This window comes from Syntrophorhabdaceae bacterium (assembly GCA_028713955.1).
Taxonomy (GTDB): domain Bacteria; phylum Desulfobacterota; class Syntrophorhabdia; order Syntrophorhabdales; family Syntrophorhabdaceae; genus UBA5609.
On the sequence record JAQTNJ010000001.1, the window covers coordinates 3,269 to 60,939 of the forward strand.

General features: G+C 45.5%; 51 protein-coding genes (1 of these 51 cut by a window edge). All 51 read right to left on the bottom strand.

Annotated features, from left to right (window positions below):
- The coding region (gene yihA / locus PHU49_00020) for a ribosome biogenesis GTP-binding protein YihA/YsxC (protein ID MDD5242376.1) at positions 1-539 on the bottom strand (539 nt) is incomplete at its 3' end.
- 355 nt (positions 540-894) lie between these two features.
- A complete protein-coding gene (locus PHU49_00025) occupies positions 895-1,863 on the bottom strand; it encodes an NAD-dependent epimerase/dehydratase family protein (protein MDD5242377.1) in 969 nt (322 codons plus the stop codon).
- 23 nt (positions 1,864-1,886) lie between these two features.
- Positions 1,887-3,722: a nucleoside-diphosphate sugar epimerase/dehydratase gene (locus PHU49_00030; GenBank protein MDD5242378.1), complete on the bottom strand. Its 1,836-nt coding sequence runs from the start codon at positions 3,720-3,722 to the stop codon at positions 1,887-1,889.
- A gap of 6 nt (positions 3,723-3,728) precedes the next feature.
- Entirely contained in the window at positions 3,729-5,291 is a 1,563-nt protein-coding gene (locus PHU49_00035) for a glycosyltransferase family 39 protein (GenBank protein MDD5242379.1), read from the bottom strand.
- Between the two features lie 34 nt (positions 5,292-5,325).
- Positions 5,326-5,934: a sugar transferase gene (locus PHU49_00040; protein MDD5242380.1), complete on the bottom strand. Its 609-nt coding sequence runs from the start codon at positions 5,932-5,934 to the stop codon at positions 5,326-5,328.
- Positions 5,918-7,096: a glycosyltransferase family 4 protein gene (locus PHU49_00045; protein MDD5242381.1), complete on the bottom strand. Its 1,179-nt coding sequence runs from the start codon at positions 7,094-7,096 to the stop codon at positions 5,918-5,920. Before PHU49_00045 ends, PHU49_00040 begins: the two co-directional genes overlap by 17 nt.
- A gap of 50 nt (positions 7,097-7,146) precedes the next feature.
- Positions 7,147-8,076 (bottom strand): glycosyltransferase, encoded by a 930-nt coding sequence (locus PHU49_00050; GenBank protein ID MDD5242382.1) that lies wholly within the window; start codon positions 8,074-8,076, stop codon positions 7,147-7,149.
- 142 nt (positions 8,077-8,218) lie between these two features.
- Positions 8,219-9,331: a DegT/DnrJ/EryC1/StrS family aminotransferase gene (locus PHU49_00055; GenBank protein MDD5242383.1), complete on the bottom strand. Its 1,113-nt coding sequence runs from the start codon at positions 9,329-9,331 to the stop codon at positions 8,219-8,221.
- A gap of 110 nt (positions 9,332-9,441) precedes the next feature.
- Positions 9,442-11,262 carry a hypothetical protein gene (locus PHU49_00060; GenBank protein ID MDD5242384.1) on the bottom strand — a complete coding sequence of 607 codons (1,821 nt, stop codon included), beginning with the start codon at positions 11,260-11,262 and terminating at the stop codon, positions 9,442-9,444.
- A gap of 7 nt (positions 11,263-11,269) precedes the next feature.
- Positions 11,270-12,007: a 3-deoxy-manno-octulosonate cytidylyltransferase gene (gene kdsB / locus PHU49_00065; GenBank protein ID MDD5242385.1), complete on the bottom strand. Its 738-nt coding sequence runs from the start codon at positions 12,005-12,007 to the stop codon at positions 11,270-11,272.
- Positions 12,008-12,054: 47 nt separating this feature from the next.
- Positions 12,055-12,849 carry an aldolase/citrate lyase family protein gene (locus PHU49_00070; GenBank protein ID MDD5242386.1) on the bottom strand — a complete coding sequence of 265 codons (795 nt, stop codon included), beginning with the start codon at positions 12,847-12,849 and terminating at the stop codon, positions 12,055-12,057.
- A gap of 17 nt (positions 12,850-12,866) precedes the next feature.
- The gene (locus tag PHU49_00075) at positions 12,867-13,625 is read right to left on the bottom strand and encodes an HAD hydrolase-like protein (protein MDD5242387.1); all 759 of its coding nucleotides are present in this window, start codon (positions 13,623-13,625) and stop codon (positions 12,867-12,869) included.
- Positions 13,603-14,634, bottom strand: coding sequence for a 4Fe-4S binding protein (locus tag PHU49_00080; GenBank protein MDD5242388.1), 1,032 nt, complete (start codon positions 14,632-14,634; stop codon positions 13,603-13,605). Before PHU49_00080 ends, PHU49_00075 begins: the two co-directional genes overlap by 23 nt.
- On the bottom strand, positions 14,631-16,349 hold the full coding sequence (locus tag PHU49_00085) for an aldolase catalytic domain-containing protein (GenBank protein ID MDD5242389.1): 1,719 nt from the start codon (positions 16,347-16,349) through the stop codon (positions 14,631-14,633). Before PHU49_00085 ends, PHU49_00080 begins: the two co-directional genes overlap by 4 nt.
- On the bottom strand, positions 16,346-18,157 hold the full coding sequence (locus tag PHU49_00090) for an ABC transporter ATP-binding protein (protein MDD5242390.1): 1,812 nt from the start codon (positions 18,155-18,157) through the stop codon (positions 16,346-16,348). The genes PHU49_00085 and PHU49_00090 overlap by 4 nt, the downstream gene beginning before the upstream one ends.
- Before the next feature lie 244 nt (positions 18,158-18,401).
- Entirely contained in the window at positions 18,402-19,160 is a 759-nt protein-coding gene (locus tag PHU49_00095) for a class I SAM-dependent methyltransferase (protein MDD5242391.1), read from the bottom strand.
- Between the two features lie 20 nt (positions 19,161-19,180).
- On the bottom strand, positions 19,181-20,377 hold the full coding sequence (locus tag PHU49_00100; GenBank protein ID MDD5242392.1) for a hypothetical protein: 1,197 nt from the start codon (positions 20,375-20,377) through the stop codon (positions 19,181-19,183).
- 710 nt (positions 20,378-21,087) lie between these two features.
- The gene (pseI, locus tag PHU49_00105) at positions 21,088-22,140 is read right to left on the bottom strand and encodes a pseudaminic acid synthase (protein ID MDD5242393.1); all 1,053 of its coding nucleotides are present in this window, start codon (positions 22,138-22,140) and stop codon (positions 21,088-21,090) included.
- Positions 22,137-22,679, bottom strand: a complete 543-nt coding sequence (pseH, locus tag PHU49_00110; protein ID MDD5242394.1) for a UDP-4-amino-4,6-dideoxy-N-acetyl-beta-L-altrosamine N-acetyltransferase — start codon at positions 22,677-22,679, stop codon at positions 22,137-22,139. The genes pseI and pseH overlap by 4 nt, the downstream gene beginning before the upstream one ends.
- The gene (pseG, locus tag PHU49_00115; protein MDD5242395.1) at positions 22,676-23,740 is read right to left on the bottom strand and encodes a UDP-2,4-diacetamido-2,4,6-trideoxy-beta-L-altropyranose hydrolase; all 1,065 of its coding nucleotides are present in this window, start codon (positions 23,738-23,740) and stop codon (positions 22,676-22,678) included. Before pseG ends, pseH begins: the two co-directional genes overlap by 4 nt.
- A gap of 14 nt (positions 23,741-23,754) precedes the next feature.
- Positions 23,755-24,624: a hypothetical protein gene (locus PHU49_00120; GenBank protein MDD5242396.1), complete on the bottom strand. Its 870-nt coding sequence runs from the start codon at positions 24,622-24,624 to the stop codon at positions 23,755-23,757.
- Complete coding sequence (locus tag PHU49_00125; GenBank protein ID MDD5242397.1) at positions 24,621-26,144, bottom strand: radical SAM protein; 1,524 nt, start codon at positions 26,142-26,144, stop codon at positions 24,621-24,623. The genes PHU49_00120 and PHU49_00125 overlap by 4 nt, the downstream gene beginning before the upstream one ends.
- 67 nt (positions 26,145-26,211) lie before the next feature.
- Positions 26,212-27,201 (bottom strand): UDP-N-acetylglucosamine 4,6-dehydratase (inverting), encoded by a 990-nt coding sequence (gene pseB, locus PHU49_00130; protein ID MDD5242398.1) that lies wholly within the window; start codon positions 27,199-27,201, stop codon positions 26,212-26,214.
- An 11-nt stretch (positions 27,202-27,212) separates the two neighbouring features.
- Positions 27,213-28,370 (bottom strand): hypothetical protein, encoded by a 1,158-nt coding sequence (locus tag PHU49_00135; GenBank protein MDD5242399.1) that lies wholly within the window; start codon positions 28,368-28,370, stop codon positions 27,213-27,215.
- On the bottom strand, positions 28,367-29,698 hold the full coding sequence (locus PHU49_00140; protein ID MDD5242400.1) for a hypothetical protein: 1,332 nt from the start codon (positions 29,696-29,698) through the stop codon (positions 28,367-28,369). Before PHU49_00140 ends, PHU49_00135 begins: the two co-directional genes overlap by 4 nt.
- Positions 29,699-29,725: 27 nt before the next feature.
- Positions 29,726-30,826 (bottom strand): hypothetical protein, encoded by a 1,101-nt coding sequence (locus tag PHU49_00145; GenBank protein MDD5242401.1) that lies wholly within the window; start codon positions 30,824-30,826, stop codon positions 29,726-29,728.
- The gene (locus tag PHU49_00150; GenBank protein MDD5242402.1) at positions 30,813-31,748 is read right to left on the bottom strand and encodes a DapH/DapD/GlmU-related protein; all 936 of its coding nucleotides are present in this window, start codon (positions 31,746-31,748) and stop codon (positions 30,813-30,815) included. The genes PHU49_00145 and PHU49_00150 overlap by 14 nt, the downstream gene beginning before the upstream one ends.
- Positions 31,749-31,805: 57 nt before the next feature.
- Positions 31,806-32,777, bottom strand: a complete 972-nt coding sequence (locus PHU49_00155; protein MDD5242403.1) for a hypothetical protein — start codon at positions 32,775-32,777, stop codon at positions 31,806-31,808.
- A gap of 146 nt (positions 32,778-32,923) precedes the next feature.
- Positions 32,924-34,243 (bottom strand): ABC transporter ATP-binding protein, encoded by a 1,320-nt coding sequence (locus tag PHU49_00160; protein MDD5242404.1) that lies wholly within the window; start codon positions 34,241-34,243, stop codon positions 32,924-32,926.
- An 8-nt stretch (positions 34,244-34,251) separates the two neighbouring features.
- Positions 34,252-34,980, bottom strand: coding sequence for an acylneuraminate cytidylyltransferase family protein (locus tag PHU49_00165; protein MDD5242405.1), 729 nt, complete (start codon positions 34,978-34,980; stop codon positions 34,252-34,254).
- A gap of 65 nt (positions 34,981-35,045) precedes the next feature.
- Complete coding sequence (locus PHU49_00170) at positions 35,046-35,789, bottom strand: SDR family oxidoreductase (protein MDD5242406.1); 744 nt, start codon at positions 35,787-35,789, stop codon at positions 35,046-35,048.
- Positions 35,786-36,787 carry a Gfo/Idh/MocA family oxidoreductase gene (locus PHU49_00175; protein MDD5242407.1) on the bottom strand — a complete coding sequence of 334 codons (1,002 nt, stop codon included), beginning with the start codon at positions 36,785-36,787 and terminating at the stop codon, positions 35,786-35,788. Before PHU49_00175 ends, PHU49_00170 begins: the two co-directional genes overlap by 4 nt.
- Before the next feature lie 6 nt (positions 36,788-36,793).
- Positions 36,794-38,089, bottom strand: coding sequence for an aminotransferase class III-fold pyridoxal phosphate-dependent enzyme (locus tag PHU49_00180; GenBank protein ID MDD5242408.1), 1,296 nt, complete (start codon positions 38,087-38,089; stop codon positions 36,794-36,796).
- Between the two features lie 21 nt (positions 38,090-38,110).
- The gene (locus PHU49_00185) at positions 38,111-39,283 is read right to left on the bottom strand and encodes an iron-containing alcohol dehydrogenase (GenBank protein MDD5242409.1); all 1,173 of its coding nucleotides are present in this window, start codon (positions 39,281-39,283) and stop codon (positions 38,111-38,113) included.
- 460 nt (positions 39,284-39,743) lie between these two features.
- Positions 39,744-41,732: a B12-binding domain-containing radical SAM protein gene (locus tag PHU49_00190; protein MDD5242410.1), complete on the bottom strand. Its 1,989-nt coding sequence runs from the start codon at positions 41,730-41,732 to the stop codon at positions 39,744-39,746.
- Positions 41,733-41,747: 15 nt separating this feature from the next.
- Positions 41,748-42,425: a class I SAM-dependent methyltransferase gene (locus PHU49_00195; protein ID MDD5242411.1), complete on the bottom strand. Its 678-nt coding sequence runs from the start codon at positions 42,423-42,425 to the stop codon at positions 41,748-41,750.
- The gene (locus PHU49_00200; protein MDD5242412.1) at positions 42,422-43,501 is read right to left on the bottom strand and encodes a sugar phosphate nucleotidyltransferase; all 1,080 of its coding nucleotides are present in this window, start codon (positions 43,499-43,501) and stop codon (positions 42,422-42,424) included. The genes PHU49_00195 and PHU49_00200 overlap by 4 nt, the downstream gene beginning before the upstream one ends.
- Before the next feature lie 18 nt (positions 43,502-43,519).
- Positions 43,520-44,695 (bottom strand): UDP-N-acetylglucosamine 2-epimerase, encoded by a 1,176-nt coding sequence (gene neuC, locus PHU49_00205; protein ID MDD5242413.1) that lies wholly within the window; start codon positions 44,693-44,695, stop codon positions 43,520-43,522.
- Positions 44,696-44,815: 120 nt separating this feature from the next.
- Positions 44,816-45,829: an N-acetylneuraminate synthase gene (neuB, locus tag PHU49_00210; GenBank protein ID MDD5242414.1), complete on the bottom strand. Its 1,014-nt coding sequence runs from the start codon at positions 45,827-45,829 to the stop codon at positions 44,816-44,818.
- Between the two features lie 5 nt (positions 45,830-45,834).
- The gene (locus PHU49_00215) at positions 45,835-46,455 is read right to left on the bottom strand and encodes an acetyltransferase (protein MDD5242415.1); all 621 of its coding nucleotides are present in this window, start codon (positions 46,453-46,455) and stop codon (positions 45,835-45,837) included.
- A complete protein-coding gene (locus PHU49_00220; protein ID MDD5242416.1) occupies positions 46,452-47,546 on the bottom strand; it encodes an aminotransferase class V-fold PLP-dependent enzyme in 1,095 nt (364 codons plus the stop codon). The genes PHU49_00215 and PHU49_00220 overlap by 4 nt, the downstream gene beginning before the upstream one ends.
- Positions 47,536-48,519 (bottom strand): SDR family oxidoreductase, encoded by a 984-nt coding sequence (locus tag PHU49_00225; protein MDD5242417.1) that lies wholly within the window; start codon positions 48,517-48,519, stop codon positions 47,536-47,538. Before PHU49_00225 ends, PHU49_00220 begins: the two co-directional genes overlap by 11 nt.
- The gene (locus PHU49_00230; protein MDD5242418.1) at positions 48,516-48,884 is read right to left on the bottom strand and encodes a MarR family EPS-associated transcriptional regulator; all 369 of its coding nucleotides are present in this window, start codon (positions 48,882-48,884) and stop codon (positions 48,516-48,518) included. The genes PHU49_00225 and PHU49_00230 overlap by 4 nt, the downstream gene beginning before the upstream one ends.
- Before the next feature lie 446 nt (positions 48,885-49,330).
- Positions 49,331-50,437, bottom strand: a complete 1,107-nt coding sequence (locus PHU49_00235; protein ID MDD5242419.1) for a glycosyltransferase family 4 protein — start codon at positions 50,435-50,437, stop codon at positions 49,331-49,333.
- A gap of 117 nt (positions 50,438-50,554) precedes the next feature.
- A complete protein-coding gene (gene wecB / locus PHU49_00240) occupies positions 50,555-51,703 on the bottom strand; it encodes a UDP-N-acetylglucosamine 2-epimerase (non-hydrolyzing) (GenBank protein MDD5242420.1) in 1,149 nt (382 codons plus the stop codon).
- Positions 51,704-51,722: 19 nt separating this feature from the next.
- Complete coding sequence (locus tag PHU49_00245; GenBank protein ID MDD5242421.1) at positions 51,723-52,457, bottom strand: methyltransferase domain-containing protein; 735 nt, start codon at positions 52,455-52,457, stop codon at positions 51,723-51,725.
- Between the two features lie 6 nt (positions 52,458-52,463).
- Positions 52,464-53,762, bottom strand: coding sequence for a TldD/PmbA family protein (locus PHU49_00250; GenBank protein MDD5242422.1), 1,299 nt, complete (start codon positions 53,760-53,762; stop codon positions 52,464-52,466).
- Between the two features lie 3 nt (positions 53,763-53,765).
- Positions 53,766-54,215 carry an N-acetyltransferase gene (locus tag PHU49_00255; GenBank protein MDD5242423.1) on the bottom strand — a complete coding sequence of 150 codons (450 nt, stop codon included), beginning with the start codon at positions 54,213-54,215 and terminating at the stop codon, positions 53,766-53,768.
- Complete coding sequence (gene recN, locus PHU49_00260; protein MDD5242424.1) at positions 54,208-55,812, bottom strand: DNA repair protein RecN; 1,605 nt, start codon at positions 55,810-55,812, stop codon at positions 54,208-54,210. Before recN ends, PHU49_00255 begins: the two co-directional genes overlap by 8 nt.
- A gap of 2 nt (positions 55,813-55,814) precedes the next feature.
- On the bottom strand, positions 55,815-56,666 hold the full coding sequence (locus PHU49_00265) for an NAD(+)/NADH kinase (protein MDD5242425.1): 852 nt from the start codon (positions 56,664-56,666) through the stop codon (positions 55,815-55,817).
- Positions 56,663-57,671, bottom strand: partial view of a hypothetical protein gene (locus tag PHU49_00270; GenBank protein ID MDD5242426.1) — the 3' portion only. 41 nt of this gene lie beyond the right edge of the window; 1,009 of the gene's 1,050 nt are visible here — the last part of the coding sequence; the start codon falls outside the window, past its right edge — the gene reads right to left on this strand; the stop codon is at positions 56,663-56,665. The genes PHU49_00265 and PHU49_00270 overlap by 4 nt, the downstream gene beginning before the upstream one ends.

A 57,671-nucleotide genomic window follows, 5' to 3' on the forward strand; every position in this document is an offset into this window, starting at 1 on the left:
TTTGCTGAAAAGGTCAGGATTTCCCCCTCTTTTACATATTGTCTGAACAGCCTCTTCTTGTTCGCTGCAAAGCCTCTGCTCTCCTTGTCGGTCTTGGTCAGGACAACGGTAAAGGACAGTTTCTGGTCAAAAAACCACTCCAGCAACATTTCATCGAGATAATCGGGCTCTCTCCGTACATCATAGACCCAGATGACCTTTTTTATCTCTCTGTTGCCCTCGATGTAACCCTCAATCATCTTTTGCCAGCTCCGCTGCATTGTTTTTGATACCTTTGAATACCCGAACCCGGGGAAATCCGAGAAGACGACCTGCTGCCTTGCACCCCCCTGTTCATAGTCGATGTGGTAAAGATTGATCAGCCTTGTAGCCCCAGGTGTCGAGCTTGTCTTTGCGATCTTCCGCATCGCGAGGCTGTTGATCATCGACGATTTCCCTACATTCGATCTCCCTACAAAGGACACCTCCGGCATCTTCCCTTGTAAAGACCTGTCCGGTGAAGTGACGCTTTTCAGATATCGTGCACTCAGGATCTTCACAGAGAGATAATAATCTACTTCTCCGTATTTCTCAATACATTAACACCCACTATTCGTTTTGAACATTTGAAATTAAGATTTTGATATAACGTAGAAGATAGCTTGTCCCAGATACATCCTGTAGGGCACTGATGTCGGGATATCCCGGAGCAAACCGTCGTGAGACAAGGAAGCTTGGTCTTTTGCGAAGCAAAAGTTCCGAAGCCGAACGCGAGCGAATGGAGCCGCAGGAGCGAAATGAGCGTGTTTGCCGGGGATGTCCCGACATCAGTGCCTATCCTATAATGGGAAATCAGAATTAAAAAACAGGGGTGTGGTGCTGCGGTGTGGTAAAAGCGGGGAGATTGTTGCGTTGTTAGTTCGGGGTAATACGGTACTCTTCACATACCTTTTTCAGGTATTCGGCAACGCTGTGGAGGGGCCTGTAAGTCGTTTCATGGATCAGGCGGTCCTGGGAAAAGGTTCTGGAATCCGTCAGTGCCTTTAAACGTGAATACGTGAGTCCTCTTTTCTTACCTGTAAGAAGACGCAATAAAGAAAATATAGCCGCAGCAGTCAATGCGGCGGCATAAGGGATGTTCCCTATTTTCGCGTTATCTTTTCCGACCGCCCCGGATATGATCGAGGCAAATTCAAAGAAACGTATGGGGGTATTGATAATAAACACACTGCCGCTCGGAATGGCATCGTTGTCAAGGGCAAACATCGCGCGGGCAACCTCACCGGCATTGACAATATTATATATGCCGCTTCCCCCTCGGATATGCCTGTAATTGTTGGTTGCTATTACACTGATCAATTGGAAAAAACTGTCGTCTCCAGGTGCCCGGCCTGCTCCAAAAACAATAGTAGGTCTCAGTATCTGTGCCCTTAAACCTTTATTAATCCCATGTCTGACGATCTCTTCTGCCCTTAATTTTGTTTTCTCATAAAGACTATCAGGACGACAAGGGGTCTCTTCGTTGATCGTCTTGTTATTTGTTTTCCCGACTACGCCTGCGCTTGAGAGGTGGATCAGGCGGCAGTTATTCGCAATTGCAGCCTCCACGACATTCTGCGTACCCCGGACATTTACCCGCTCCATCTCCTCTACCATTGTGATAACACCGGCACAATGGTAGATAGCGCTGACCCCCGCCGGTATGTGCAACCGGTCGGTAATATCACCTCTGACAACCTCTACGGCCTTGTTCTCAGGAGGAAAATACTCCTCACCTTCAGGAACAAGGGCAAATATCCGCAACCCCTCGTCAAGCAGGTGGGAGACAACGTACCTTCCGATAAAACCCGTTGCCCCGGTAACAAGGACTGTCCTGTCTTTCACGCATCACCTTTCATCATCTTTCCTTACCCTTTACTGTATGAGTAACCGGAGCAAAGGCCGAACAACCTTTTCCTGATATCCGCCGTATCCCCTTTCTCTGCCTCTGCGATCAGGTCTTTTAGCTGAGACTCAAAGGTCTCCCAATCAAAGTGAGGGGATTTAACGAGCATGATCTTGTCGTGCGCCGTACGTTCGGTCTTTTCATCATCCGCGACCAGTTCCTCATGGAGCTTCTCTCCCGGTCTTAATCCGGAATAGACGATGTCGATGTCCTCCCCAAGCCTTAATCCCATCAACCGGATGATGTCCTTTGCGAGGTCGGTGATCCTTGTCGGCTCTCCCATGTCAAGGACAAAGATCTCTCCCCCGTTACCGATGGCGCCTGCCTGCATGACCAACTGAGCCGCCTCAGATATGCTCATGAAATAACGCGTCACCTCGGGGTGGGTTACCGTTACGGGCCCTCCCCTTGTAATCTGTTCCTTGAATATGGGGATAACGCTTCCCGCACTGTTGAGGACATTGCCAAACCGCACGACAACGAATTTCGTGCGGTCACGCCCGTTCATCCCCTGGCATATCAGTTCGGTGATCCGTTTTGTCGCTCCCATTACATTTGCCGGCTTTACCGCCTTATCGGTAGAGATCATCACGAATTTCTGCACTTCGTACCGGATTGACATCTCCGCAACGTTCTTTGTGCCGATGATATTATTTTTTATTGCCTCAACGGGGTGCGCCTCCTGCATTGGAACGTGTTTGTACGCCGCTGCATGAAAGACAACATCGGGATGGTGCTCCTCCATTACCCGTTGCAATCTTCCTGTATCAAGGATATCACCCAGGATCGGTGTGTAGAACCTGCCGAAAGACGCTTCAGAAAATTCCCGATCGAGATGAAAAAGCTCGTTTTCCGCTCGCTCGAAGAGGATAAGTTGTTCCGGTCCCATCTTCATTATATGGCGGCACAACTCGTGCCCGATCGATCCCGCGGCACCGGTGACCATAACCCTCTTGTCTGACAGATATTCCCGTATCTTCGCTGCATCCAGTTCTATATGCTCCCGTCCCAGGAGGTCCTCGATGCGTATCTCCCTTATGTGACTCACATTCAATTTCCCATTCAGGATGTCGCTTATTGCAGGGACTGTCTTGCATGCAATCCCCACCTCTTCGCATGTCTCGATGATCTTCCGTATTTCCTTGCCCGTAATCGATGGTGAGGCTATGATCACCTCGCGGATATCCTTTTCCTGTGCTATCCTTCCGAGTTCTCCAATGTTGCCAAGGATCGGCACATTGTGGATACGCCTCCCCTTTTTACCGGATTCCTTATCGAGAAAACCTATTGGATTGTATTGCATCCTGGGGTTCTGCCTCATCTCTCTGAGCAGCATTTCACCGGTATCGTCTGCGCCGATTACAAGGACCCTGTTGTCGCCTTTCGTGTTCAACACGCGGAATTCCCGTGAAAACCGATAAAGAAAGCGCGTACCCCCCAGGAATGTAATAATAACAAACCAATCGATCATCAGAACAGATCTTGGGAAACCGATAAACTGATAACGAATGAGGATATACAGAGTAAAGACAAGGGAGCCTATGGTGATCGCCTTCAGTATCCTTAAAAGATCGTTCATTGAGGCATATCTCCATACGCCTTCATAGAGCCTGAATACATAAAAACAAACGAACCTCACGAGCAAAAGGACCGGAAGCGATTCGATATACCTTTCAAAGTATTGCTCGGGTATAACAAAATTGAAACGGAGAAGGTATGATAACCAATAAGAAACGGCGACGCATAACAAATCGCTCGTTACAACAATCGCCAATCCCCACTTCCGGATGATCTTCATAATATCTTATCTGTCCTTTAGCCGGTATACGGATAAAGAATATTCCCGGAACTTCTCAAGCGCCGGGAGATTTATCTTTTCAAAAACCGATGGTTGAAGGCTGTTCAGGATGTTCCTGTAAGAGACGTTATCGGTCTTTTCATCCAGTATGAGAAACCGGGCATTGCCTTTTTTCATAAAACCCACCAATTCGTCTATTGTTTGTGCAAATGGCAGGGAATCAAATTCAGAATCCGCATAAAATGCAATCCTGTAAAGACGCGGCTCTCCCGCGAATACTACCCCCGAATAGCCTTTGGCCTTAAGATATACACCTGCCTCCTTCAACTCTCTTTTCTCATAACCTCCCGGGGATAATGTCTTCGGCAGGATCGCGATGAGGATCGCAAAGATAAGGATTGCCGCCATATGCCTTGTAAGAAAGGCTGACGGGTATACCTTCCTGAGCCATGAACAGATCTGCTCTTTCAATTCAAAATAGCCGATCCCTGCCCAGATCAGCATGGGAAACCCGAGCAGACTCCCGTGCCGTGTGCTGAAGTAATAAACCTTTGCGATGTACAGAAATGCAGTGAGGAAAAAAACGCCGAACCAGATCGCGACAGGGATCTCGTTTTTGCTGTAGGCCACTTTTTTTCTTCCGAAAATACCGATAATTGCAAGAAAGAAAAAGACCACATTGAGCGACTTGACAAGTTTAAGGATTATGTCGGAGAGAAAGATGACATACTTGTGGCCCCTTGCAAGCTCCAGAAATGTGATCAACTCAGGTCTCACCGATTGAATAGTTTCGGGCGACAGCTCAAGTGCTTCACTGCTTTTGCTCGTTATAAGAAGCCATATCTTCACAAAAGTAAAACCAAAATCCCACTTCGCAAATATTTCGCTGAAAAGAAAAATAAAAGGCAAAAGCAGAACCGGAAAGGTAAAGATATATACGGAGAGATAAGAAAAGAGTTTTTTAGAGTCCGGTTCTTGTTTGGAGAAATACCAGATGATCCACAAAAAGATCACAACGAAAATGGCAACGCCTTCGATCCGGGCAAAGGCTGCCAGCGCTGTCGATATGCCTGACAATACTATCCATATAAGGCTTCCGCGCGAGACCCCTTCCCACGCAAGCCATAAGGCAGTTACCGAAAAAAACCAGAAGGTAGGTTCCCTGAGCACGTCTGCCGAATAGTCGGCAAACCTCGGGTTAATAATATAAAAAAGCGCTGTTATCGATGCGATGCGAACACCGAACATCCGTTTTGTCAAAAGAAAAAGCGGAATGACGGCCAGTGACCCCATAAATACGGATACCATACGTCCTGCCGTCTCCCAGTCGGGAAATATTGTATGGGCAAGCAAAACAAGATATGGATACAGATGGATAAAAGTAAATTCCATAAGTTTTTTCGATGCCCCGAGCTCGATGAGCCTGGCGGTTTTTATGTATAAAATACCGTCAGGGGTTATTATGTTTGAGAAAAAGGCCAGGTAAAACCTTATTGCAAAAGCGCCAATAAAGGCAAAGACGGGCAATAGCCAGATCCTTTTTTCAACTTCTGTTATCTGAAATTTCAAACCCGATGCTCCTTCAATTAAGATTCGTGAACAATTATACCTTTCCCCTGTCCGGTTTGGAACCTGTAAACTTTGGCATCGTTGCGCAGCCTTCCGCGCTTATGCCTTCCCGTCTGATGACCTTGAACACCGTATCGACAAGTATCTTCATATCGAGCAGAAAGCTCCGGTGGTCAACGTAATAGACATCGAGATCGAAGCGTTCCTCCCAGGTAATGGCATTTCTCCCTTTTACCTGCGCCAGTCCGGTAATTCCAGGCTTTACGTCGTGCCGCCTTGCCTGCTCTGGCGTATAAAGAGGGATATACTCCATGAGAAGCGGCCTTGGGCCAACAAAACTCAGATCGCCTTTCAGGACATTAAAAAGCTGCGGAAGTTCATCGAGGCTGAACCTCCTGAGAAAACGGCCCACACCGGTCAGGCGCTCTTCATCGGTCAATTGTATGCCTGTTTTGCCTGTATCATCTGTCATGGTTCTGAATTTATAGATCGTAAAAGGTCTTCCTTTGTAGCCCGGGCGTACCTGCTTAAACAAGACCGGGCTTCCCATCGCAGCAAAGACTAACAGACCCGTAAAGAGGATGACGGGAGACAGAATAATGACAAGGAGCAGCGACACGATCAGGTCAAAGAACCTTTTCACCGGTACTCCTCCTGACACTGCTCATCCCCGGCAGTGATCTATAAAAGCTGAGAAAGGCATCGGCGACATAATCCTTCGAAAAAAGTCCTATTGCCCTTTCGCGGGCACGTCTGCCCATCGCATACCTGGCAGAAGGATCATTGATCATCTTAAGCATCTTTTCCTCGAGTTCTTTGACGTTCCCTGGCTCATACAGAAATCCTGTGACATTATCTTCTATGGCGTCGACAACACCATAAATCTTGGTCCCGATCGAAGAAACACCTGCGGCGCCTGCTTCAATGACGACGATGCCGAACCCTTCGCGGTAGCTGGGCATGCAGAACACATCGGCCGCAGCCATGAACCTCTCCGGTGTGTCTGTAAAGTCAGAAAAATGGATCCGGTCACGATGTTCACTGCACACGGACAGCATCTTTTCTTTCATCCCCTCTTCGTCAGGTCCCGCAACGAGGAGATGGATATCCTCCGCGGATCTGCATACCTTTGCAAATGCGCCGGCAAGGTCGAGCAGCCCCTTGTCAAAGGTAAGCCGTCCCAGGAAAAGAAAAAGGATGCTGTCTTCGGGTATGGAAAGCTGTTCCCGCAATGTCTTTCTCGTTTCCGGATCGGGCCGGAAACGTGTACTATCGACACCACATATCGATCCGCTCCCGATCACTGAGGTTTTTTGGCCCCGAACGATCCCCTCCCTAATGATGAAATCCAGCTGTGATCTGCTGTCCGCGAGGACATGAGTGGCGCAGCGGGCGATCTGTTTGTCCATGCCCTTCAGAAACCATCGCTTCATTCCTTTTGCTGTGGCCCAGACCTGGCCGGTAAAGGTATGAACCCTTACGGGAACGCCCGCCATGCAAGCAGCTAACATTGAAAGCAGACCTGCTTTTGGTGTAATTGAATGAACGACGTCAAAACCTTCTCTCCTGAAGAACCGGTAAAGCCTGCATAACGCCAGCATGTCAGAAACCGGCAATGGTCTTCTCAGGATCCTTACCGGAAAGACCTGTACATCAAGGCCGTAAGGCTTCAGAAAGTCCACATTATCCGTGTTGACTGCCACTGTTATGCTGTGCTCACTGCTTAACCTTTTTAAATGCTCAACCATGAAGACGCGAACGGAGAGCTCAACGGCGGCTACAAAACAAATCTTTTTGCCTTTCATATGATTCACTTTTGTACTTACCCGGATAATCTTCGCATAAAACCTTTACATTATGTATCGAAATATCCCTTGCTCCCTATGGAGATGGTCTTATTCCACACTACAGGAGGCAAAAAGGTGATCATGTAAAGAAGCGTGAAACGAAGATCGACCCCGATGTAAGGCCTCAAAAAATCCCTCGCCTTTTCAGGTTTCTTCTCCACCATTGCCGCACGCGCCCTGTAATAACCGATCTTTCCATAAACGTAACGGAGCGCCGCCGCATGTTTTTCTTCAAACCCTTCGAGAACCTTTTTATACTTTCCGATAATGTCCTCCATCTCATCGGGCCATTCGTCGATGAACCGGGTGCTGGCCCTGTCGGGATGGATCCTGTAGACGGCCAGCGGCTCCCCGATGTAGGCTGCTTTAGAGTGAAACAACAATCTCATAAAGAGATCGTATTCTTCGCACAGTCTCAGCTTCGTGTCGAAATGCTCTTCAAATCTGTTGATAGCGTTCTTTCTTATTGCAGCGGTTAAAACGCTGACAGGATAACGTCTCAGAAAATGATCAAAAACCTCTCCATCCGGTTGAGGACCTTTCAACGCCACGTTTCTACGTTCCCCTTTCCGTATGAAGTAGTTTGTATATATGAAATCGATATCTTTTCTGCGCTCGAAAACCTCTACCTGCTTCTCCAGTTTTTCAGGGAGCCATATATCATCGTGATCAATAAAGACGACGTAATCGCCCCCGGAAAGTTCGAGGGCCCGGTTACGTGAATAGCCGAGCCCTCTGTTTTCCTGATAGTGATATGATACCGGAAACCCACGGGCCTTGAATCCGTCAATGATCGCCTCGGTGGAATCCGACGAACCGTCGTTGACAACGATAAGCTCCCAATCCCTGAAGGTCTGATCCCCAATGCTCTTGAGGGTCTCTTCCAGGAACCTTTCCGAATTATAACAGCAGAGATTTATACTTACTTTTGGTGGCATCGCATTTGACAGTATATCGTATTTCGTATGTCGTATATCGAAAGATGCTCGATACTCGTCGCTTGATACTCGATAATCGACGCTGATAGCTGTATGCTGACTGCTGACGGCTATCTTCTATCTACTTTTATAATTCCTTAATTTAACGGCCGAAGAATTCCCTGACTGTGCGTATGACAAGCTCCACGTCGTCATCGGTCATATCGTAGAAGAGAGGAATGGTGATGATCTCCTTCCAGACCTTTTCCGTTGCAGGAAGTTCCGTTGAATATTTGCTGAAAAACGGCTGGAGATGATTCGGTATGTAGTGGACACCGCTCGCCACCCCTTTTGAGGCGAGGAAATCCATCATCTCGTCCCTCCTGTCGCCTGCAACTCGGAGTATGTACATAAAGGGGGCCATCTCCCGCAGTTCCCACTTGAGCATCCTGATATCCCCGATCTCCTGAAAGGCATCGTTGTAGCGTTTTACAATAGCTTTCCTTCTCGCTATGAACCTGTCGAGTTTTCTGAGTTGAGCGATCCCTATAGCGGCATTGATATTGCTCATATGGTAACGGTATCCCTGCGTTACTACCTCATAATACCAGCTCTGGACCTTTTTCTGTCTCTGCCATGAATCCTTCGATATTCCAAGGGCCCTCTTCCTGCGTATCTCCTCTGCGATTCCGTCATCACTTAAGACTACTGCGCCTCCCTCACCACAGGTGAAATTCTTGATCGGGTCAAAGCTGAAACATGCTGCATCACCGATGCTGCCGATCTTCCTGTCTTTGTACGTTGAGCCAAAGGCATGTGCAGCGTCTTCGATAACAACGATCTTCTTCTCCCTGGCGATCCCGAGGAGCCTGTCCATATCGCAGGGATACCCGCAATAATGGACCGGCATGATCGCCTTTGTCCTGGGCGTTACCCTTCTTTCCATATCGGCAATGTCAATATTGAGCGTGTCGGGATCGACCTCGCAAAACACCGGGGTCGCGCCAAGGGAAATAACGCCCTGTATACCGGCACAAAACGTCAATGAAGGGGTGATCACCTCATCTCCGGGGCCTATCCCATAAGCGGCGAGCGCAATGTGGAGGGCTGTCGTCCCTGTATTTACCGCCACTGCGTTACGCGCACCGAGATAGTCCTTTATCATATTTTCAAACTCTATCACCTGCAAGCCCATTCCGAGCCAGCCCGTCTCAAATACCTTCCTGACCTCTTCAAGCTCCTCGCTGCCGATAGATGGTCTATGTGCCTGCAACATTGTTTAAACCTCCATATTGTATCGTACTGACAGTATATCGTATATCGTATATCGAAAAAACCATACCGGATGCTCGATACTCATCGCTGGATGCTGGATGCTCGTCTATTTCAAGAGATTGAAGGCGGAAGAAAGGCCTTCATCGCCTCTTCTGTCGCGGGAGAAAATAGTTCCGGCAGCATCACGGAATAGTGAGGCGAAGAATAAGAAGGGTCTTTTATCCTCTTCTCAGCATCGATCAGTCTTTCCCTCAATTCGTCTACACTGCCGCAAGGCCTGCCGAACTCCTCAAACCATGCGAGGGGGTCCAGATCGATCTGGGTACTTCTTCCAATCCTTATTACCTCTTTATCCGCCATAACGCAGTCAAGAACCGCCCCGGTGGCTCCGCTGACAACGATATCGCATGCATTGAGGGCATCATCCATCGCCCCGGTAAAAACCTCTGTTTCCGGCAGGAAATCGCCCCGGATCTTTTTGATAATGGTCGTCTGCATAGGGTGAGGCTTCAGGATCATCCTGAACCTGTCGATCCCTTCAACGGCCTCCTTAAGCTTGTAAAACAGCTCCACTACCGTTTCCTTTTCTATAGGCAGGACAAGGAGGATTCTGAATTTTCCGGAGCTGCCGCCGGATGCCTGTCTGATATTGTGGAGATACAAATACCTCAGTGCTGCGCCGACGACAATACGTTCCCCGGGATAGTTCTCTTTCGCGAGTATGTCCCTGTATCTGCGTCCATTACATATGATCCTGTCGGGCAAAGGCGCGATGTCTCTTTCCTTCATATCGGTAAAGAAACAGAGCGCATTTGGAGGCGGGGCTATGTGAAAAAAACCATGTACAGCCGTTCCGGGCATGAACTCTCTTACACCGAGCTGGCTCAGTTTGTCGGTAAAAAGGTTCTCGAATCCGTCCATCACCATCTTCGGCTTTATCCCTTTTTTTGCAAGCCTTTTAAAGAGCAGATAATACATCGACTCGAAACGTATAGGCTCGTTCCTGTGGTATTCATTGAACAGGATTGAACAGTCAGCGTCCTTCAGCACAACGGACCGGAATGCAAACCGGCGTTGCTTCAACCAAATCCGAAACGGGAACAGGTAGTCCCAAATACAATAGTGATCCTGGAGTATAATAAAATGATCTTTATTTGTATGAAAGAATGAAAAGGCCTTCCAGGTGGAACGGGTGATGTTCCGGTACGAGAAGCTTACAAAGGTCGCCTTGCGGACGTTATTCCTTTTATAGTAATCCGGCAGAATGGTGAAATAACGGTCCCTGAACTGACCATCAGGTCCAAAACATTTCTCATCAACCCACGTATGGAGGATCACATCGGGATTTTCCAGTGGAGTATACTTGCCGGTTATAATCGTATGATAAAGTTTGTTAAGCTTAGCAGACAGAAAGACCCCGAGATGGAGAACCAGTTTAAATAAACCTTCCGCAAAGACCCGGACCGGTCCGTCCTTCAGCGTAAAAGATGTCCTGCTCTCTGCCCTTATCCCTTTCTTCGCTGCAACGGATGAAATATTTTTTATAACGGCATTGCTGTCCGCTATGATGCACAGATCCTCACCTGAATCCATCACCTGAGAAGCAAGATACACATAGCAGCAGTGGAGAAAAAGGCTGCATGTCATCGTATTGCGCTCCGATATGGTGCTGGTCCACCATTCGATAGAATGATATTGCGCGCCAAGCCGCGCCGTCACCTCGTAAAATGGTCTTCTCAGGACAGCTGCCGTCTCCTGCAGCCTGCCGCTTATCTCTTCACAGTCTGCAACACCGTTAAGCCTCGCTTTCAGTTCCAGGACCTTTTCGTAATCGCCTATCAGAGGGTACCACGTCTTTGTACCTGAGCCTTTTAAAAGACCCGCAATCTTCTCATGGGATAGATCACTGTGGATAAGGATGATTTTGCCCATAAAAGGTCTACATGTACCTGGACTTGATCGTATCGTGCTTCATAAGCTCTCTCACGATGGCGAGGTCTTCGCCGGTATCGACGCTTATCTTCGCGTCATCGATCATAACGGCACGCATCTTTACGCCATGCTCCAGTACCCTGAGATATTCATTATATTCTATTGTCTCGAGAGGAGTGGGCTCCCATCCCGAGTATTGCAGCAAAAACTCCTTTCTGAAGGGAACGATAAAACACATCTTCAGCATCTTCTCTACCGGGGTCCTGGCATCACTCGGCAGGTCGGTCCTTGAACAGTACATGATGTTTCCGTCAAGGTCCAGCACCGCCTTGATGTCCGAAGAACTATTCTTTTTTGAGTATGGCGTTACACCGACGGCTATCATTACCTCCGGGTCATGAAGCAGAGGTCCCACAATGGCATCAATATGCTCAGGATCAACAAGGGGCTCATCTCCCTGGACGTTTACGACAATGTCGCAATCAACATATGCGCACGCCTCGGCAAGCCTGTCCGAACCGCTCCTATGGTGTGTCCCTGTCATTATTACATTGACACCATGCGCCTCTCCTGCCTGTCTGATCTTCTCGTTGTCCGTAACAAGATACACCTCGTCAAGCCTCTTCGAAAGCTGTGCCCTTTTACAGGTATGGATAACCATCGGCCGCCCTTCGATATCGATCAGCGCCTTCTCCGGAAGACGGCTCGACTGAAGCCGTGCAGGGATCATACCCACTACTTTCATCTGTTCGATTCCTCCCTTGACCTTTATCTTATTTTCATCACTGGTGACTATTTACGTTCTTTTGCGAAAGCGATTTTGTAAAAAGACTCAAACGCATGGAACAGGATCGTGCAATCGGGCATCAATGTGATGAACTGCATCCCCAGTTTGGTCATCCATTGAATATCCGTATCGTTCTTTGCCACATAACCGCCGGCAGCGATCCCTTTTCCCCTTATCTTTTTAATACAGACCTCAAGTTGTTTTCTGACCTCCGGATGGTCCACCTGCCCGGGATAACCGATGGCCTGCGACAGGTCGTATGCGCCAATATAGATAACGTCGATCTTTTTGCGGATATCTTTTATGGACAGGATATCGTCAAGGTTGCCGATCCCGCCTTTTCCTTCAAGGAGAAGGATTATCATCGTCTTCCTGTTCTGTTTAACTGCATGGTTTCTGACATTGTGGAGCGAATATCCCCCTGCCCTTGTAAAGGGTGAAAAGCCGCGCTGTCCTACGGGGAAATATTTGGCATACGATATCGCCTCTTCAGCGTCTTGTCTTGATTCTATATGGGGGACGATCACGCCCGCGGCGCCTATATCGAGGGCGCTCAGTATCAATGACTCATCGTTCTTCGCCACGCGCACGATCGCCGCGCAGCCCTCAACCTCAGCTGACCTTATCATGTCCTCTACGGTTTCAAAGCCCTGGGGGCCGTGTTCCATGTCGATGATAACGAAATCGATCCCTGTTGCAGCGATGATATTGATCGTCGACGGCGACGGGATAACGCACCATGGACCATAGACGACCTTCCCCTTTTTCAAAGAATCCTTAAGGCTCATTTTTTTCTTCATAGTCTTTAGCCCTCTGATTAATTTACTATCTCTATCTTCGAAACGTCTTCGACAACATAAGGGGTGATGCCTTTCAGTTGTTCCTTCGTTGCAAGACCTGTCAGGACGCCGATCGATACCTTTAAGCCGGCGTTGACCCCCATCTGCACATCTGTCATCGCGTCACCGACCATGATCGCATTGCTGCGGTCTATTGCAAGGGCATTCAGGATAAAATTGATCTGTTCGGGATCCGGCTTGGGCCGCGAGACATCATCTGCCCCGACAACCAGATCAATTATGTCTGCGAAGCCAAGGCATTTCATCGCGAGTATTGCCCGTTCCCGACGGTCAATCGTCGCAATCGCCGTTTTGCATCCACAGCGAGAGGCATTCCGGAGAAGCCTTTCTGCGCCGTCTATGGGCCTGACAAACTGTTGAAGGTTTTTTGAAGAGATGTCGTCGGCCTGCTGAAAGACATTAAAGCAAAGATCGTAGACACCGTTGTATCCGGCATTGTTCAGGTAATCCACAACAGTCTGGAGCACTATTTCGCGTTTTTTCAGACCCACAGGACCATCAGGTCTCAAACGACCCGTCTTCAGGTCGGCCCCCATCAAATACGCAATCTTCCCAAGATGATCTTTATCGAGCTTGAGGTTTTCGCATATCAGCGCTGCCCGCAGGCCCACCATCTGCGTCCAGTAATAGTGGAGCTCCATCAAGGTCCCGTCCTTATCAAAGATAAGTAACCCTATATCCGCAATCACTTCATTATTTACCCTGATGTCCGCCATTAATAGCCTCTATATTCGATATTACCAATTGTTCAGCGATCGATATCGCTTCCTTCATAATGTCGATATTTGAATCAAAATCTTCCATTGTCACATATCTTTTTACGATCTTTCTGGCAAAACTCCCTATTGCAACGCCGTGGGCATTCACGCCGCACTGCCTTGCAAGCAGACCTGTTTTACTGTTTGTTCCACCTGACAAAAGAACGATAACGGGGATGCCGCTTTTCATTACAACATCAGCACATGCAATGGCCTGGAGGGTCGTATTGTAGTCGTCGCCCTCTCCACTCATAGGTACGCCGTCTGCCTGCACTATCATTCGGCCACCTGTTATACCGTATAATCGCTTGATCCTCTCGATGAGGTGCCTGTTTGACAATAGCGACCTGTCGAGGCAGACGCTGATAAAATTATCAGTAATGATCTTGTTCAAAAGCATCCAGTCATGCATCACCGCCCCATCATCGGCGGTAACCGCGTGGAGCTCCATTGTCTCCACTCCGCTCTTCGCGCATTCCGGCAGTATGTTTTCAAAATCAGCAAGTTTATGAAGATATTTGATCGCGTCTGAGGGACAGACCTTCTCGCAATCTCCGCACCCTATGCACTTGAACTCCATGACCGAATAGTCCTCTGTAATAGCGTTCTGTCTGCAAACCTTCACGCACTCGCCGCATTCCACGCAAACGTTACGGTCGATCGTCGCCTTACGAACGTGCGGATCACCCTTCAAACCGATACTGACATTCAGGTATGGTCTTATCTCTATTTTTTTTCCCAGCATAGGTGCAAGTTCGTAAGCCCTTTCAATACCCTTCTTCGCGGCTTCAACAACGTCAATGTTCGCAGACAGGTCGTGCATTGACACACCGGCGAGCGTATATATCGTTGCAAGCCTCCTCACCTCCGTGAGGTCCTCGTTCCCTGCGCCGCAGACAAGTTTAAAGAATTTCTTTTCACGGAAAATATTTTTTAAAATATCATAGCGTTCATTGTTCATGCTCATATATAATTCTCTATCCCCTTAAAGAACGCCTTATACCCTGTCGGGGTGAGGATATGGATGCCCTCTTTCCCCTGGTGGATCAGGTAGGCATCGATTTGTTCAAGAAAGAGCTGGTTGAAGCGGTGACGCTCGATAACGAGGTCCCTTTCCTCAGGCTCCACCTTCTCGTCATAGAAGTGGAACCCGCCTGTCGCATCTGCGCCGATGTACCCATCAAGGCCCACGGCGAATATCCGTTCTGCGCCCATGACGATGGCGATGCCCATCAAGAGCACAGAGATGGTCCTGCAGTTTGACTGGATGATCCCGTCGACGATGCCGAAGTCACCGAGGGTATCTTCAAAATAGAGGGTCTCATAGGGGCGTGCCGTATACTCGCGTACCATCTCCTCGGGGATGTTTTCGCCTATCATAAGGATTGAGTCCTTTTCGACGGTATCGACGTAGTCGGTGAAGCGCTTCTTGTTGTTGAAGGCATGGTAATGAGGGGTAAAAAAACCGGAGATATAATTGGCGCCGAGGATGATGGGATTATGTTTTTTGATAAAGGCCTCTATTCTGGGCCGATACTCCTTCAGGGTGGGGCCGTTTGCAAGGATCAGAAACTCCCTCCCCGCGTGGCGGTCCTTATAGGGGACTCCCCCATCGATGCTCCGTTCAGGGGTTACTGCCTTCTCGGGTGCGGAGGGTGTTGAACTTTTGTGCTGTGTGCTCCCTATCATGCCGCTTTTGATTATGTCGTTGAGGATATCCTTTGAAAAACCTACGGGGTTGATCTTCTTTACGATCTCAAGGGCACTCCATATGTCTTCCATGGAATATTCGCGGTAGTCGACAAGCGTCTTCGGATAGTAGGGATGGCACTGGAAGATGCCGGAAAGCATATAGGGAAGCTGGTATCCCCATGGCTCGTCGGTATCGATGTTCATGAAAAACCGGTCGATGACATGGAGGACCGGGATCACATTATACTTGTCGGTCGTCGAGAGCTGGAGGTAAGAGAGAAGGACCTCGGTGGGGAGGTTTCCTGCGCCCCTGCCCATCCCGTATATCGTCGAATCCACGATGTCAATGCCGCATTTGATCGCCTCCAGAGTATTGGCAAATGCCATCTGGAGACCGTTATGAGGATGGAATCCCACCTTGATGTGTTTCAGTTCCTGGAAGGGCTCGATGAGGGGCCGCATCTGGTCAGGCAGGATCGAACCATAGCTGTCGGCGATATAGACGTAATCGATGGATGAGTCCTTGAGGACGGTGACCAGTTCCCTGATCTCGTCTCGTGTATAGCTCGTGATCCCCATGGCCTGGAGGGAAACCAGAAAACCTTTCTTCCGGATAGCCTCAAGCTGTTTTATCGCATTGAAAGCACCGTCCTTGTGGACGGCAATCCTGACGAGGCTCACGTACTGGCAATAGTCGTCGGTGATGTCATCCGTGTCGAGTTTGCCGAAATCGCCCATGATTGCGACCTTTGCCCCGTTTATCCCCTGCACCACATCCCTGAGGTCATCGATATCGGTAAACCTCCAGGGGCCGAACTGATCTCTTTTGAAATATTTCTCGGTGCCGCGGAAGCCGATCTCTACGATATCGATCCCTGCCTTCGAGAGGGCACGGTAGACCTCGCGGACCATCCTTTTATCGAAGCGCCAGTTGTTGAGGTACCCGCCGTCGCGGATGGTACAGTCTAAGATCTCATAGTTCAGACTCATCCCTTCTCCTCTCCTTTTTCCCTTTGGTATAGGGCATTATAATAGCCATCCTTTGCAAGAAGCTCCGTATGCGTTCCCTCTTCCACGATCTCACCTTGTTTCATAACGAATATCCTGTCTGCATGCTCGATGGTCGAAAGCCTGTGGGCTATAATGACCGTCGTCCTGTTCTTTTCCACCTCTCTCAATGAATCCTGTATCACCTTTTCCGATATATTGTCGAGGGAGCTTGTAGCCTCATCGAGGATGAGGATCTCGGGATTCTTTATGACTGCCCTCGCGATGGCTATCCTCTGGCACTGACCTCCCGACAGCGTGATGCCCCTGTCGCCGACAATCGTGTCGTATCTCTCAGGAAGCTCCGCGATAAACTGGTGGGCGTTGGCGATCCTTGCCGCATCAATGATCTCCTTCTCTGTGGCATCAAGCTTGCCGATCCTGATGTTATCCCTGACAGAGGCATGGAATATGAATGTATCCTGGCTCACCATGCTCAGGTGCTTCAGCCATGAAGAGCGTGAGTAATCCTGATAATCGATCCCGTCAACAAGCACCTGTCCCGATGAGGGCCCGTACAGACGAAGCAACAGGTCGGCCAGCGTTGACTTTCCTGATCCGGACTCTCCTACAATGGCAATCGTTCTGTTTCTCGGTATGGTGATATCGATATCTTTGAGGACATTTGCCCTCGTGGGATAAGAGAATGATACATGGCTCAGTTTCATTTCACCCGTTAAACCCTGGAAATCCTTCCCGCCGTCATCCGTATCATATTCCGTGTCAGCCAGTGTCTCGTAGGTAAGACGAATACGTGGAGCAAGGCCTTTAAGCCCCATCCATTGATGCGCTATCTCCTTGACGGAAGGCATGAGCCTCATAAGTGCACCGACATAAACAATGATGATAGGGAATATCTTCATGAAATCATCGGGCATATAGAGTTTTGCGTAGATGATCGCGAGGATCGTACTGAGGGAACCGACCGATAATATCAGATGTGAGGAAAAATACGCCGGTGCAGTATAGGTAAATTGCTGTTTCCTTGCAACGGTCAACTCTTTCCTCAGTTTCTCAAACCAGTACCTGTAATTGTCGAAGAGTTTTATCTGCCTTATCCCTGAGATCGATTCTGAAAATAGCGTCGTGATATTCGCATACGCTATCTGCGCTCTTTGAGCGGAAGGATTGATGATCTTGTTGGAAAGCACATAGACGATCACGCTGAATGCGGCAATAACGATGTACATAAGGAGGGTAAATTTTATTGATATCGTCAGCAGAAGTACTGTTATGATCGCGATCCTGAAAAATTCCACACCGGCCTTGGGAAAGTAAAAGAACATCTCTCCCACCGATCCCGACGCCTCCCTGCCGATATACATCAGCTCTCCGTGCTTCCTGGTGTGGAAATAGCTATACTGGTTCAGCAATATCTTCCGGAAGATCCTGTTCTGCAAATCAGTGTAAAGCTGCAGATGATACCAGAGGGCAGCGCTTTCCGATATGATCCCGAATATCCGGCTCAATATGATCAATATAAGAAGCAGTAAACTCGCGGCGACGAGCGCATCGCTGACAGGGAGAAATGATGAAGCCGAATCGAGGTATTCAAGTATTTTCCCACCGTACTGCGCTGCCGAGCCTGTTTTTGAAAGGATCCTGCTCAGAAAGGGATAAAGGGCGCCAACGCTGAGCGTCTCCAGGAGGGCATAGATAAAAAGCAACAGGAATACAAAAAGGGCCTTGAGCCAATAGGGCCTCAGGAACCAGACCATGATCTGAATATCACTCAGTTGTTTTTTCTGCATGGGACTTTATGGTTGAGTTTCGTGCCAGGCTTTCCCCGCAAACACGCTCATTCCGCTCCAGCGGCTCCATTCGCTCGCTGTTTCCGCTTCGGAACTTTTGCCTAACGGCAAAAGACCGAGCTTCCTTGCCTCACGACGGTTTGCTAAAGGAGGGCCTGGCACGAAACTCAGCTATTTATCTGGAATAAACTTATTTGTCCGATGATAAACCTTTTTATTTAAATCCCCACATTGAAAAATAAGGCTATTCCTTTCTGTTTTTAATAAATATCCTGAGAAATTTTGAATCAAATGCATGCCTTTTTGTATTGTATGGCTCAACAGGCAGACCAAAATTACAGTTCTCCCCGTAAAAGAGCCTGTATTCAACGGTGGTGAAACCCAGATTACGGAATATCTTTTCGTAGTTGTAGTGGAAAAGCCTTGATCTTACGCTTGTTATGATCCCTATATATTGTTTCGACACCCTTGCGATCTCGTTGAAAAGCGCCTTGTCTTCGTACGGGATATGCTCAAAGACACCGATGGAGAACACGACATCGTAACGTTTATCGGGTATCTTCTTGATCTCGTCAAGGGCATTGCCTGTGAAAAATGTCCCTTTTTCATAAAGGTCCGGGAAATGTTCCTTCAGAACAATGTTCACCGATGCATCGTTTATCTCTATCCCTGCAAGGTCCGCATAACCGTGCTTCAAGAGATAATTCAGGTTCCTGCCGGCGTTGCACCCGATCTCCAGGAATGATGCATTTTCTCCCAGCGCCTTAAGGAGTCCCCCCTCGAACATAACGTAGGTGCTGTTGTCTTCCTGGAGGTAATTCTCCGGCCCGTGTCTTTCGCCCATATCACGGGAACGCCAGTATTCACGCTCATTCCTTTTCCATGGAGGACTGGCCCCGGCCATAGAAGAAATTTTCGTAATAGCGGAATCTATTTTCTGTAGTCCATTATTACCACGAAGACCTGTTTTGTCGATAATTATTTTTATTATCTTTTTCATCATCTATGTATTCTACTGGTCATTTATCCGGCTATAATCTTTTCCAGCTCCAAACGGATATTCTTCGCAACGTTCCCGTGATAGCAGTCACTGTAAAATTCCTTCTTGATCTTTTCAATGGTATCCTTGTCAAGGTAGACACCATTAATGAAGTTCTGGACATGATACTTAAGTATCTCGTAACTATCTGCGATGATGGGTAGTTTGTTATAGTTAAAGAGTGTGTCCAGCCTGTCTGTTATTTCATATATTATAACCTTTCTCCCGGCAGCAAGCAGCTCATCACATAGCGACGTATGGCAGGCTATCGTAAGGTCTACCTTTTCGCCAATGAAATAGGGGTTGTATCTTGCGTAATCTAGCTCAATCTCCATATTTTCAGTCCCGTTGATTACCTCAACCAAGTCAATTATATAGCGGCTCTTGTATGAGTCAGCCTCTTTCCCCTTGATTACAATGTACAGGGACGGAAATTCATTGGCAAGTTTTATGAGGCACTTATAAAATTGGATTGTTTCATAGGCTTTTGCCGCGGGCCGTAATGTATCGTCAATATCATTTGCCGGCAGATAGAAATCAAGGGCCATGACAAGCTTTTTCGTTTTTTTTATTGAATCATACTTTTCATCGTAAATATGTTTCTTTTCATATTTATATAAATTATCAACCCTTACAAGGCCAACGGGTAAAAAGTTGTTGACTTTAGATGTTTTCAGGCACGGTTCTCTGATAATGTCGCCGGCTACAAAGTAATAATCCATTATAAGGTAATTATCAGGGAAAAATGCCATGATGAACCTTTCTTCTGTTGCGCAAATCTTTATATCAAGCATTGTCAGAGCTGCTGCCAGGTATTTCGGGAAAAGAAATTCATATCCCACGAGCGCGACTTTAAGGTTTTTGAATTGAGAAAATATCATGCAGCACCGTCTGATCCTCTTGAAAATAAAGACAGAGAGCAGCAGGTACCATATACCGTACACAAACATTTCTTTCAGAAGAGTAAAATTCATATTTTTTAAAAACATTATCAAGCTTTTGTGAAGCACTTTTTTATCATATGCTATATCGTTCAGGTCGGTATAGGATATGCTATTTTCTTTGTAGTACTTATAGCTGCCCGACATGTAACTCGCGTCTTTTTCGCCCAATGAAACATGCAGTATTTTCGACTTATAAAAAGGCGAGTCGGGTCTGGCATTGTAAAAATGATCCTTCATGAACATCTCACCATAATATACGCCTTGATGCGGAAAATATACGACGCTGTATATATCGGGGTTGATGTCACATTTTTCATACACACCCAGGTTTGGATTAATGCTTTGTATCTCACCCATTTTCCTTGATGACGAAAACTTTCTTTGTAACATCCCTATCAGACTACTGTATGCCATATTGAATATTGTGTAAAATAAAAGGCCAGGGAAAATAGTGACGCTCAATTCGCTGGCAAGGTCCTTTCGCAAAAAAGATGCAAACGAATGGAATGCTATGATTCTCACTTTTTTAAACCTTTGATTCGCTAAAAGATACTCGGCGGCTGCATATTGCTCGGCGAAAGGCGTAATAACTCTGTTAAAATAATATTTCCATGCTACATCAATCTTTCCCTGGTGTTCCTGTCTGACATTAAGGAGTTTCTTTATAATAGAATAGCTCTTTGATTTGTTCGTTATCTGGAATATATTTTCGGCGAACTCAACCGCAAGCGACTGGGCTCTTGCGTAGCAAGAAAAATTATTATACTCCCTTTTGACCCATCTGATACCATGCCTTTCATAGAGGTTTAATTTCTCTGTATTTCTGAAAGCCTTGCTCATATCAAGGAAATAAATTGTGTAACTTTTAAAAAATCTAAGACATAGCAAAATAGGCAGCCAGAGATAGGTTAACCTGTAAATTACCAGAGCTCTTTCCCTGGTATCATTCATTTGACAAGCTTCCAATCTAAGGGTGTCCCTTTCAATATGTTCTTTACTGCTTTTCTTCCGATCAGTTTTTGATAGTATTGAGGGTGCATACCATCGCCGGGTCTTATTGACCTTATGTTTTTCTCGTTGAATGTTTCCCCGGCCGCGATATCTTCAACCACAAACAGGGATCTTGAAAAACATCTGCTCTTTTTCATGCCTTTCGTGATCTGGTACTGATCATTTCCAAGGGCGTCCTCGGCTTCTCGGATTGTCTTTACCATAGACTTGAATTCCTCGGGCTCAAGGGAGAAGGAAGCGTCAGGTCCACCAAGCTTTCTATCCAGTATGAAATGTTTTTCAACAATTCTTGCTCCTAATGCTACAGCAGCTACGGGAACCGTAATACCCACAGTATGATCAGACAAACCGACTATTGTTTTGAATTGTTTTACAAGCTGGGGGATATTTCTTAAATTTATATCCTTGGGATTTGCCGGGTACTCTGAGGTACACTTTAATAAAGCGATTTGCTGATTACCTTTTTTATGACATGCATTTACTGCTGAACGAATATCACCAAGGGTGGCTATTCCGGTCGATAGTATAACCGGTTTGTTCTTCGAGGCGATATATTCAATGAGAGGCAAATCAGTAATTTCAAAAGACGCTACCTTATATGCCGGCACTTTTATGTCTTCAAGAAAATCTACCGCTGTTTTATCAAAAGGAGTGGAAAAACAGATGAGATTCAAATCTTCGGCAATCTCTTTCAATTTTGGCTGCCATTCCCATGGCGTGTAGGCGCTTTTGTATAATTGATAAAGTGTTCTTCCATCCCACATTGTACCATGCTTTATCTGGAAATAGCGTTTATCTGAATCGATGGTTATCGTATCTGGCGTATAAGTTTGCAGTTTTACGGCATCTGCACCGGCTGCCTTCATCGCCTTGATCGTTTTGACGGCTGTGCTTAATCGCTGGTTATGGTTCGCGGATAATTCAGCAACAATAAATACAGGGTAATTTTCTCCAATTAATCTCTTTTTAATCTTTATATAACCCATCATTCCCCTTCTTTGTTGATGAGACCCATTATGACTACATCGTGCCATTGTCCGCCTTTCATAACAAATTGATGCAGCACACCCTCTCTTGTAAAACCTGATCGTCTGTAAAAAGAGAGCGCTGTTCTATTGTTCTTCAGAACTTCCAGTTTAAGCGTGTGGAGTCTGAGGATATTAAATGACAGATTTTTGAGACAATCGATCAGCAGTGTGCCTGGTTTGGGAATACCGCTATCGGGATTAGTATAGATTCCAAGATAAGCATTACCATTTTTTTGATCGACCTTTTTCAGATTGATGACACCGACATATATATCTTTTTTTTTCACAACCCAGCAAAACATATCGCTGCGTGTTGCCAGGTATTTAATATAGGCGGCGTGCTCTTTCTTAGATATCCTGTGGTCCTGGTACATCCATTTGGATATAGCCGCGCTGTTTCTCCACCGCCGCACCATCTCTTTCTCTTCTCCATTGAGGTTAAGGAAGCTGATAAGCCGCACATCTCCGATATTGAAGTTTTTACTGAGATCCTTTATCATTCTTTTTCTTCGCCCATCTTCTGTATTGCATCAGCAACCCTGTATGCCCCTTTTCCATCTACTATATTTTTCCCTTTTGATATCATCTTCATCCTCTTTGCTGGATTATTCATAAGCCCTCTAATGGCTACCGCAATGTCTTCCGAGGTGATCTCTTCATACCATCCAAGGTTTATAGCGATGCCCTCCCGGTGAAGGTTTTCAGATATTTCTCTCTGGTTATCGGCGAAGCTCATAATGATCGATGGGACACCGATAAAACATCTCTCCCACGATGCAGAACCCCCTGAGCCGATTGCCATGTCTGCCTTAAATAACAATTCTTCTATATTGTCTACCTGGCAATAGTAACGGGCATTGGGCATCAAAGCGCATACTTTTTTGATAGTATCCTTGTTTGGGTTTGTCACACCGACGACAACATCAATTAAAATGTCATCCCTGTTTAATAGCTCAATGGCTTTCAGGGCTTTCATAGTTTCATTTGTCGGGTCTGTACCACCAACAAAAACCAATATCCTTTTTACGTCTTTATTAAATTGTTTCTGCTTCTTTCTTAATGGCAGAAATTGTTCACGCAGTAAAATATACTTTGCGCCGAGCAGCATCCTGCATCCCTCTGGTACCATCCCTTTGTATCTCTTTTCCATATTTCTATATAAATTCTGATTTAACAAAAGGTCACAGTGGTGACGCCTGCTGGTAAAATCATCAATGACCATTACCCTCCGAACACAGCCTTTTATGTGTGATTCCCACGACGCATCAATCCCGTAATGGTCAGAAACCAACAAATCCGGTCTCCGGTTTTCCTTTTTCAATATTTCTTCCGTCAGGAGCATATCGGTTTTATTCATTATTCGGGGAGGCAATCCATGAACGATATAGCCTCTTTTTTCAATGATATGGTTTATATTGCCTTTATATTTCCGGCAGATAAAGTGAATATTTAAACCCCTTTTCCTTAAAACATCGGCGAGGGTGAGACATCGCATTATATGCCCGGTACCGATATCAACCGAGGAATCTGCTCGAAAATAAATATCCTTAACTTTATCCAAGCGTTTCAATTATTTTATTTATCTTCTAATTCCGGGAAGAGAGATCTTAATTTTTCTAAAAAATCAATGCTGCCGACAACCTTTTTCTGATGGTCAAGTATCATGTATCTATCGCCTGCCTTCACGATGGAGAAAAGCGGCCTTTCCGTCAGGTTTGCGACCTGTATATTGACCCCTTTTACACCGACATGCCGATTGATCTTTGCTATCTCGGGGTTATCGTCAAGCCAGTCATAGACGTCTTTTAATAAAATGGGTTTCCCTTTATAGAGAGCGTTATATATATGGCGTATAAGTTCGAGGTCCGCTTGTTCATCGACGGTAAGACGATATTCCGGCCTGTAAAGATCATTGTTCACCTCTATCCCGGATGTCTTGAACTCTCCCATATTTTCCCTTATATACTGGCTTACTGCAGGCCCTTTATAGTGATTGTGCACCTCTTTCATGGCGTTAAAAGAGATCAACTCAGATAATGTTCCGTAGATCACGGGAACATTGGCAACATAAATAAAATCATGGTATTCATCCCTAAATATTTCTGCAAACCTCGACGCACTCTCCATGTCGAACAAGGGACAATCGCATGTTACCCTTATTACGGCATCCGACTTTTCTCTTTCACATAGCGCTATATGACGCTCGACGACATCCTGTTCGGCGCCGGCGTACCAACCGCAGCCGAGTTTTTCCGCTTCCCTGATCAATCCTTCGTTCAGAGAATCGATGGATGTGGCAAGAAAAACTCCGTCAATTCCCCGCACCTCCTTCATCCGTTCGACGTGATGCGCAAAATTTGTCTTGCCGGCTATCTCTTTAAGAACCTTACCGGGAAGACGTGTGGACGCCATCCTCGCGGTTATGACCCCAATGACTTTCCTCATTGCCCCTTATGCGTCTCCATCTTCGACAGCGGGTATGAGCCGCTTTTTTCCATGTTTTGTCTGCGCTTATAAAAATTCAATAAAAATCTTTTATAGAGATCTTTATCAAAAGAAAATCTGTAAAACATAAACCTATTCCTTGCCTTCGCCAGTAATGTAAAAACGTTGTTTTTTAGTCTATCAATTGCCCGGTCAATCTGGTGGTTTCCAAGCCGTACCGATGATTCCATGTTTAAAAAAAAGGCAGCACTTTCGGAGTATTTTCCGTTTACCTGCCAGGGCCGTATATACTCTGCAGAAGTATACATGTCGATAGTTTCTTTATTCGTCCATTCAAGGAAGTCTTTAGGCTCCCGGAGATATCCTTCTTCCAGGAGTTTTTTTGTCAATTCGCATTTTGGATAAGGTCTGAAAGTCCCGGCGCCGCATGTAAAATATGGATATCTCCTTAGCCTGTTAATAAAGACAATCGTCTTTTTTATATCGTCTATATTTTCACCTGGTATCTCAATAATAAAAGATGAGCGGGCAATAATTTTGTACTCGTTACACTTTTGAACGGCATGTTCCGCCTGTTCGGGCGTTATGCCTTTTTTCATAATCCTTAGTGTATGAAGTGATCCGGACTCAATGCCAAGGGTAAGTTGGACAAGCCCGGAACGCTTGCACAGTAAGAGCGTCTCGTTGTTCAGCATCCTGTCATTGAAATAGTCACAACGGCATTCACCATCCCACGTGATATTAAGCTTTCTCGCGATAATTCCCTCGCATATCTCCCTTACCCTTTTTATATCCACGAAAAAATTATCATCAATTATTTTTAGGTGTGTTAAGTTATATTTTCTGATAAGGAAATCTATTTCCGAAATAACCTTTTCAGCGCTCTTTTTCCTGTAACGCGTGTTACCCGTCACGGTATTAATACAAAACGTGCATTGCGAGGGACATCCTCTACTGCTTTCATACGGCAGCCAGCGCATAGGCTGCCGGACATACTCAGACAGCTTATCGGTCAGATAGCTCGATATGAACCTCTCGATGTTGTCATCTATGTCATAATCGGGCAATGGGAGTGATTCGAGATCAAGGATTTCCTTTTGGAAAACTTTCTTACCCCCCGGATTCCTTTCTTGGACCATCCCGGCAATATTGACAATGTGCTTTTCACCCTCACCCGCCACTACATAATCAACATATTCTGACTCTGCCATCTGTTCAGGGAATAAGGTGCAATGCCAGCCACCAACTACAACGGGTATATTTGATTTTTCCTTTATAAATTTAACTAAATTATAAGCATCAGATACCTCTGATGTAACTATTGAAATACCGGCAAACAAAGAACTCTTCAATTCGATGCCAATAGTTTTTAAAGGTTCCGGTTCGAAAGCACAATTTACTATTCTGACTTTATAGCCGGCCTTTTCAAGCTGTGTACCCAATGAAATAAGATTAAGGGGCGGATAATTATTATAGCCGTAAATATTCTGGGGTCTGATTAATAAAACCTTATCTGTCATTTATTATCTTTATACAAAACTTGACAACTTCATCATTTATTATAGTCTATAGGGGCATTGTATTATGTTAAGAATCTTTCACTAATCCCCTCAATTCTTCTACCGTTAACCACCTATCGTTCGTGTTGCTGGCATAAACAAAACCTTCTTTGACGGGTTTCCCTCCGTTCGATATGTGGGTCTTTGCCGTCCACCAGTGGAATTCCGGCTCAACGATAAAATAATCGTCAAATTCAAGCGCGTGTCTTGCATCATCCTCAGTCACAAGTACCTCATGAATCTTTTCGCCTGGTCGTATACCAATGATCTCATATTTGCAATCAGGGGCAATAGCTTTTACAAGATCTGTGATATTCATACTTGGTATCTTCGGGACAAACAATTCTCCTCCTTCTGTGATCTCGAGGCATCTTATTACAAACCTGACACCTTGTTCCAGGCTTATCCAGAAACGCGTCATCCTTGTGTCAGTTATGGGTATTATTCCAGCCTCTCTCATCTTCATAAAATATGGCACTACGCTTCCCCGGCTTCCGATGACGTTTCCATATCGCACAACGGCAAACCGCGTCTTTCTCCAACCTGAATAAGAGTTGCCTGAAATAAAAAGTTTATCGGAACAAAGTTTTGTTGCGCCGTAAAGATTGACTGGATTCGACGCTTTATCTGTACTAAGGGCTATTACCTTTTCTATGCCGCAATCTATGGCCGCGTTTATGATATTCTCAGCGCCTATAATGTTCGTTTGAACGGCTTCGAAAGGATTTCTTTCCGCAGCCGGTACCTGTTTTAGGGCAGCAGCATGGATAACATAATTTACTCCATAAAAAGCCCTGTACAACCTGTCCTTGTCCCTCACGTCACCGATAAAATATCTGAGACAACGGTAGTCTTTTTCAGAAAACATCTGCGCCATTTCGAATTGCTTCAGTTCGTCACGGCTGAAAACGATTAATTTTTCAGGATGGTGTTCTTTCAGAATGGTCTCAATAAATTTTTTCCCGAAAGACCCTGTCCCGCCGGTCACCAGTATTGTTTTTCCATCAAATATTGACATGTGTTCCCCTTCTAAAATCCTTTTTTCAGTCTATTCGCCACGATCTGCCAAAAGGGTAGATCCTGGCTATTCTCTGTTTTGATATAAGCATTACGGTAGTTATCATAATGCTCTTTACTTATATTTAGCTCAAATTCCCAATCAATATCTTGAGTCTCATCTATAAAAATCGGCGATTTTCCAAACCACTTAGCTATCTCTTGAATATGATACTCTATAGGCTTTTTTCTAAAATCAGAACAAGACATGGAAATAACAGGCTTTTGAAAAAGATTCGCAAAATTTAAGGCAGTACTATAATGTCCTAAAACCAATTTGCTTTCGTGAACAAGTCCGGCTGTTTGTCCTTTAAAGCGTTTACGGCCCCTGAAATAATCCGGGGTATCTTCATAATTGGCTTCAGGACATTCCGCTATAACTACCTCATACCCGGTCTTTCTCTCGACGGATTCAAAGAAGCGGTCAAGGTAGGTAAAATATTTTCCCACCTCAATCGGTGGATCTAACTTAAACATGGCATATTCATGGTGCAAAGGCAGGAATTCATCTATAAACACTGCAATATCACGCCCCGGACAAGGTCTGCTTTTTTCCTTTAAATAGATGTCGTAGTCTAAAGTATGAATCCACAACACCTCTGTATCCTTACTAATGGGATAATGGTATTGCATGCATTTGCTCCCACCGGCAAAAATAAAACTGACCGGTTTAATACCAAGAAATCGGAAAGGTATTTTCATATATATATGCTTCAGTAACGTTGTTGATTTCATACTAAATAAGTTCTTCAACACTTCTCTTTTTTTCTGGAGATAAATCTCTCTGGCAACAGGGATAGCATTGGCACAAAAAACCGCATAGGAAGCAGATGATTTACTTAATGCCGAGTAGACCCATAAGTTCCAAAAATAATAACTTACGAAATTCACGACAAAATCGCTGCTCGTTAGATTAGACAGTCTTTCATATGCCTGCTGTCTATCATTGAAAATACTCAAGCCACGACAATCGGGCATGCTATAAACTCTTGAATAATTAGCATATAAGGTAGGGGTCATATCCCATATTTCAACATCAAAACCATTTTCCCGTAGGGTCTCTATTCCAAACCGCTGATAGTCACGTTGGCTAAAATAGCCCTCTAAAAGGAAAATTATTCTTTCAATCATAAGGTGTGCTCTATCCGGACAAGTCTTTTGGTTTTCCCTTCAGTCCTTGGTAACGCGCCTGCCGGAACGAGTTCTATCTGGGAGTTAACCTCAAATCTTTCCTTAATTCTTTTTGCTATGGCAAGATTCAGCCTTCCCCTTTCGTTCTCTGATAATCCGTCGCGGTACTCTATTGCTACAGTGATCTTATCAACGGGCTGCTTATTTTCAACAATAATTTGATACTCACCGGTCATTGCATCAAGAAACTCTGAAACGACCCCGCCGATAGCAACCGGGTATATGTTAAGACCTTTTACTACAATCATATCATCGCTTCGCCCCAAGACCTTGAACCTGAAACTCGACCTTCCGCAATCGCATCTGTTATGATCCAGTATCTCAACCATGTCATGGGTCCTGAACCTAATGACAGGCTGCGCTTCACGCTGAAGATTAGTCAAGACAAATTCACCTGTCACACCTTTTTCTATAGGGAATACTTCTCCGGAATCAGGGTCTATCAACTCAATATAAAGGTTGCCCTGTCCCATAAAATGCAACCCTTTCTGTTCACTGCACTCTCCACCGAACATGCTTAGAACGTCTGAAACACCATAATTGGCATCCATTGCCTTGATTCCCCATGTATCTTCTATCTTTTTTCTTATCTGTCTATCCTGTAGCCCTCCTTCACCACCGAACAAACCTTTTGTCAAGCTCAGGTTGGCAGGCTCCATATTGAAATCATTTTCCAACAGAAGTTCCAGTTTTTTCAGATATGACACTGTGCAGCTAAGGGCAGTTGGTTTTACTTCAATGATTGATTCTATCAGGTTTTTAGAATTGCCCACACCGTAAGGTATTACAGAGGCGCCTGTCTTTTCAAGACTCTGGTGATCCGTATAACCGCCGATCCACATGCAGTAATTCAAACAATGGAAAACAACATCATCGGGTCTAAGTCCCGATGCCCAGAAACAGCGTGCTCCTGACCGAATTGTTGCCTCTATATCATTGCCGGTCATCGCGATAAAAACCGGCCGCCCTGTCGTTCCTGAAGTTCGATGAATTCTGATCACCTTTTTTCTGTCAACAGACAGGTTGCTTCCCAATGGGGGAAATTCTATCTGATCATCGATAATCTCTTTCTTTTCGGTAAATGGCAATAATTTAAAATGATTAAATGCTTCTTTGGCGCTTTTAAACGTCTGCAGTTTTTTCTTATAAAAAGGACTTTTTTTGAAAACATATTCCAATTGTTTAAGCAAGAGAGGTCTTTCAACCTCTTCGGAGAGTCTTTTCAATGAAAGTTTTTCAAGGCGAGAATCGAATATCTCAGGATACATATCGGGATCCACTTAATGTCAGCGTTGTCACGAATCGCTTCCGTCAAGGTACCACATCAGCAGGTAACCGTTTTCGTCGACTTCGGCCGTTTTGGGCAATTGCCAAGAAGGATTCCAGTTGATTCTTTCCTGATACAGATAATCGGATTGAAGCAAAATCCTGTTATGGCTGTCCCTTTTTAATATCGTACCTTCATACAGAGTGATCTTTCCTATGTCAGTCATCGCGGCATACATTGGTTTGGCCCTTCCTGAAATAACACCACTGTTCGTCAGTTTTTTTGCCAGTTCCAAACCTTTTGCCAAGGAGGTTCTGAGGTGATGCATGCCTTTCATCGGCAAACAGTGGAAAAGATAATGTGCCTCAATGCCGAATGCCCTCATTTTGTCATAGAGTTCTACCAAGGTAGCAATATCATCATTCACACCCTTGAGGAGCACGTTCTGTGAATAAATGGCAATTCCCATTTCTTTAAAAACTTTCAACCTTTCTATTGTTTCAGGAAAAAATTCAACAGGATGGTTTATCTGAGTTGCGATTTCAAAACGAATATCAAGCTTCTTCTTGAATATTTCAATAACATTATTGCCAATCCTCGCCGGGTCCTGGGTTAAGAGCCGCGTCGCTATTCTTGCTATCTTTATGTTTGGTGCGTACCTGGCGATGGATTCAATAAAAAAACCTAACCTCTGCGGGATGATGAATGGATCTCCCCCAGTGATAAGAACCTCCCGTACTTCATCTCTTAACTCTTTTGATCCGCAGTATTGCGCTATTTTTGTCAATTCGGATTCACTGAGAGTGAACGTATCATATCCCGCGCGAAGGCAATACCGGCAACGTGCAGCGCATATCATGGTCGGCTCAATTACCATGTTCCTTCGATATAAGCGCTCTACGCCTCTCAGCTTATGACCCCCCAGTTCGACATCCAGGTCAGCTTCCCAGTGCTTGACGTTTTCTTCTTTCGTTGGAATATTTTCGAGACCAAGTTTTTTGTACTGCAGATAAATTCCCTTATAGTCGCCGGAATTCTCCCCTTTTTCCTTTCTTATAGCTTCCATTTTGTTTTTCAGGAAGGGAGGAATCTTTTCAGGAAACATTTCGTTTTGTTTATTTTTTATCATGTGACTGTTGTTCCTCCTTTCTCTTCCTTAACAAACGTGCTGGATTGCCCGCATAAACACCGTTGTCCTTCAGGTCTCTGATAACCACCGCCCCTATCCCGATGGTTACATTGTTTCCTATCAGCACAGAATCCCTTATACTGGCGTTCGGCGCGATAAGACAATGCCTGCCGATTACAACCTGCCTGCTGATGATGGCTCCGGCAGTAATCATCGTACCTTTTTTCACTACACAGTTAGACCCAATCTGCACGAGGTCGTCAATCTTTACATTGTCTTCAATAACCGTATCATCGATAGCCGAGCTTTCTATACATGTGTTGGCTCCTATCCAGACATTATCACCTATTGATATTTTCCCGACATGGGGGAAATGTATCAGCTTTCCGTCTTCATCAAGTTCAAAGTCATAACCTGTACTGCCTATTGTTGAATTGTGTTTAATAAAACAATTATTGCCTATCCTGACGCGCCCCGTTATGACTACATTATTCATGATTCTTGAGTTGTTTCCTATGATCACTTCAGGCCCTATTACCGTGTTCTCTCCTATTGAAACACCGTATCCAATCCTGGCATTTGCATCGATCTTTGCAGATGGCGATATTACAACGGAGTCATATTCTACGAAAAATTCATTCAAGACATTAATGAACTTGACCCTCGGATTATCAACGATAATATATGATAGTCCATCATGTTTTGAACTCAGCTTTTTCGCTGTCAAAATAAGAACATCTTTATGTCTTTTAATCTTTTTTTCCGGGATGGTATCGTTTTCGCTTAAATATAAAAAGGCTTTATTACCGAAGTTATTTACCGATGAGGGATATTTAACGACAAAATCTTTCCCGATAAGTTTTAAGCCTAGAAACTCGGCTATCTCGGAGGCAAAAATATCGAGATACTTTATTTTATACATATTCCTGCTCCTTTCTTTTCTTGAAGCTTATAATGCGCATCGGTGATTTATAGGATATTACAGGCTAACAGTTCTATAGTCCTCGTTGATAGACTGATCCTGATCGCTGTCGCCTTTTGTTGCGTAAAATTCTTCAAAAGATACTCTTTTGAATTCACCGTTACAGTCCAACACCATGTTGATGCTCTTTCTTTCCCTGACTTCAATCGGCTGGAAGAGCATCGGTACGGCATATTCCCGATGTTCGGATAATCCGATAAATGGCGATCTGCATACTTCATCGCAATATTTTTTTGATACACAAAAAAAATCGGCAAGTATCAGACCATGGTCACGGCCAAAGCTTAACACAGCCCTCGTTAGATCTTCTTCATAACCACGCACTGGCAGCATCTCCAGTATTCTAAGCACCCTCCCGTCAACACCCTTTATTTTTTCCAGTCTGACCACTGATAGTCCCTTCTTTGCCTCAGGGTCTATCGTAATGATGTTATAATATATGTAAGGGTGATTTAAGTAACGCCACTTAAGAACCTCTAAATTCTTATACGATGAAATTGCGAAGCGCTGAGTATGGTCTATCCAGTAGTCTTCTGATATGTCCGAAAAATCTTGGATAACAACATAGTCCTGCCTTATCCTGGAGCATCGCTCTGCCGATTCCCTTAAAAATTCCTTCTGTCCCTTTATTGAATCATTCCCGAACAAAAAAAGACATTTTCCTGCATCCATGACAGCAATCTTTCTCTCTATTTCATTTATCATAGGATAGCCGAGCTTTTCATATGAATTGTAAGATAGCTGGTTCACTCCATAACCACAATAAATTTCAGTCATCCCGCGCAATCTTTTGACCAGTTCCCGCCCAAGGCCTTTAATTTTTGAGAAATTCATCCACTCGATATCCCATACAGTCTTGGCTTCCTTCCCATCAACATATGTTTTCCATGGGAGGAAGGCATCCAGCGCGAGTATATTCCTGTCTTCGTCAAGAAAGACAAGCATTGAGTATTGGTTCTTGTCGACCATCGTTGTCTTAAAGGGCGAATCGAAGTATTGCCAGCGGACATATTTATTATCTGCACCAAAATAAGATTCACTGCCGATAAAATCTCTCAATAAGCGGAGTGCCTGCGGTAAGTCAAACTCATTGATGTAATCGACGGTATATTCCCTCACAAGGACTTCCGCCATACAGTGGTATTTCCATAATCATCGTTAGTAGCCAAGCCTATAGACTCAAGCTGGTCCAGGAATATGGTATCGGCATCAAATGTGTAACTCCAGTGCATATCTCCATGATAGTCAAGGTTTTCATGGATGTAAAGATTAGTTTTTGTTTTAAAACAGAAATAAGGTTGCGGCCCCCAGCAAGGCTTATCGGTTCTTACTGTAAATAATCTATTTGTTAAAGAAACCTTAAATGAGACAGGTTTTTCCTTTTTAAGATTCAGTGCTGCACGCATAGCCTGCAAAGCACCTGAGTTCTTAATCTTTACATCCGGGTATTTTTTGTGAACTTTCCTGACCAATTTATAACAATGGTCTATATATGGCCGCACCTCCCTTTCATCGTGACTGACGATAGCCATAATAGTCCGTTTATCGGAATCTGCCCTTCTAAAGGCCTTTTCTATCTCATACTCATCGATTGCCCTCAAGCGTGAATTGAGGTTGAGACACCTTGCTATATATCTTTTCATACCCCCTTTTATCTGGTAATCATAAAAATCCGGGTGATAGACCTCCCACTCGGATGTTGCCCTTCTCCAGTCGCCGTATCGTCCGGTGCCCACATCTTTCTGCAGTTCAGCGTAGCGTTCTTTATCTTTTTCCACCCCCTGGTTCGCAAAGTCAAAAGGAATCCACTGTTCGAGAAAGAAGTTTATATCAGGACGTTCACAATGAAAACCGGGACGGAATGCAGCAGGAAACCACCCATGGTCGATTACGCGACGACTCAATATCTGGAGATGCTCATTGGTATAAGATAAATTATTGGAAGACTTGTGAGCTTCTCTTAAGAAAGATACTGGATGAAAATGGAAATGTGTCTCATCGTGCTTACAGTTATATTCTTTGAGTTTATCCAGATAATGTTCAAAAACGACATTGTAACCAAGTGCCCGTCTTCTTGGATTAACCTTGTATCCAACGTGGTCAAGAATAAACCAGTTAAATATACATCCGTTATCAAAATCGTCTTTGTATTGTTTTCTCCATTTTTCAGATAATATTTCATTGAGCATTCCGTCGACCATATGCCAATCTGTGTTATAGTTGAGCCTGCCATCGAAAGAGACAAAATGTTTTACCAGAGACCTTATATTTGCAGGTATGCCTTTTCCGCTTTGTAATTTACGAAGATTTTCAACTGATGGAGGAATGTTGAGCCCAAAGATCTTTTTTATCAGATCAAAGGTTGCTTCCAGCGGTTCGTACAACGGCCCTTCAGTATCAACACAATGGACAATATACAGTATTTTATCTTTCATGACCCTCCTTAACCTTTCTCTTTTTTCAATAAACGTTCTCCCAAAATAGCTTCAACGGCAATAAAGTCGTATATGTCATCGATTTCGTAGCACTGCCATCTCTCTATAAAGAGAGGTATCGTCCTTTTGGGATAGAATGTGCGTTCATGAAACAATGAATGTATACTTGAAAGATAAATGACCCCATATGGGAAAAAGGCATCTTTCAATTCCTGGCGTCTCACAACATTTTCAGCATTTTCCACAAACGACACCATATATCCATGTTTTTCAATTTTTTTTGCGACCCATGGATGTTCGAGTGTTATCTTGCCAAGGCTCACCAAGCTGTCAGCGCTGTCACCGGCATCAACCAGTGTTTCAATCGCCCTGTCTATATCACCATCTTTTCTTAGGGGTGATGTCGGCTCGAGTAGTGCGATATAATCGAACTGCTCGCCTCTATCCTTCATAAAATTAATCGCGTGTATAGCAACATCAACCGAATTTGCATGATCGCCGGCCAATTCATTTGGTCTTAAAAAAGGAACTTCAGCGCCGCTGTTTTTTGCGATCTCCGCGATCTCTTTATCGTCTGTGGAAACGATGATCCTGTCGAGGTAATTGCTTGCCAGCGCCTTTTCGATTGTCCATGCAATGAGGGGCTTACCCAAAAGCGGTTTGATATTTTTCCTTGGGAGCCCTTTACTCCCTCCCCTCGCTGTTATAACCGCCAGAATTCTTCTGTCTTTATACATATAACCTCACATCAACACTATCAAAGCTATCAATCATTCTGCAATCTGAAATCTACAATCGCAAATTAATATATCGTCCATCCCCCGTCGACGAGGAGGTTCTGGCCGGTGATATATTTGGATTTGTCGCTCATGAGAAATTTCACTGCCTCAGCAACATCGTCAGAATCAGCCATCTTCCCAAGCGGTGTCCTTGACGCGTAGGTCTTCGCGAATTCGCTCCCGCCTCTCTGCGAATCTCCGACCCCGCCAGGTGATATGGCGTTGCACCGGATACCCCATTTTCCATATTTTGCGGCTACCCATTTGCAGAAATGGATCATCCCGGCCTTTGCAACCGCATAAACCAGTGGTGACGTGATATTCATGCCTTCGTATATCTGAAATGTGGGCGCCACAACACCTTGGATTGAGCCTATGTTGATAATGCTCCCGAACCCTTGTTTTTTCATGAACGGGATTACTGTCCTGGTGAGTAAAAAGCTTCCTACCAGGTTTACATCGAGAACCTTACGAAAGGTTTCAGTCGAATAATCATCAAGTTCGTTGGCAAACCCCGGGGGCTGGCATGACGCGTTATTGATGAGTCCATGGACCTCACACTCCATCGATGCCAAGTGGTCCCGCAATCTCTTGATGTCTTTCTCATCCGAGATGTCGCATTGGAATAGTTCACCATAGATCTTTTTATCGTCCGGGGTCTCTTTCATGTCGAGCAAAAGTATGTCATAGCCTTCCCCTTCCAGCGCCTTTGCGTAACTCTGGCCCAGGACGCCAAGACCTCCTGAAATTATAACCAGCTTTTTCATGAAACAATCTCCTTCATGGCAATCCATTTCTCTTCCCGGTCAGAAACCTCGATAGCCCGAATGACCTTCATCGTGTCAACAGCATCGGCAATGTCCACCGTGCTTTTCTCCCTGCCATTTATTACATCGATAAAATGTTTCAATTCATCTGTATAGGTCGTATTAAAATCATAACCGGGTCCTACTGTAAAAATCTCTTTAGAACCGGAGCTTTCCTTATCAAAATACGATACATTTCCTTCGGCCGGATTCCACTTCCATTCAAGGGTCCCATTTTCAGCAATGATCTGTCCTCCCCTTAAATATTTATGTGAAAGATAGTCAAGATGGATCTCCACCACAGAACCATCTTTATACTTCATTAACGCGGAACAGATATCGTCCGTCGATATTTCGAGGTCACTCACTCTGTTCACATATCCGACCACCTTCTCGGGACAGCCTATCAACCAGAGCGTGTAGTCTATATCATGAGCGAGCTCCACGTGAACTCCTCCGCCAAGCTCTTTTTTAGCGCTTGTTGATTCGCGGTAATCAACACCCTTTCTCCAGTATGGGAGATAATAACCAACGTAGATCTTCGTTGCATAAATCTTTCCTACGTTCGGCAAAAAATCTTTAATAAACTGTATGATAGGATGATACCTCAGGTTAAATCCCATCTCATAGGAGGTGAACTTGTTGGATACTATGATCTCCTGCATCTCACTGGTTGACTTAAGATCATGTGTCGGTGGTTTTTCGAGTAAAAAGGGGATACCATGATGAATTAATTCCTTCACATCATCCAGATGCTTCGTTGTTGGTGAGCAGATGATAACACCATCAATACCTTTTTCGCCTTCGAGCACGTCTTCGAGTCTATAATATTCTTTCAGGCCCTCTTTGTTCTCATTACCTTTTGAATGCCTGAGGAGGACAGCCTGATGACCCATAGAAATTACATTTGCGGCGTGCCTTTTCCCTATTGAGCCATATCCTATGACGAGAAACTTCATGTTGTCTTAATTGGACCGCACGCTAAAAGCACTTATCGGCTTCCCTTCGATCTTATCCCTGAGACTTCCATCATCTATCGCCTGTTTCAGCAAGGACATTACTTCGTCATATACCTTCAGCGTGCGGTCTATGTGTTTTTTCCTGTGTGCGAAACATATATGGTGATAACCAACGAAAAGAACTCCCCGCTTTATGCACTCCTGCTGTATAAACGATCTGATCTCATTAACGGTGAAACCCTTGTAATCGACCATTACAAAATGTGTCATGGGAGCGAATCCCACAATGTTCATAAATTCATGGAGGTTGTGTTTATTAATTATCTTCCTTATGCCTCTCTTGAGGATATCCCCGATCTTCCAGTTTTGCTCAATGACCTTATCCCTTTCAAGTATCTCTATCGTCTTCAGCGCCGCATTAAGGGAGGCCTTTTCTGTTGCGTAGGAACCGGAGAAAAAACAATTCTCATCTTCAAACTGTTTCATGAGATACTTTTTACCGGCCAGCACGCTTAACGGAAATCCGTTAGAAAGTCCTTTCGCAAAAACCGCTATATCAGGCACAACGTTAAAGTACTTCTGTGCTCCGCCTATATGGAGGCGAAAACCTGTCTTCATCTCGTCGTATATCAGTACAATATTATTTTTCTCGGTCAGCTCTCTTATTCTTTCCAGGTAACCTGTCTTTGGTTCATAATTGATAACAGGCTCCATGATCAACGCTGCTATCTCATCGCCTTGAGCATTAATTGTTTTTTCTATTGCGTCTATATCGTTATAGTTATGCGGCAAGATCCATTCTGCCATGACCTTGGGAATGCCTTTGTTGCGGGGCGTTGAAACGATAAACCAGTCATGGAAACCGTGGTAACCTCCGACGGTCATGATCTTCAGCTTCTGCGTGTAATTCCTGGCAAGCCTTATTGCGCCCTCGCACACATCCGAGCCGTTTTTACAGAAACGCACCATCTCGGCGCAGGGGATGATATCGATAAGCCTTTCTGCCAGCATGGACTCTTCCGGCGAAGAGACCGTATAAACGAGCCCTTCGTCTATCCCCTTTTTCGCAGCCTTGTTCACCTCGGCGTTTGCGTAGCCAAGGATGATTGGCCCAAGCGCCATCGAGTAATCAATGAGCTCGTTGCCGTCTACATCGTACAGCACGCATCCCTTTGCCGATTGTATGTAAAGCGGCGAAGCGCCTATGACAAAGAGGTTCGGGTTTTTGCTGAAGGTCGAGGTACCCATCGGGATAAGGTTCAGCGCCTTCTCATAGATCTCCATTGAACGGTCAAATTTCATGTTATCTCCTCTTAACTGGGTTTATTTAAGCGAATAGATCGTTTCCTCTATCTCTTTAATGCCGAACGGCACCGGGTTCTGTTCAAAGGCCGCCTTTAACTGCATCGAGTTGTCGATAATTAATCTTAAGTCTGCCTCGGTCTTCACGCCAAAGCCGTTAAGGGAAGTAGGTATGCGAAGCTCCTCGCAGAGCCTTACGATCTCGTCTGCGAAGCGGAGCGATTTCTCCTGCACGGGTATGGCCCTTTCTTCAAAAACAAGGTCGAAGAGTTCCGCGTATTCAGCGTAACCGGCCTTTACATTACGTTTTATCACTGACGAAAGGAATACGGAACCTGCAAGGCCGTGGGGTACATCGAAATAAACCCCAAGCGGGTAACTCAGCGCGCCTGCGGGGCCTGCCCCTGCATTCATCAACGCAATGCCCGCACACCCGCTTCCAACAAGCAGGTTAAGCTTTGTTTCATTGGAGAAGTCGCCCTTCGCGATCTTTTTCAGATTTTCAAACAATAACTTAAATGCCTGCCGTGAAAAATTCCTCGACAGTGCCGTCGCATTCTTCGCCACAAAGCTTTCGAGCGTGTGCGTCATGGCGTCCATCCCCGATGAAGCGTATATGTTGAAGGGACAACTGTCGAGGAAATGCGGGTCATAGAGTGCAAGCCGGGGATAGTTGTATTCAGTGTTAATGCCAAATTTCCACTTCTCCTTTGTGTCGATAAAAACGGCATAAGGTGTCACCTCGCTGCCCGTACCGGCAGTAGAAGGCAACGCAATAACCGGCAGAGGCACATTCTTTACCTTGCCGAATCCCCTGTAATTGATCGCATCTCCCTTATTGGTCTTAAGTGTCGCAAGGCCTTTTGCCAGATCGAGCGTGCTGCCGCCTCCGATCCCGACAAAGCAGTCCAGGTCATGCGCTTCGAATTGTACTTTCACCTGATCGAGATAATCATATGTAGGCTCAGGCATCTCGCTTACGAGAAGAACAACTTTCGCCAACTGTGCCTTCATAAGCTCGATGATCTCTTTTACATATACATTGTTCTCATAAAGCCCGCTGTCGATCACCAGCCCGGCCCTGCTCAACTCAAGGTCTTTTAAACGGTTCGGCAGCTCCTTCGCCATCTCGTTGCCGACAAGCATCTCCGTCCTCACGATAAAACGAACATTCTCACGTAGATAATCTTTCATCAATTCCCCTTTCGATATGTTTTTCCATTATGGGCAATTCTTAAATCCGTATGTATGAATGAAATCCTAAATCCGAATTTCTAAATCCTAAACAAATTCAAATGTTCAAAACTGCAGGAAACATGCACCTGCTTGGAATATTTAATATTTGAATTTTGATATTGTTTAGTGCTTCGTGCTTAGAATTTCGATATTACGTAAAAAATAGTCTACCCGGTCATATAATGAGAGCATGGCGCCGGGATATCCCGGAGCAAACCGTCGTGAGGCAAGGAAGCTTGGTCTTTTGCGAAGCAAAAGTTCCGAAGCCGAACGCGAGCGAATGAAGCCGCAGGAGCGGAATGAGCGTGTTTGCGGGGGATGTCCCGACGCCATGCTCATCCTTACGGAGGAAAGTCCCGGATACATCATTTTCACTCTTCGAGGGTGCCGTGCAAGCTAGGATTTTTTAATATTACCATCACATCTCTTTTATTTCATAGTATAGATCGGTGATGCGCATATGCTCGGTCATCTTCCTCATCGTAACGTTCATATTCTGATGCCGGTACTGATCGAGCAGCACGTTCAAGGCCTTCTCTTTCTCTTCGGGAAAATAGAAGAATTCTTTGTTCTTCCTCTTTTCGAGGTCGCCCTCATACCTGTTCTTCCTCCATGCGAGGATGTCATATGCAAACTCTACTTCCCTGGTTGCACTGAAATCTATTCCGTCGCTGAAATCGAGCAATGCATGTGAAGCAAATGTAACTAAATCATCAATCTCGCTTTTCCAGGCTGGCAACATCTCTGAAGCCACAGATCCGACATACGAATCAAAATCCCTCTTGCATTCCAGGATAACGCGCCATGTATATTTCCCGTTCATCTTTCCCACACCACCTTCCCGGATGAAGGTAAAATTATCGGGCTTGCTGTAATAACTGCGAAGACTCTCAGGGGTATCAAACCACTCATCCCTTGCTTCATCCCGGAAATCGCTGAAGATAGAACGGACCGACTGCGGTGCATCTCCTGAATTTTCTATAACCGCAACAATGAAATCAACGGGGTTGATCCCTTTCGAATAGATAAATTTCATCAGATCGAAATAACACCGGTAGTTCCAGAAAAACTGGATAAGCCAGTGGACGGGACGGAAGAAAAGGATCTCTTCTTCGGACATGGTCGACGTTGACCTGATGCCCTCTTCGCATTCGAATGACAGGACATCGTCGTATTGTCCGAACGCGCTGTCGATAAGGCGGAACTTCGTTGCAAGCTCAAATCTTTTTCGTTCTTCGGGAAGTGTCAGCTCGCTTCCATCGATGAGGAGGCAGTTATAACAGATTATATAGCTGACATCCCAGTCAAAGATCGTCCTCAGGCTTGTGAGGTGGCTCTTTTTCGTCTCCCCCGGAAGCGCCAGAATGATCTCTGTACCTGAAACTCCACCGGCTTCGTTGACATGATCAACGATCTCCCGGAAGTATTTGCTCTCGATGTTGCTCCTCTTGATGTTTTTTAACGCCACCGGGTCAAGCGATTGTAAGGATGAGACGAGATATGTCGCCTCTCCCATTATCTCCGCGATCTCAATGCTTCTTTTTGTTTTGACCCAGTTAATCGTGCATCGACGGGGATAGTCCCTGGTTTGCTGGAGAAGCCTGATGCGTTCCGCGATCTTGATGTCCCTTTTGGAGATGCCGAAATTAGCGTCGGCAAAACAGAGGAGGTTAGTTTTCTTTACGTGATCCGCGATATAGTCCAGTTCATCCAGTACCCTGTTTATATCGTACAGTTTGACCTTGTGCTGGGACACGAGTCCCTGGGCGCAGAAGGTACAGGTAAAAGGACAGCCCCTGTTCGTTTCAATGATCGGGATCAGATCATAATCGAAGAACTTATCAAGCGTGCCGGTAAGGTAAGGTGATGGAACGCTGTCGAGGTCCTCTATTCTTTCAAGCCGTCTTCCGCATACCGGTACTCCATTGAAAAATACGCAGCCGTCTATCGCGGCCCCTTTGCTTTTTGCAATGTCCGCGCTGTTTTCGATAAACCGCCCAAGCAGGTTCGCAAAGCCTACCTCTCCTTCGTTTATAACGTAAAAATCAACCATCGGATTTCTCTTGAAAAATTCGCCGTAGCCGTCATCGGTCTGGTTGATATTGGGGCCGCCCCACACTACCATAGTCTTGTTGTCAACGGATTTTGCAAGTTTCGATACTTCATTGTTCAGGTTGGCGCTCCAGCTATAATTGCTTAAGCCAAGGATGTGCGGCGGATCGATCTTTAATCTTTTTATGAGTTCTCCGGGGTATTTAAAAAGTTCGATATCCACCTCATTGCCAAAAACCTTTTTTGCGTATGATGCAAGAAAACCGATATTAAGCGGGAACATATAGGACCCCCCGCCGAGAAAGTTGTGGACAAGGTCACCGAGATATATATGTAACTTTTTATTGTTTTTCATGTGATACCTATCAAATCATTTCTCAGCATAACCGAGGAGCTGAACCTCTTTTGAAAATCTGATCAGCTTTTTGAATTCTGTCAGTTCTGTCGTCTGCGTATATTTTAACGGCATTAAGGCAAAAAGTCTCGTCAGGCTTTTGCAGAATGGGTTTTTCCATGTAAAAGGAAGGTGATAGAAGTGCTCAACGAAGAAATTCCTGAAATCGAACATCTTGAACATGTCCTCCATGGATGCCCTGGTAAAGGGTGTCTTATGGGTGTAGTCATCATAAAAGACCTTGTAATTCTTTTTCCAGTCACAGGTCGTTGCGAGGAATGATCCTCCCGGTTTAAGTACCCGGTATACCTCGCTCATCAGGTGATCGATATTACGGATATGCTCGATGGCTGATTTCATCATGATCACATCGAAAAAATTATCTTCAAAAGGGAAAGACTCATGCTCGATATCTGCAACGGCAACGTTGAGTCCCTTTTCTTTTGCCACAGTGTCCATATCAATCCCGTAGACCTCAAAGCCTATCTTCCGGAAGATATCCATATGTTCACCCCTGCCGCAGCAGAGATCCAGCAGCTTGCCCGATCTTCTTCGGAAATAATGATCCGCCAGATGGTTGCAGAATTTTTCCGGGTATAATGTATGGGGCCTTAGTTCTTCATTGTAATGGACTGTGGTATAACGGTTTTTCATGAAATGCTTAAACCTCCGAATTGTTCAACGCTCTTTTTGTACTCTTCCCATTGGCCGATATCGATCCATCCTCCGTATATCGGATAGACGACGACTTTCTTCTGCGCGGATACGACCTCGATGAGTTCGTTCATATCCATGTGTTTTTTGCTGTTAAAATATTTCAGGATCTCGGGCTCCATCACGTAGACGCCTGTATTGATGATCGTATCGTGGACCGGTTTTTCTATGATCCCTTCAAGGACCCCGTTGCTCATGTGGAGAACGCCGAAGGGGATCTTGATCTCGTTATGACAGCCGATGATCGTGATTGCTGCGCCGTTGGATCTATGCCACCTCAGGACATCGCCATAATCAATGTTCAGAAGCGAGTCGCAGTTCGTCACAAAAAATGTCTCTTTAATGGTATCCTTAAGGAGAAACAGGCTGCCTGCGGTGCCGTAATAATCATCTTCCTCGACCCAGTCGATCTGATAAGGAAGTTTTGCCTCCCTGAGAAAGAGCTTAATGTATTCCTTTTTGTAATTGAGGGAATAGGCAAACCGGTAAAAACCGAATTTATAGAAGCTCTCCATGATAAGCTCAATAACAGGCTTATTCCCTATGGGGATCAACGGTTTCGGAAGTATCCGCGTAAACGGATCCATGCGCGTGCCCTTGCCTCCTGCCATAACAACAACAGGGTTTTCAAAGACCTTTTTCGGTTTTGTCCCTTTCCCTTTTCCGAGGATATCAGTCCAGAGCAGGACGTCAATGATCACATCCTCGTTGTCTATGACGGGTATCTGTTCGATCTTGTTCTCCACCATAAGTGTTTTGACGTACTGTTTCAGATTTGGTGTACCTTCTTTCACGGCGGTGAATTGACGGTTCATAACCAGTTCGACAATATCCGTAAATTTAAGCCCATTGATGAGGCCTGTCCGGATATCGCCATCCGTTAGTGTTCCGAGAATAGCCTCCCTGACATCGACAACAAAAAGTATCCTCTCCGATGTTTCGCTAAGCCGCTGCATGGCCTTTTTGATTGTCGTATCCGGCGGGACAAGGAGTGATTTCAGTTTTATTTTATCCATACTGCACCTTTATTGCCTTCATTGGGGCATCTCGTGGAATTGCTTTTTTACTATACCGCTTAGATCTATTATCTTCAGTGTCTGTACGATCTTTTCGCTGGCATTACCTTTCCCGTAAGGGTTCTTGAGTCCCTTTAACGACCTCTTGAAATCATCGCTTGTCGCCTTATTGATGGCCTTCACGATATCCTTTTTCCTGCATACAGGGACATCGATGATGTTCTCCGAACGGGTCCTGCCGCCCTGCCTGTCACCGATATTCACCACGGGCAGCCTGAATGAAGGCGCTTCAACGATACCCGATGATGAGTTTCCTACCATAAGGTCTGCATGTTTCAGGAGTGATAGGTATCGCAACTGGCCGAGGGATGCAAACATCTTTGCCCTGCTGCCGTTTTCCAGGACAAACTTCTCCAGCAAGGTCTGTATGGCCCTTCCACCGGGGTCTGCGTTTGACATGGTAATGACCCAGAAGATGCCCCTGATCTCAGAGAGCGCCTTTAAAAGTTCCCGCACCTGGGATTCAACAGGAAAATTGTCAATGGTCTCGGGGTGGAACGTGACAATCCCTGTCTTACCCTTTTCAGGTAAACCGAGTTCCTCGATAATCTCCTTCCTGTTCATCAATTGCAGTTTATAGATATTATCCAGTCCCGGGGCACCAAAACAGTAAACCCTGCCGGGGCTTTCCCCCATCTGTATGATCCTGTCGGCATACCTTTTCGCTGCGGGAAAGTGAATGGAGCTCATCTTGGTGACAGCGTGGCGGAACTGCTCATCCATGACACCTTCCGTGGCCTCTCCGCCGTGGATATGGGCAACGGGTATTCTCAACGGCACCGCAGCAGCAGCCGCGGAGAATATCTCGAAACGGTCGCCGAGGACAAGGATGATGTCCGGCCTTAACCTCTCGTAGGCCCTTGCAAACCCGGTAATGCCCACGCCCATCGAGATAGCGGTCGATACCCCCGAGTCCGAGGAAAGGAGCATCTCTACCCTGTCGGCAATCGGAAATCCGTCCTTTTCGATATCTTTTACGGTATTGCCAAACTCGGCAGACAGGTGCATTCCCGTAACAATAAGCTGCAGCTCAAGTCCGGGATTCTCATGGATGCACTTTATGACCCAGTACAGCAGGCCATACTCTGCCCGCGCCCCCGTGACAACTGCTATCTTACGTTTTGGTTTCTTCATATAGTATAGAGCAGTATATCGTATTTCGTATATCGTATATCGTAAAAGGCCTTAAAGGTCTTTTGCTGTTCACTATATACGATCGACGATATACGAAATACTGCTGCTCTTGTCCTTCCGTCATACCTCTATCAGTTCGTCCATCCTGAAATTCCGCTTTGCCTTTTTGCCGATCACTTTGTACCACATCATAGGATCAATGCCGGTACCCGGTCGTTTTGTCGTGATATTCTCTTCTGAGAATGCTTCGCCTTTTTTAATATCCATTGACGCTACGATACTCTTTCGCGCAATGGCCCTGTTCTTTATCTCAGATGGTGACGGTCTTTTGATCCCGTTGCCGAGGGTCTTTTCAATATTCCTTATGGCAACAACCATCGCTTCGAGTTCTTTCGGTTCGAGGGATGCCATGTGGTCAGGCCCTTTCATCTTCCTGTCGAGGGTAAAATGTTTCTCGATGACCTCTGCGCCGAGGGCAACGGCTGCGACAGGAACCTCTATCCCCGGCGTGTGATCGGAATAGCCCACCTTCACGCCAAATCTCTTTTTCATTGCGGTCATCGCAAGCAGGTTCACATCTTCAAAGGGTGTCGGGTATTCAGTATTGCAGTGGAGCAGCGTGATATTATTTTTCGCAGTACCTGCCTTGATAAGCACCTTCAAGGCCCTGTCGATCTCTTTCATGTCAGCCATCCCCGTGGACATGATGATCTTTTTTTTCATGCCTCCGATCTTTTGCAGGTAAGGCAGATTCGTTATCTCGCCTGAGGGGATCTTGAACATTGCAAGACCGAGATCGTTGAGGAGATCGATGCTCTGCATATCAAAAGGGCTGGACAAGAAATCTATACCTTTCCTGCTGCAGTATCCAAGAAGTTTTCGATGTCCATCGGCATCGAGGGCAAGCCTCCTTAACATATCGAACTGCGAACCCTTGTCCCCTGTTGTCCTCTTCTGATATTCCGCCTTCGGGGCATTTCCGCATGCAATCTCTTCCGGCACAAATGTCTGGAACTTGACGGCATCCGCTCCTGCCCTTGCTGCCGCGTCGATCATCCTCTTTGCAATATCGATGTTCCCGTTATGGTTCACACCCGCTTCAGCGATGATGTATGTCCGTTTTTGTGCAGCCAATGTCTTTATTTTTCCTGATAGATCTTGCTGCCGGGCGGGAGGTTCGTGCTCACGTTTATACCGCTGTTTACGAGCGAACCCTCGCCGATCTCTATATACTGCTTCGTGCTACTGTTGCTTCCCAGAAATGTCTTCGCCCCTATTATCGTACCGCCGTTCACCACCGCTGCCGTCGAGATATGGCAGTGGTCCCCGATGACGGCGTCGTGCTCGATGATCGCGCCCGTGTTGATTATGCAGTTCCTGCCTATCTTTGCCCCGGCGTTTACCACAACGTTATGCATGATGATCGTCCCCTCGCCGATAACGCTGTGTCGGGATACATGGGCGCGCGGCGAAATGATCACGGGAAGGTTTACACCCAGTGAATTTAAAAGGTGGAATTTTTCTATCCTCACATCAGCGTTTTTAATCTGGCCGATGGTGATAAAAAAATACCGGTATTCTTTTGCCAGACGGTTCAGGTCGTCGTCGGTTCCTATAATGCGGTATCCAAGCACATCCTGGCTAACCTTTTCAGCCACATCGATGATCCCGGCAATGTGATATTTCCCTTCTGTTTCGATGACATCGATGCATGACCTGCAATGACCGCCGCCTCCAAACAATATAAGATCTTCCATCATGATGATATGAGCTCCTTTATCGTTTTGCAGACATAGTATACGTCGTCTTCTGTGTTGAGTGTCGAACTGGGAAGACAAAGTCCTCTTTCGTATATCTCACGGGAATTCTCAAATACTCGATTATCGGTTGCAAAGGGAGGGAATTCGGTAACAGGCATAAAGACCCTTCTCGTCGGTATTCCTCTTTCTCTCAAATCCTTCTGGAGCGACGGCAGGTCTGTCTTGCCTTCGAAGGTCACACAGGTAAGCCACCATGAGCTTGCAGCACCATCATACTGACCCTGAAAACGTACATTCGATTTGTCACCAAGTTCTTCACGGTAGATCTCACTGAAACGCCTCTTCCTGTCAGAAAAGTCATCCAGTCTTGCCATCTGGGCCAACCCAAGCGCTGCTTCGATGTTTGTCATCCTGTAGTTGAATCCTATCTCCGGATGATAGTATCCTCTTGATTCGTCACGCGCCTGATTGACAAGAAACTTGATGTGCTCCAGGCTATCCTCATTATTACCGACAACCATTCCACCTCCACCTGTCGTGATCGTCTTGTTCCCATTAAAGCTGAAACACCCCAGATCACCGATCGTCCCGGTATAACGTCCCTTGTATGCAGCACCCAGGCTTTCAGTGGCGTCCTCAATGACAATGAGTCCAGACTTTTTCGCTATCTTCATTATTTCGTCCATATTACAAGGGTTCCCGTAAAGATGCACAGGAATGATCGCCCTTGTCCGCGACGATAAGCACTTTTCTATCTCCTTCGGATCGATGTTCCATGTATCCCTCTCAACATCTGCGAAAACAGGCCTGGCATTTACATAAATTACAGGATTTACTGTTGCCACAAAGGTAAGGGCGGGCACGATAACCTCGTCACCCTCTCCAATCCCCATCTCATAAAGAGCCATATGGAGTGCCGCTGTCCCGCTCTGGGTAGATACTGCCCTCTTTGTATCGAGATACCCTGCAAACTTCTCTTCGAACTCCGACACAAAGGGGCCGAAGGTGGAAACAAAACCAGAGTCGATCACCCTTGTAATATAATCCTTTTCGATCGCGCCCAGATTAGGCGCATCAAGCTCAATGTGCAACAGGGTTCTCCAGTCTCGGTTTTGTATTGTAATATATATCGGCGTCAGGGTCTTCAATGATACCCAATGACAACATATCTACAACATCCTTTACGCCATCCTCTACGGTAAACTGGTTTTTAAGGCCGAGATAACGCTCAAGCTTTGTAAAATCGACCTGGTAATCCCGGAGATCGGTGCCCTTCTCAACGACATCTATCTTGAGATCAGGGACAAACTGCTTTACAATATTGGCAATCTTGATCTTCTGGTAATTTTCGCCGTTAAATCCCACATTAAAGACATTGTTTCGCACCTTCCCGAATTGTTCGATCATCTTTATGATCACCCTTGCCGCATCATAGACGTGGATATAGGGCCTGTATGTATACGGTAAAAAGACATCGAGATACTTCTTTCTGTATGCGTTCATGGCAAAATCATTCACCGTGAGATCAAAGCGCATCCTCGGGGAGGCGCCATAAACAGTCGACATCCTGCAGATTATCCAGTCAATGTTCGATGTCCGATCAATAAGGAGCTTTTCCATTCTTACCTTAGTGTCGGAATAAAGGGAAAGCGGTTTTAGATCCCCTTCCTCCCGCGCAAGCCCTTCGGTTATACCGTAGTTAGAACAGGTGGAAAGAAAAATAAAACCCTTTACGCCCTGCTCCGCAGCGAGCCTGACAATCTCCTTCGCTGCCGCGTAATTTACCCTTTCGGTCAATTCGGGAAATTTATTGCTCGCAGGCTCCCCCACTATCGCAGCGGTGTGGATGATATAATCTACGCCTTCCAGATACGGCTTTAGATTGTGACTTTCCGAGATATCAAACCGGAAAAACTCGTAATTCGGGTTACCCAGGTTTACGAGGGGGACCTTGTTGTCGAAATACAGGGAATCTATTACCCTGACATTATAACCATTGCCAAGCGCAGTATTCGTAAGCACAGAGCCAACATATCCGGCGCCTCCCGTGATAAGTATCTTCATGGGCTCATATCTCCTTCCACCGTACCTTCCTTCTCCGGTACATCCTGTTCTAACACGGATGCATCCTTTTTCAATTCGTCGATCTCCATTCTCAGTCTCTCGTATTCCTCCAGTTTGACCTGCAGGAAGTACTGGGTCTGTTTGACCCGTGCATTGATGCCTTTCGGGGTCAACACATAGATATATGCTGCCTTATTGTATGCGTTTTTAAAACGCTGTGCCTTGACATAACCCTTTTTTATCAGTTCTTTGACAATATAATTGACACTCCCGAGGCTCAACCCTATTCTTTTGGAAAGGTCACGTTGTGAGATAGTACCTTCCACGGAGAATTCTTTCAAGGTTTTAAATTGGGCTTCTTTCATAAAGGCAGCCAAGAGCTGAGAGCTAAGAGCAGAGAGTATAAGCTAAGGACGAAGATCATGGAGTAAAGAGTGAATTTTGCTGGCATTTTCAAAAGTAGATCTCCTTGCAATATTAAGAAATTGCGCAAATTCTTTCTTCGAAACGGAATAGTTTTCGTGTTACTTCAACGGCTCGCTGCCAAATTTCCAAATTTTCAAATCGGAATTTTTTCATTTTTAAAACTCTTCGCTCTCAGCTCTCTGCTCAAAGCTTGCATTTATGGCAGGCTACCGCCGCTGCGTTGTGGTGAAGATGAAGGATAATAATGATTTTCGATATGTTCAACCACTGAACATATTAATCATGACAGCAAAATAAACACAAGTCAAGAACATTAATTGCTTGTATCAAATTATTTTTTCAGGAAGTGACCTGCACGGGGGTCTGTTTTTATTTAAAAGAACTTTTATCTTTTTTTAATATGTTTTTGTAATATATCCTCGAGCATTTTCCCTATAGTCTCTATGGAATATCTGTCCGAGACCTCAAAACCCCTTTTAATGAGAGAATTCCGCAGCGTTTTATTTCCGGCAATATCCATAATGGCTTTCGCGATCTCAACCGGTTTGTGTACATTTACAAAATACGCGTAATCATGGGTCATATCGAAAGAAAGAAAAGGAGAAATCTTTGTTAAAATTACCGGCGTTCCCGTACTCATTGCCTCTACCGGAGGCAACCCGAAACCTTCTATCTCGGTTGAAGATGAGATGAGAATATGGCTTCCCCGATAAAGTTCTGCCATTTCTGTCTCAGAAACCCTTACCAGGAAACGGTCTACCTCTCCATGCCGTCTTTCAGCATCTGAAATATCCGCCGGCGATACCCTTGTTAAAAAAACATCTCTCCCCTGGTCCTTTAAGACCTTCACTGCCGCGAGGATATCCGGTATCGCCTTATACTCAAGATTGAAATTACCCACGGATAGTATCTTCAACGTGCCTGAATAGTTGATCTCGCCCGCCTTTGGGGAAAAGACATGCCGGTCTATCCCATTTGGTAAAAGATTACATTGCATACCGTATCTCTTTTCGACCCCCATGACAAGGTGAGGAGAGATCGCGATCTTTACAGTAGGAAGCCTGTAAAGTGCGTCAAACCTCCTGAGCTTCCTTTTCCATCCAAATATCTTTTTAGCGTATTTCATCCTCGTCAGGACGTCTTTGGAACGAAAAAACTCCGGCACAACATCTCCCCTGATCCTTTCGAGTACATAATCCGGTTCAAAACCCTGCATGAAATGAAAGAGCGGTATCCTTCTTTTTTTGGCAATCTTCCAGAAATCTCTCACGTCTTTTGGTGTTGTAACGACAATACCGTCGGCCTCGGGCACATATTCCTCGCTAAAGGATGGTACGACCTCCGGTGTCACCTTAAACCCCCATTCCTCATCGATGAATCTCGTAATAAGGTACACCGTATGCCCCATCTTCCTGAGGAGTTCTACGTGCTGAAAAAAGACCTTTACCCCCCCTGTCATCCCCACGTGTCTTATCGCGTATATTATCTTCATAGAGAAAACCTCATATGTTGTTGAAACGATAATTTCGAGCGCTCACCGGATATAGAGGACCGGATTCAGGATATAATATCATGATCAACCTATATTACTGTATATCCGATATGCAGATTATTGTAAAACAGAAAATAAGATATCAGCTATTTTTTCTGATGCCTTGCCGTCTCCATACGGGTTCGCAGATCTCGACATCCTCATGTATACATCCTTGTCCTCTATCAGTTCCAACGTACCATTGATGATATTCTTTTCATTGGTTCCCACCATCTTCACGACGCCGGCTTCAATCCCTTCAGGTCTCTCAGTGGTGTTCCTCATCACAAGAACCGGCTTGCCCAGGGAGGGCGCCTCTTCCTGGATACCGCCTGAGTCGGTCAGGATGAGAAAGGACCTGCTCATCAAAAAGACAAACTCTTCATATCCGAGGGGTTCGATAAGACAAACGTTCTTCACTTTACCCAGGATTCTTTTTACAGGTCTTTGCACGTTCGGATTCAGGTGAACAGGGTATACTACTATCACGTCTTTCCTTTGTTCTGCTATCTTTCGCAACGCTTTACATATATTTTCAAAACCTTCCCCAAAGTTTTCCCGCCTGTGGCCGGTGACTAAGATCAGTTTCAAGTTTTTAGTTGAAAGTTCAAGGTCATACTTCTTCCTGAAAAATTCTTCAAAAAATCTTTTCCTGACCCCTGACCCCTGACCACTGACCACTTCCATAAGCGCGTCTATCACCGTATTTCCGGTTACCCATACCCTGTCCTCCGGGATACCTTCTTTTAACAGGTTTGATCTGCTCCACTGCGTTGGGGCAAAATGGTAATCGGCCAACACGCTTAAAAGGTGCCTGTTTATTTCCTCCGGAAATGGGCTGTACTTGTTATATGTCCTGAGCCCTGCCTCAATGTGACCGATAGGGACTTTCGTATAAAATGCCGCAAGCCCTGCAACGAAAGCGGTTGTAGTATCACCCTGTACCAGTATTGCATCCGGCCGTACTGTCCCCAGAACATCTTTGAGACCTTTGAGGGTCTTTTCTGTTATATCAAATAAATCCTGATCTTTCTTCATGATGTTCAGATCATAATCAGGGGAGATCTTGAAAATCGAAAGCACCTGATCGAGCATATGCCTGTGCTGCGCCGTAACACAGACAATCGTAGCAAATCTGGATTTATGCTCTTCGAGCTTATTGATCACCGGCGCCATCTTTATGGCTTCCGGCCTTGTGCCCAGGACTACCAACACCTTTTTTTTCATAAAACCGTTATGTCTCCCCTTAGTACTTTGAGTTGGGGTGGTCGGATCGATATTTTCGTGCAATAAAGATCAGGTCCTCTCCGTCAAGCATTGTATCCGATATATAAAAAGGGTCTTTTGGAAATCTTTTTTTTGTTTTATACCTGATAATGAATTTAATCAAAGGATGCATCCATCTCCATTTCTTTACTGTTTTATTCGTCTCAACCTTTTCTACGGAAAAACCGTATTTTGTAAGGATATGTTTCATCTCACCGTAAAAAACAGGATTGATATGCTGGTGATCGTATTCTTCAAGAACAAATCTCGATTCTCCTTTAATGGGCCCAAAATATCTGAAATAGTCGAGATAACTGCAGAAGAGAAACCTCAGACGCGATTTGATCGTCATCACGTTCGGGGTTGTAACGATCAGACAACCATTATCTTTTAAGAGCCTGGAACATTCTCTGACAAGATGATGCGGGTTCTCTATATGTTCTACCCCCTCGATGCAGATCACATAATCAAAACTATTGTCCCTGAAGGGCAGATTGTCGTTCAGGTCGATCTGGGTAACCCTGTGATTCTGGTATAATATATTGTCTACCTCCAGATCGCCAAGGAAGACTGTAAATCCCATGTCCTCAAGGTCCTTTGAGAAAGCCCCCTGCCCTGACGGGATATCGAGAACAACGCCCTTCCCATTCTTTTCCATGTAACGCAGGATCAACTCTCTCGTGCCGCTTAAGGCATAACTTTTCAGCTCAGTCATTATCTTCTATGTCCCGCTTATCTTGATATCTTCAACAAAAAGGGAGGGCGATCCATAGGTTCCGTAAAACATCATGTCTGTCCCGACTGCCTTTACATTGTTCAATAATTGGAATAGATTTCCCGAAAAAATAACCCCTTTGAAAGGCATCGAGGCGCTGTCCTTGCAGAGATGCCCGATTGCTCCAAGGGAAAAATCGCCTGTGACAGGGTTTGCGGTATGGGTTCCCATAAGTTCTTCTATCACGATGCCGTTCGTGAATGAACTGTGGATATCTGCAACGCCCTGCTCTATAAACATTCCACAGGGACCGCATTTGGGCGGTTCTTTGATGCCCGTTCTTGTTCCATTGCCGGTTGAAGGCCTTCCAAATTTTCTGCCATAATATGAATCATAAAGGAATCCCTGAAAATTACCATTTTTTACAACAACGTTGTCCCGGGATGGTACACCTTCACCGTCAAAATAAAACCCGCCTATCCCTGCTAATCCTGAATCGATGATATTGATCGTGTCAGCAAAGCACTTTTCCCCTTCCCTGTCTTTCAGGCGTGTTTTATTTTTATAAAGGTTCTCTGCAAGAAAAGAGCTTGATAATATACTGAGCAGATCGCAGGAGGCCTGCGGCGTCAGTATGCCTTCGTATGTCCCTGTCGCCAGCTGCCTGCCCGACAGGAAAGAAATGGTTTTCTGTGCAATGCTTCTACCCAGCTTCTCCCCGTCCATTGCACCCCAGTGATGGGACCAGGACCAGTCATACCACGAGACCTCATCTTCATCCTTTGCCACGCATAGCCCGCTGAGAATATAGAGCGTCTTCTTTCCTTCAGCGATCAGTCCTTTTGTATTCATGATCCTTGTCTCAATCTCAATCTCATGGAGCTCGCAGTTACGTGTCGCGACTATTCTTTTGTCATAATCAAGGATTGTCCTTTCCATGTTGAAGAGTGTTTCTTTCTTCTCTGAGTCGTCTGTCCCTTTATAATCGTAAAGGTCTGCAGCGGGGTATTTATCATATCTCCGGGGAAAATCCCGGTCCTCCTCGTAAACCGCAAAAGGGATAAGTTGGATAATATTCCGCGCAAGAGATTCTGCGGCCCTTTCCCCCTGATCATAGGTATACGCAAAGGTCATGCGATTATCCTTGATCCCCCGTAACGCTATGCCTTCTTCTTCTTTCACCTCGAGACCGTAGAGTTCTTTTGCCCTGCTTTCGATCTTTTTGTTTTTCTCTTTGAGATAATAGAATTCATAATTGTCGAAAAGACCCGATACTGCGGCTTCTATCCTTGTGTAGTCAACCATTTGTTATATCTCCAGCATCATCGCTATCTCATCGCATTCCGGGAATTTGGGGCACTTCACGCAATCCGACCATATCTTTTGCGGAAATATCTTTTTATCTGCCCTTTTAAAACCACATCTTTCAAAAAAGTCGACCTGATAGGTAAGAAGGAATATCTTGCTGATGCCATAATCCCTGGCCTCATCGATACAGGCATTGATAAGCGACCTGCCGATACCCTTTTTCCTCTCCGACTCAGTAACGATCAAAGAACGGATCTCCGCGAGGTCTTCCCAGCAGATATGGAGGGCGCCTGTCCCGATTATAGTTCCCTCTTCCTCATACACAAAATAATCGCGCAGGTTATCGTAGAGCTCCCCAAGAGGTCTTGGCAGCATCTCACCGCGGGATGCGGCGTTGTTCACCATGTTATGAATCTTCCTGATATCCCCGATATCGGCCTTTTTAATCATTTCCGATCATCTCCTCAGCCCTCTCTATTGTTTTTTTCGTGATGCCTTCGCCGCCCATCATCCTCGCGAGTTCTTCCACCCGTTCCTTTTTCGAAAGCTCCCTGATCCCTGTCCGGGTTGTACCATGTTCGTAGTATTTTTCCACAAGAAAATGATGGTCGGCATACGCGGCTATCTGCGGCAGATGGGTGATGCAGATAACCTGCTGCCTCCCGGCGAGGTCCTTCAGCCTTTTCCCTACCATGTCCGCCACCTTCCCTCCGATTCCGGAATCGACCTCATCGAATATGAGCGTCTTTTCCTCTTCGCCGCCGACAACCTTCTTGATCGCGAGCATGATCCGCGACAGCTCCCCGCCCGAGGCTATCTTCCTGAGAGGTTTTAAGGGCTCCCCCGGGTTGGTGCTTATCAATAACTCTATATCATCCTTTCCATCGCTTTCAGTAAAACCCTTATCCGTAATATGGATCTTAAATTGCAATCCCTTCATGGAAAGAAAACCCAGCTCATCGATGATAGACCTTTCAAGCTTAACAGAACCCTTCTTCCTTTTCACTGAGAGTTTTTCGGCCAGCTCTTCCACCTCTTTTATCAACACAGCCTTCTGTTTCTGAAGTCCATCGATATCGGAGGAAAGAGAACGCAGGTATTCCAGGCGCTCCTTTGCGGATTCGCTGTATTTCCGGATCGTATCACATGTCTTCCCGTACTTTTCCTTGAGCCTGTATATATCCGACAACCGGTCTTCCAGTATTTGTAATTCTTCGGGGTCAAAAAGCAACCCCTTTTCGATATTGCGTATCTCCAGAAGGATATCCTCAACGTCAAAGGATAACATCTCGATCTTTTTTCTCAGTTCTTCCATTGCCTCAAAAGTACTGAATGACCTGAGCGTGCCCATATAGCCTTTGAACATGCCCTGTGCCGATGATTCACCCTCATAGAGACCATTTGATATTTCTGCCAGGCAGGCGTGGATCTTCTCGGCGTTTTTCAAGGTCTTGAGTCTCTCCCTGACAGACTCTTCTTCACCCTCCCGGATGTTGTGCCTTTCTATCTCTTCGATCTGAAATTCCAGCAGCTCAGTCTCCTTCGTTTTCCCTTCAGCCTCTTTCACTTTTTTTTCCAGCTCAAAATCCGCCTTCCTTAACGCGTCGACCTTTTCTTTGAGCAACAGCTGATCCTTTTCCAGTAAAAGAAGCCTGTCGACGATGAACGTATAATTTTCTTTATTTAACAGATGCTGGAACTCATTCTGACCGTATATGCTGATACTTTTGCTCCCGACCTCTTCCAGCCTGCTTGATATTACAGGGTCATCATTGACAAATGCCTTCGACCGACCCGTCTTCCCGATCACCCTTTTGACAAGGTACTCTTCCTCTCCCCGGAAGAAATGGCCGGTGATCTCTGCCTGCGCTGCATTTGTTCTCACTACGTCACCAGGCATCTTCATGTTCATAAGCGCTGAAAGGGCATTGATGATGATCGATTTCCCCGCGCCCGTTTCACCTGTAATTACATTAAACCCTTCCCCGAACTCAACCCGTAATTCGTCTATTATCGCGAAACCTTTCACCCCGAGAAAGGCAAGCATAGCTACCTTTCACCCCATTTCAATTTAGTCCTCAGGATCTCGAAATATCCTTTGGAAGATGACTTCACAAGGCTGGCCGTGTAAGGAGACCTTTTCACGACCACCTCGTCGCCATATTCCAATGGGAAACCTATCTGGCCGTCGATGGTAAGCAGGACCTTCTCTTCCTTCGATGACAGCACGGCCCTGGCAGTAACGCCCTCGGGCAGTATGATCGGCCTGTTTGTGAGCATATGAGGACAGATAGGTGTCACCATTATATTGGCCAATGAAGGATATATGAGAGGTCCTCCCGCTGCCAGTGAATAGCCTGTCGAGCCTGTCGGTGTAGAGAATATCAGGCCGTCTCCCTTGTATGTCGTCAGGTATTCTTCATTAACATAGGTCTCAATATCGATGATCCTCGCAAGGGCATCTTTGGTAATAACAGCGTCATTCAGAATGGAGAATTCAAAAACATAGTCATTCCCGCGCTTGACGGTAACCAGCAGCATGACCCGTTTGGAAATATCAAAATCGCCTTTTATTACCTTTTCCAGCATGGAAGGCAATTCCTCGACCGATGTCTCGGTTAAGAAACCCAGGCCGCCGAGATTAACACCAAGGATCGGCACCTCTTTCCCCCGCAAATGTCTTGAGGCACTTAAAAGCGTGCCATCGCCTCCGAGGACAATGATCAGATCCGTATCTTCACCAACGTGTTCCAGCTCGAAGGTTTTGTCATAACGCATAGCCTTCGCGGCTACATCATCAATAAAAAAATCGTACTCATGTCCGAAGGAATCCACGATGGTTCTTGCTATTCTTATGGCATCTTCATTGTTCCTCTTGCAGACTATATGGATATTCTTCATATACTGTATTGCTCCTTTACATTGTATCGCTCCTTTACATAGTCCGATAATTCATTGAGGAGTAAAAAAGATCTTTCAACCGTAGCGGTTTTATCCGCGTTCATAAGGTTGCATGTCGCAGGGGCGAGCATGCTGTTTTCGATGATGACATCCATATCCAGACCATTTTGCGCGAGGTGATGCCACATGCTCTCAAGGCGCCCGGCAAGGCTTTTGACATCTTCCCCGGAAAACTCCTCATAACGGGTCGGTACGATGCCCCAGCTTATTATCTTTCCCTTCTCCAGAAACGTTTTCACTTTATCGTATGTGACAAAGAGGTCACCGAAGGCGTAGGCGTTAAATGAAAGGATCTCTATATCGAGCGACAGGAGGAAGTCCCAATCGGGTCTGCCGCAGAGATGAAGCCCGCGGGGTCCCTCGATACCGCTGAAGAAATCCATGAGCTCATTCTTTGCCTTAACGTGATCGTAGCCGCACATCGCGTTAAAAACAGATTCCAGCCCGGGGTCGTCAACCCAGACAAATGCCCTTCGGTTTTTAAGACAAAGCTCTCTGTATTGCACATTCACCTTTTTCTGAATAAAAGAAAATATGAGAGCACGTATATCATCATTATAAACTATAGGTTTACCATTCTCATCTGTTATTTTCAGGGAAAGGCTTACCGGGCTTATAACCTGCCCCCTCACAGACCTGTATGAAGAGAGGTCCTGTTTTAGGAAATGCCTGTAAACACTGGAAAATTTGCTGGAAAACCTGTAAAGCTCAGGGTCATCTTCTTTTTCCAGATATTGAGGCAGATCATAGAGAAATTTTTCGCTGTCTATAAATATCCTCGCATGTTCCTCATCAATAACAACGCCAGGGAACATCTCCATGGCCTGAACATACATATCCTCATAGAAAGACAGCCTGGGTAATTGCGGCCAGAACGGGATATCCATTTGAAGCGCGAGCTCTAATGCTTCCTGAACATTTTCATGAGGCATAATCCCCATAGCC

Coding starts and splice junctions, on each gene's coding strand:
- PHU49_00030 (MDD5242378.1), bottom strand. CDS start 3,722: ATGAAGATCATCCGGAAGTGGGGATTGGCGATTGTTGTAACGAGCGAT.
- PHU49_00045 (MDD5242381.1), bottom strand. CDS start 7,096: ATGAAAGGCAAAAAGATTTGTTTTGTAGCCGCCGTTGAGCTCTCCGTT.
- PHU49_00050 (MDD5242382.1), bottom strand. CDS start 8,076: ATGCCACCAAAAGTAAGTATAAATCTCTGCTGTTATAATTCGGAAAGG.
- PHU49_00055 (MDD5242383.1), bottom strand. CDS start 9,331: ATGTTGCAGGCACATAGACCATCTATCGGCAGCGAGGAGCTTGAAGAG.
- PHU49_00060 (MDD5242384.1), bottom strand. CDS start 11,262: ATGGGCAAAATCATCCTTATCCACAGTGATCTATCCCATGAGAAGATT.
- kdsB (MDD5242385.1), bottom strand. CDS start 12,007: ATGAAAGTAGTGGGTATGATCCCTGCACGGCTTCAGTCGAGCCGTCTT.
- PHU49_00070 (MDD5242386.1), bottom strand. CDS start 12,849: ATGAAGAAAAAAATGAGCCTTAAGGATTCTTTGAAAAAGGGGAAGGTC.
- PHU49_00075 (MDD5242387.1), bottom strand. CDS start 13,625: ATGGCGGACATCAGGGTAAATAATGAAGTGATTGCGGATATAGGGTTA.
- PHU49_00080 (MDD5242388.1), bottom strand. CDS start 14,634: ATGAGCATGAACAATGAACGCTATGATATTTTAAAAAATATTTTCCGT.
- PHU49_00085 (MDD5242389.1), bottom strand. CDS start 16,349: ATGAGTCTGAACTATGAGATCTTAGACTGTACCATCCGCGACGGCGGG.
- PHU49_00090 (MDD5242390.1), bottom strand. CDS start 18,157: ATGCAGAAAAAACAACTGAGTGATATTCAGATCATGGTCTGGTTCCTG.
- PHU49_00095 (MDD5242391.1), bottom strand. CDS start 19,160: ATGATGAAAAAGATAATAAAAATAATTATCGACAAAACAGGTCTTCGT.
- PHU49_00100 (MDD5242392.1), bottom strand. CDS start 20,377: ATGAAGGATCATTTTTACAATGCCAGACCCGACTCGCCTTTTTATAAG.
- pseI (MDD5242393.1), bottom strand. CDS start 22,140: ATGATGGGTTATATAAAGATTAAAAAGAGATTAATTGGAGAAAATTAC.
- pseH (MDD5242394.1), bottom strand. CDS start 22,679: ATGATAAAGGATCTCAGTAAAAACTTCAATATCGGAGATGTGCGGCTT.
- PHU49_00120 (MDD5242396.1), bottom strand. CDS start 24,624: ATGAGGAAAGTCATTGGGGTCATAACCGCGAGGATGGCGTCCACACGT.
- PHU49_00125 (MDD5242397.1), bottom strand. CDS start 26,144: ATGACAGATAAGGTTTTATTAATCAGACCCCAGAATATTTACGGCTAT.
- pseB (MDD5242398.1), bottom strand. CDS start 27,201: ATGTCAATATTTGATGGAAAAACAATACTGGTGACCGGCGGGACAGGG.
- PHU49_00135 (MDD5242399.1), bottom strand. CDS start 28,370: ATGATTGAAAGAATAATTTTCCTTTTAGAGGGCTATTTTAGCCAACGT.
- PHU49_00140 (MDD5242400.1), bottom strand. CDS start 29,698: ATGTATCCTGAGATATTCGATTCTCGCCTTGAAAAACTTTCATTGAAA.
- PHU49_00145 (MDD5242401.1), bottom strand. CDS start 30,826: ATGATAAAAAATAAACAAAACGAAATGTTTCCTGAAAAGATTCCTCCC.
- PHU49_00150 (MDD5242402.1), bottom strand. CDS start 31,748: ATGTATAAAATAAAGTATCTCGATATTTTTGCCTCCGAGATAGCCGAG.
- PHU49_00155 (MDD5242403.1), bottom strand. CDS start 32,777: ATGGTCGACAAGAACCAATACTCAATGCTTGTCTTTCTTGACGAAGAC.
- PHU49_00160 (MDD5242404.1), bottom strand. CDS start 34,243: ATGAAAGATAAAATACTGTATATTGTCCATTGTGTTGATACTGAAGGG.
- PHU49_00165 (MDD5242405.1), bottom strand. CDS start 34,980: ATGTATAAAGACAGAAGAATTCTGGCGGTTATAACAGCGAGGGGAGGG.
- PHU49_00170 (MDD5242406.1), bottom strand. CDS start 35,789: ATGAAAAAGCTGGTTATAATTTCAGGAGGTCTTGGCGTCCTGGGCCAG.
- PHU49_00175 (MDD5242407.1), bottom strand. CDS start 36,787: ATGAAGTTTCTCGTCATAGGATATGGCTCAATAGGGAAAAGGCACGCC.
- PHU49_00180 (MDD5242408.1), bottom strand. CDS start 38,089: ATGAAATTTGACCGTTCAATGGAGATCTATGAGAAGGCGCTGAACCTT.
- PHU49_00185 (MDD5242409.1), bottom strand. CDS start 39,283: ATGAAAGATTATCTACGTGAGAATGTTCGTTTTATCGTGAGGACGGAG.
- PHU49_00190 (MDD5242410.1), bottom strand. CDS start 41,732: ATGAAAAACAATAAAAAGTTACATATATATCTCGGTGACCTTGTCCAC.
- PHU49_00195 (MDD5242411.1), bottom strand. CDS start 42,425: ATGAAAAACCGTTATACCACAGTCCATTACAATGAAGAACTAAGGCCC.
- PHU49_00200 (MDD5242412.1), bottom strand. CDS start 43,501: ATGGATAAAATAAAACTGAAATCACTCCTTGTCCCGCCGGATACGACA.
- neuC (MDD5242413.1), bottom strand. CDS start 44,695: ATGAAGAAACCAAAACGTAAGATAGCAGTTGTCACGGGGGCGCGGGCA.
- PHU49_00215 (MDD5242415.1), bottom strand. CDS start 46,455: ATGATGGAAGATCTTATATTGTTTGGAGGCGGCGGTCATTGCAGGTCA.
- PHU49_00225 (MDD5242417.1), bottom strand. CDS start 48,519: ATGAAGATACTTATCACGGGAGGCGCCGGATATGTTGGCTCTGTGCTT.
- PHU49_00230 (MDD5242418.1), bottom strand. CDS start 48,884: ATGAAAGAAGCCCAATTTAAAACCTTGAAAGAATTCTCCGTGGAAGGT.
- PHU49_00235 (MDD5242419.1), bottom strand. CDS start 50,437: ATGAAGATAATATACGCGATAAGACACGTGGGGATGACAGGGGGGGTA.
- wecB (MDD5242420.1), bottom strand. CDS start 51,703: ATGAAAAAAAAGGTGTTGGTAGTCCTGGGCACAAGGCCGGAAGCCATA.
- PHU49_00245 (MDD5242421.1), bottom strand. CDS start 52,457: ATGACTGAGCTGAAAAGTTATGCCTTAAGCGGCACGAGAGAGTTGATC.
- PHU49_00250 (MDD5242422.1), bottom strand. CDS start 53,762: ATGGTTGACTACACAAGGATAGAAGCCGCAGTATCGGGTCTTTTCGAC.
- PHU49_00255 (MDD5242423.1), bottom strand. CDS start 54,215: ATGATTAAAAAGGCCGATATCGGGGATATCAGGAAGATTCATAACATG.
- recN (MDD5242424.1), bottom strand. CDS start 55,812: ATGCTTGCCTTTCTCGGGGTGAAAGGTTTCGCGATAATAGACGAATTA.
- PHU49_00265 (MDD5242425.1), bottom strand. CDS start 56,666: ATGAAGAATATCCATATAGTCTGCAAGAGGAACAATGAAGATGCCATA.